At 74.6% G+C, this 57671-nt stretch carries 45 protein-coding genes and 1 pseudogene (2 of these 46 only partly in view); 20 read left to right on the forward strand and 26 right to left on the reverse strand.

Annotated features, from left to right (window positions below; all coding sequences use genetic code 11):
- From ACIQOW_RS19360 to ACIQOW_RS19375, 4 genes are all read left to right on the forward strand, one after another.
- Positions 1–786, forward strand: partial view of a class I SAM-dependent methyltransferase gene (locus tag ACIQOW_RS19360; protein WP_401086426.1) — the 3' portion only. The gene continues 93 nt to the left of window position 1, outside the view; the window shows 786 of its 879 coding nt (coding positions 94–879); its start codon lies beyond the left edge, outside the window; its stop codon occupies positions 784–786.
- A 437-nt stretch (positions 787–1223) separates the two neighbouring features.
- Entirely contained in the window at positions 1224–2111 is an 888-nt protein-coding gene (locus ACIQOW_RS19365; protein WP_401086429.1) for an oxaloacetate decarboxylase, read from the forward strand.
- A complete protein-coding gene (locus ACIQOW_RS19370; RefSeq protein ID WP_401086432.1) occupies positions 2108–2425 on the forward strand; it encodes a hypothetical protein in 318 nt (105 codons plus the stop codon). Before ACIQOW_RS19365 ends, ACIQOW_RS19370 begins: the two co-directional genes overlap by 4 nt.
- A gap of 134 nt (positions 2426–2559) precedes the next feature.
- Positions 2560–3546 (forward strand): bile acid:sodium symporter family protein, encoded by a 987-nt coding sequence (locus ACIQOW_RS19375; RefSeq protein WP_401086767.1) that lies wholly within the window; start codon positions 2560–2562, stop codon positions 3544–3546.
- A 441-nt stretch (positions 3547–3987) separates the two neighbouring features.
- Here ACIQOW_RS19375 and ACIQOW_RS19380 read toward each other — a convergent pair whose 3' ends face one another.
- From ACIQOW_RS19380 to ACIQOW_RS19420, 9 genes are all read right to left on the reverse strand, one after another.
- Positions 3988–5151 (reverse strand): serine hydrolase domain-containing protein, encoded by a 1164-nt coding sequence (locus ACIQOW_RS19380; RefSeq protein WP_401086435.1) that lies wholly within the window; start codon positions 5149–5151, stop codon positions 3988–3990.
- Positions 5152–5248: 97 nt separating this feature from the next.
- Entirely contained in the window at positions 5249–6421 is a 1173-nt protein-coding gene (locus ACIQOW_RS19385) for a serine hydrolase domain-containing protein (RefSeq protein ID WP_401086438.1), read from the reverse strand.
- Between the two features lie 447 nt (positions 6422–6868).
- A complete protein-coding gene (locus ACIQOW_RS19390) occupies positions 6869–8659 on the reverse strand; it encodes a sulfatase (protein ID WP_401086770.1) in 1791 nt (596 codons plus the stop codon).
- Positions 8660–8953: 294 nt separating this feature from the next.
- Positions 8954–9625 carry a DUF402 domain-containing protein gene (locus ACIQOW_RS19395; protein WP_401086441.1) on the reverse strand — a complete coding sequence of 224 codons (672 nt, stop codon included), beginning with the start codon at positions 9623–9625 and terminating at the stop codon, positions 8954–8956.
- Complete coding sequence (locus ACIQOW_RS19400; RefSeq protein WP_401086443.1) at positions 9622–10464, reverse strand: hypothetical protein; 843 nt, start codon at positions 10462–10464, stop codon at positions 9622–9624. The genes ACIQOW_RS19395 and ACIQOW_RS19400 overlap by 4 nt, the downstream gene beginning before the upstream one ends.
- On the reverse strand, positions 10461–12254 hold the full coding sequence (locus ACIQOW_RS19405; RefSeq protein WP_401086446.1) for a GMC family oxidoreductase: 1794 nt from the start codon (positions 12252–12254) through the stop codon (positions 10461–10463). Before ACIQOW_RS19405 ends, ACIQOW_RS19400 begins: the two co-directional genes overlap by 4 nt.
- Positions 12251–12742, reverse strand: a complete 492-nt coding sequence (locus ACIQOW_RS19410) for a hypothetical protein (protein ID WP_401086449.1) — start codon at positions 12740–12742, stop codon at positions 12251–12253. Before ACIQOW_RS19410 ends, ACIQOW_RS19405 begins: the two co-directional genes overlap by 4 nt.
- A 334-nt stretch (positions 12743–13076) precedes the next feature.
- Entirely contained in the window at positions 13077–14123 is a 1047-nt protein-coding gene (locus ACIQOW_RS19415) for a TIGR03617 family F420-dependent LLM class oxidoreductase (protein WP_401086452.1), read from the reverse strand.
- Between the two features lie 139 nt (positions 14124–14262).
- Positions 14263–14859 carry a TetR/AcrR family transcriptional regulator gene (locus tag ACIQOW_RS19420; RefSeq protein ID WP_401086455.1) on the reverse strand — a complete coding sequence of 199 codons (597 nt, stop codon included), beginning with the start codon at positions 14857–14859 and terminating at the stop codon, positions 14263–14265.
- Between the two features lie 109 nt (positions 14860–14968).
- Here ACIQOW_RS19420 and ACIQOW_RS19425 point away from each other — a divergent pair, with 109 nt between their 5' ends.
- On the forward strand, positions 14969–16531 hold the full coding sequence (locus ACIQOW_RS19425; RefSeq protein WP_401086457.1) for a carboxylesterase/lipase family protein: 1563 nt from the start codon (positions 14969–14971) through the stop codon (positions 16529–16531).
- Between the two features lie 132 nt (positions 16532–16663).
- Here ACIQOW_RS19425 and ACIQOW_RS19430 read toward each other — a convergent pair whose 3' ends face one another.
- Positions 16664–17344, reverse strand: coding sequence for a type 1 glutamine amidotransferase domain-containing protein (locus ACIQOW_RS19430; protein ID WP_401086460.1), 681 nt, complete (start codon positions 17342–17344; stop codon positions 16664–16666).
- Between the two features lie 239 nt (positions 17345–17583).
- On the opposite strand from ACIQOW_RS19430, the gene ACIQOW_RS19435 reads away from it, so the two are divergent.
- Positions 17584–18495 carry a LysR family transcriptional regulator gene (locus tag ACIQOW_RS19435; RefSeq protein WP_401086463.1) on the forward strand — a complete coding sequence of 304 codons (912 nt, stop codon included), beginning with the start codon at positions 17584–17586 and terminating at the stop codon, positions 18493–18495.
- A 21-nt stretch (positions 18496–18516) separates the two neighbouring features.
- Here the strand turns inward: ACIQOW_RS19435 and ACIQOW_RS19440 are convergent, their stop codons facing one another.
- The 8 genes from ACIQOW_RS19440 to ACIQOW_RS19475 all read right to left on the reverse strand — a co-directional run bounded on the left by ACIQOW_RS19440 (position 18517) and on the right by ACIQOW_RS19475 (position 26343).
- Positions 18517–19353 carry an ABC transporter permease gene (locus ACIQOW_RS19440; RefSeq protein ID WP_401086465.1) on the reverse strand — a complete coding sequence of 279 codons (837 nt, stop codon included), beginning with the start codon at positions 19351–19353 and terminating at the stop codon, positions 18517–18519.
- Complete coding sequence (locus tag ACIQOW_RS19445; protein ID WP_401086468.1) at positions 19350–20390, reverse strand: ABC transporter ATP-binding protein; 1041 nt, start codon at positions 20388–20390, stop codon at positions 19350–19352. Before ACIQOW_RS19445 ends, ACIQOW_RS19440 begins: the two co-directional genes overlap by 4 nt.
- Before the next feature lie 136 nt (positions 20391–20526).
- Positions 20527–21954 carry an RtcB family protein gene (locus ACIQOW_RS19450; protein ID WP_401086471.1) on the reverse strand — a complete coding sequence of 476 codons (1428 nt, stop codon included), beginning with the start codon at positions 21952–21954 and terminating at the stop codon, positions 20527–20529.
- An 80-nt stretch (positions 21955–22034) separates the two neighbouring features.
- The gene (locus tag ACIQOW_RS19455; protein WP_401086474.1) at positions 22035–22490 is read right to left on the reverse strand and encodes an archease; all 456 of its coding nucleotides are present in this window, start codon (positions 22488–22490) and stop codon (positions 22035–22037) included.
- A gap of 160 nt (positions 22491–22650) precedes the next feature.
- Positions 22651–23895, reverse strand: a complete 1245-nt coding sequence (locus ACIQOW_RS19460; RefSeq protein WP_401086477.1) for a styrene monooxygenase/indole monooxygenase family protein — start codon at positions 23893–23895, stop codon at positions 22651–22653.
- Positions 23896–24089: 194 nt separating this feature from the next.
- Positions 24090–24545 (reverse strand): hypothetical protein, encoded by a 456-nt coding sequence (locus ACIQOW_RS19465; protein ID WP_401086479.1) that lies wholly within the window; start codon positions 24543–24545, stop codon positions 24090–24092.
- 284 nt (positions 24546–24829) lie between these two features.
- A complete protein-coding gene (locus ACIQOW_RS19470; protein WP_401086482.1) occupies positions 24830–25579 on the reverse strand; it encodes a thioesterase II family protein in 750 nt (249 codons plus the stop codon).
- 83 nt (positions 25580–25662) lie between these two features.
- A complete protein-coding gene (locus ACIQOW_RS19475; RefSeq protein WP_401086485.1) occupies positions 25663–26343 on the reverse strand; it encodes an AAA family ATPase in 681 nt (226 codons plus the stop codon).
- Positions 26344–26522: 179 nt separating this feature from the next.
- Here ACIQOW_RS19475 and ACIQOW_RS19480 point away from each other — a divergent pair, with 179 nt between their 5' ends.
- Together ACIQOW_RS19480 and ACIQOW_RS19485 are read left to right on the forward strand one after the other, a co-directional pair.
- A complete protein-coding gene (locus ACIQOW_RS19480; RefSeq protein ID WP_401086488.1) occupies positions 26523–28070 on the forward strand; it encodes an AMP-binding protein in 1548 nt (515 codons plus the stop codon).
- A 166-nt stretch (positions 28071–28236) separates the two neighbouring features.
- A complete protein-coding gene (locus ACIQOW_RS19485) occupies positions 28237–28419 on the forward strand; it encodes a hypothetical protein (RefSeq protein WP_401086491.1) in 183 nt (60 codons plus the stop codon).
- An 85-nt stretch (positions 28420–28504) separates the two neighbouring features.
- On the opposite strand, the gene ACIQOW_RS19490 is transcribed toward ACIQOW_RS19485, so the two are convergent.
- The 3 genes from ACIQOW_RS19490 to ACIQOW_RS19500 all read right to left on the reverse strand — a co-directional run bounded on the left by ACIQOW_RS19490 (position 28505) and on the right by ACIQOW_RS19500 (position 35854).
- On the reverse strand, positions 28505–29491 hold the full coding sequence (locus tag ACIQOW_RS19490; RefSeq protein ID WP_401086494.1) for an ABC transporter ATP-binding protein: 987 nt from the start codon (positions 29489–29491) through the stop codon (positions 28505–28507).
- A gap of 142 nt (positions 29492–29633) precedes the next feature.
- The gene (locus tag ACIQOW_RS19495) at positions 29634–32471 is read right to left on the reverse strand and encodes a hypothetical protein (protein ID WP_401086497.1); all 2838 of its coding nucleotides are present in this window, start codon (positions 32469–32471) and stop codon (positions 29634–29636) included.
- Complete coding sequence (locus ACIQOW_RS19500; RefSeq protein WP_401086500.1) at positions 32468–35854, reverse strand: FtsX-like permease family protein; 3387 nt, start codon at positions 35852–35854, stop codon at positions 32468–32470. Before ACIQOW_RS19500 ends, ACIQOW_RS19495 begins: the two co-directional genes overlap by 4 nt.
- Before the next feature lie 419 nt (positions 35855–36273).
- Here ACIQOW_RS19500 and ACIQOW_RS19505 point away from each other — a divergent pair, with 419 nt between their 5' ends.
- Positions 36274–37005, forward strand: coding sequence for an ABC transporter ATP-binding protein (locus ACIQOW_RS19505; RefSeq protein ID WP_401086502.1), 732 nt, complete (start codon positions 36274–36276; stop codon positions 37003–37005).
- Positions 37006–37166: 161 nt separating this feature from the next.
- Here the strand turns inward: ACIQOW_RS19505 and ACIQOW_RS19510 are convergent, their stop codons facing one another.
- The 4 genes from ACIQOW_RS19510 to ACIQOW_RS19525 all read right to left on the reverse strand — a co-directional run bounded on the left by ACIQOW_RS19510 (position 37167) and on the right by ACIQOW_RS19525 (position 42006).
- Entirely contained in the window at positions 37167–38789 is a 1623-nt protein-coding gene (locus ACIQOW_RS19510; protein WP_401086505.1) for an FAD-dependent oxidoreductase, read from the reverse strand.
- Between the two features lie 357 nt (positions 38790–39146).
- Entirely contained in the window at positions 39147–40766 is a 1620-nt protein-coding gene (locus ACIQOW_RS19515; RefSeq protein WP_401086508.1) for an alpha/beta hydrolase, read from the reverse strand.
- A gap of 249 nt (positions 40767–41015) precedes the next feature.
- A complete protein-coding gene (locus ACIQOW_RS19520; protein ID WP_401086511.1) occupies positions 41016–41261 on the reverse strand; it encodes a hypothetical protein in 246 nt (81 codons plus the stop codon).
- 118 nt (positions 41262–41379) lie between these two features.
- Positions 41380–42006, reverse strand: a complete 627-nt coding sequence (locus tag ACIQOW_RS19525; RefSeq protein WP_401086514.1) for a TetR/AcrR family transcriptional regulator — start codon at positions 42004–42006, stop codon at positions 41380–41382.
- 190 nt (positions 42007–42196) lie between these two features.
- Between ACIQOW_RS19525 and ACIQOW_RS19530 the strand changes: the two are divergent.
- The 9 genes and pseudogenes from ACIQOW_RS19530 to ACIQOW_RS19570 all read left to right on the forward strand — a co-directional run bounded on the left by ACIQOW_RS19530 (position 42197) and on the right by ACIQOW_RS19570 (position 54989).
- A pseudogene (locus ACIQOW_RS19530) lies at positions 42197–43486 on the forward strand (FAD-dependent monooxygenase).
- A gap of 154 nt (positions 43487–43640) precedes the next feature.
- The gene (locus ACIQOW_RS19535; RefSeq protein WP_401086517.1) at positions 43641–44162 is read left to right on the forward strand and encodes a MarR family winged helix-turn-helix transcriptional regulator; all 522 of its coding nucleotides are present in this window, start codon (positions 43641–43643) and stop codon (positions 44160–44162) included.
- A 110-nt stretch (positions 44163–44272) separates the two neighbouring features.
- Positions 44273–44761: a hypothetical protein gene (locus ACIQOW_RS19540; protein ID WP_401086520.1), complete on the forward strand. Its 489-nt coding sequence runs from the start codon at positions 44273–44275 to the stop codon at positions 44759–44761.
- Positions 44758–45621 carry an NmrA family NAD(P)-binding protein gene (locus tag ACIQOW_RS19545; protein ID WP_401086523.1) on the forward strand — a complete coding sequence of 288 codons (864 nt, stop codon included), beginning with the start codon at positions 44758–44760 and terminating at the stop codon, positions 45619–45621. Before ACIQOW_RS19540 ends, ACIQOW_RS19545 begins: the two co-directional genes overlap by 4 nt.
- A 400-nt stretch (positions 45622–46021) precedes the next feature.
- Positions 46022–50020 (forward strand): Pls/PosA family non-ribosomal peptide synthetase, encoded by a 3999-nt coding sequence (locus ACIQOW_RS19550; protein ID WP_401086526.1) that lies wholly within the window; start codon positions 46022–46024, stop codon positions 50018–50020.
- A 47-nt stretch (positions 50021–50067) separates the two neighbouring features.
- A complete protein-coding gene (locus tag ACIQOW_RS19555) occupies positions 50068–51393 on the forward strand; it encodes a M1 family metallopeptidase (RefSeq protein ID WP_401086530.1) in 1326 nt (441 codons plus the stop codon).
- Between the two features lie 166 nt (positions 51394–51559).
- Positions 51560–52939 carry a serine hydrolase domain-containing protein gene (locus ACIQOW_RS19560; protein ID WP_401086773.1) on the forward strand — a complete coding sequence of 460 codons (1380 nt, stop codon included), beginning with the start codon at positions 51560–51562 and terminating at the stop codon, positions 52937–52939.
- Positions 52940–53304: 365 nt separating this feature from the next.
- Complete coding sequence (locus ACIQOW_RS19565; RefSeq protein ID WP_401086533.1) at positions 53305–54138, forward strand: GNAT family N-acetyltransferase; 834 nt, start codon at positions 53305–53307, stop codon at positions 54136–54138.
- A complete protein-coding gene (locus ACIQOW_RS19570; protein WP_401086536.1) occupies positions 54135–54989 on the forward strand; it encodes a lysophospholipid acyltransferase family protein in 855 nt (284 codons plus the stop codon). The genes ACIQOW_RS19565 and ACIQOW_RS19570 overlap by 4 nt, the downstream gene beginning before the upstream one ends.
- A gap of 163 nt (positions 54990–55152) precedes the next feature.
- Here the strand turns inward: ACIQOW_RS19570 and ACIQOW_RS19575 are convergent, their stop codons facing one another.
- Complete coding sequence (locus tag ACIQOW_RS19575) at positions 55153–56706, reverse strand: MFS transporter (protein WP_401086538.1); 1554 nt, start codon at positions 56704–56706, stop codon at positions 55153–55155.
- 133 nt (positions 56707–56839) lie between these two features.
- On the opposite strand from ACIQOW_RS19575, the gene ACIQOW_RS19580 reads away from it, so the two are divergent.
- The gene (locus tag ACIQOW_RS19580; RefSeq protein WP_401086541.1) at positions 56840–57538 is read left to right on the forward strand and encodes a TetR/AcrR family transcriptional regulator; all 699 of its coding nucleotides are present in this window, start codon (positions 56840–56842) and stop codon (positions 57536–57538) included.
- 132 nt (positions 57539–57670) lie between these two features.
- On the forward strand, position 57671 holds a 1-nt sliver of the coding sequence (gene pip / locus ACIQOW_RS19585; protein ID WP_401086544.1) for a prolyl aminopeptidase. Its footprint extends 962 nt past the window's final position; just 1 of its 963 coding nucleotides falls inside the window; only part of the start codon is in view: it crosses the right edge, with 1 base visible at position 57671; the stop codon falls past the right edge of the window.

The following is a 57671-nucleotide window of genomic DNA, read 5'->3' on the forward strand; positions in this document are numbered from 1 at the left end:
GCCGCCTTCGTCCACCTGCTGTCCGCCCAGAGCGAGGCCGGCCTCACCGGCGACATCCTGGAACTCGGCAGCTACCTGGGCCGCAGCGCCGTCCTGCTCGGCGACCACCTCCGGCCCGGCGAGCGGCTGACGGTCTGCGACCTGTTCGACTCCGACGCGGGCGACGCGGACAACGCCGCCGAGATGGCCATGTCCTACCGCAAGACCCTGACCCGCAGCGCCTTCGAGGCCAACTACCTCGCCTTCCACGGCGCGCTGCCCGAGATAGTGCAGGCGCCGACCTCCGCGCTGGCCGACGGCCGCATCCCCGCGGGCAGCTGCCGTTTCGTCCACGTGGACGCCTCGCACCTCTACGAACACGTCGCCGGGGACATCGCCGTGGCCCGCGCCGCGCTCGCCGGGAACGGCCTGGTCGCCCTGGACGACTACCGCTCCGAGCACACCCCCGGGGTCTCGGCCGCGGTCTGGGAGGCGGTCTTCACCGGCGGGCTGCGGCCGGTCCTGCTCACCCCGATGAAGTTCTACGGCACCTGGGGCGACGCCGCGGCCGCCCGGGCGGTCCTGCTGGAGCGCGACTGGCAGGCCGAGGGCTACACCGTCGACGACGACAGCATCGCCGGCACCCGGGTGCTGCGCCTCAACTACCGGGTCAAGGCCCCGGTCCAGCGCTCCGCCTCGCGCCGGCTCGCCATGGAACTGCTGCCCCCGGTCGCGACCAAGGCCACCCGCAGAATGCTCCGGACCCTGCGCGAGCGCCGCGCCGTGCCCCCGGTCCCGAGCGCGTGACCCCCACCGGGGCCCACCCCTCACCGGTCGGGCCCCGGCATCACCCTCCTCCCGCACGCACCCACGACCACCGCGGCCGACACCCGGTGCCCCCGCCGCCGCGGCGGCGAGCAGCGCCCGGTCCGGCCCGTCGAAGGCCGCCTCGCCGCGTCGCCATCACCCCGCTTGCCGTCCCCGCCCGCCCCGGCCGGCCGTGCCGCGAACACCGCCGCCCCGCCTCGGGGCCCAGCCCTGCGGCGACGCCGGGCGAGCATCATTCCGTCCAGAACGGTGCCAATTTCTCGGCTAAAAATATTTTCTACATGTCTTCACTCACACGAGGGAACCTCACTTAAAGATTTGCCCACGGAACGTTAAAGGGCGCATAGTGATGACACCTCAGTTTGGTCTGGCGAACACCAAGTTCAGGCAAAGTCATCCCCAGTGAGGAGAAGACCTTGTTCCACGGAATCACGGCATCGAACACCCCCGGCCAGCGGCTGCGCGAGGAGATCGCGGGCCCCGGGACGACGCCGTTGATCGGCGTCTACGACATGTACTCGGCCTCCATCGCGGCCGAGCACTACAACGGCATGTTCGTCTCCGGCTTCGGCTTCGCGGCCTCGTACTACGGGCTGCCCGACATCGGCTTCATCGCCTGGCCCGACATGGTGGCCTTCGTCGAACGGCTGCGCGGCGCCTTCCCCCGGCACCACCTGCTGGTCGACATCGACGACGGCTACGTCGATCCCGAGGTGGCCTGCCACGTGGTGCGCAGGCTCGAACGGATCGGCGCGTCGGGCGTGATCCTGGAGGACCAGAAGCGGCCGCGCCGCTGCGGGCACGCGGACGGCAAGATGGTGCTGCCGCTGGAGGAGTACCTGGAGAAGCTGGAGCTCGTCCTCGCCAACCGGACGGACCTGGTGGTGGTCGCCCGCACCGACGCCACCGAGGAGGACGACATCCTGCGCCGGGCCCGGGCGCTCGCCGCCACCGACGCCGACGTGGTGCTGGTGGACGGCGTGCGCAGCGAGGAGTGGATCCGGCGGATCCGCAAGGTGGTCGGCGACAAGCCGCTGCTGTTCAACCAGATCGCGGGCGGCAAGTCGCCCCGGCTGTCGCTCTCGGAGCTGTCGGGGCTGGGGGTGGACGTGGCCATCTACAGCACGCCGTGCCTGTTCGCGGCGCACCGGGCGATGGACGACGCGCTGGCCGGGCTGAAGAGCGCCGACGGCCGGCTGCCCGCCCCGGCCGGGGAGCGCGAGCAGGTCGGCGTGCGGGAGTCCACCGAGCTGCTGGAGCGCAACATCTCGCGCTCCCGCGGGCTGATGGCGGTGACGGCGTGAGCGCCGGGCTGCGCGGGCCCGCCCCGCCCTCGCCGGCCGCCGCTCTGCGGGCCACGGTCCTGGGGCTGGCCGGGGCGTGCGCCCTGCTCGCGGGGGCCGCGACCCCCGCTGCGGCGGGCGGTGGGCTGATCACGGTCGTGGACAACTCGAACGCCGACTCGTGGCTGGAGATCGACCGGACGGCCAACCTCCAGAACGGCAGCGGCTCGGCGGGCAGCGACCACGACGGCGCGGGCTCGCTGGTGGGCGGACTACTGGGGCCGGGATCCTCGTCCGGACCCTCGCTCCGCCCGGTGGCGGGGGGCGGCCCGTGACGGACCGGCCGGCGTGCCCGGAGCAGCCACCAGGGCTCCGGGCGCGCGGTGAACGGGCGCAGCCGGAGCGCGGCTCCAGGTCCCGCTCCGGCCCCCGCTCCCCCAGGCTGCTGCCGCGCTGGCTGGACCCGTACATGGCGGCACTGGCCGGGACGGTCGGGCTGGCCGCGCTGTTCCCGGCCTCGGGCGCCTCGGCACGGGTCGCCGAGGTGGCCTGCGATCTCGCGGTGGCGCTGCTGTTCTTCCTCTACGGCGCCCGGCTCTCCACCCGCGAGACGCTGGCCGGGCTGCGGCACCTGCGGCTGCACGGGCTGGTGCTGGCCGCCACCTTCGGCCTCTTCCCGCTGCTCGGGCTGGCCACCGCGCTGCTCACGCCCGTCCCGCTCACCGGGCCGTTGCAGACCGGGGTGCTGTTCCTCTGTCTGGTGCCTTCGACGGTGCAGTCCTCGGTGGCCCTCACCGGCGCCGCCGGGGGCAACGTCCCGGCGGCGATCTGCGCGGGCACGTACTCCAGCCTGGCGGGGCTGGTGCTGACGCCCCTGCTGGCGGCGTCGCTGCTGGGCTCACACACCGCCTTGTCCGCCGACGGACTGCTGCGGATCGGGCTCCAACTGCTCGCGCCCTTCCTGCTGGGGCAGTTGCTGCGGCCGTGGATCGGCGGCCTGCTGTCCCGGCACAAGCGGGTGCTCACTCCGGTGGATCGCGGCTCGATCCTGCTGGTCGTCTACACGGCGTTCAGCGCGGCGGTGTCCCAGGGCATCTGGCACCTGGCCACACCCCTCGCCCTGCTCGGACTGCTCGCGGTGCTGCTCGCCCTGCTCGCCGTCGCCCTGGCGGCCACCGGGCTCGGCGCGCGGCTGCTGGGGCTCGACGGGCCGTCCACCGTCGCGGCGGTGCTCTGCGGTTCGCAGAAGAGCCTGGCCAGCGGGCTACCGATGGCCACCGTCCTGTTCGGCACGGGCGCGGGGCTGATGGTGCTGCCGCTGATGCTCTACCACCAGCTCCAGTTGGTGGTCGGCACGGTCCTGGCCGGTCGCTGGTCGCGGGCACCGGAGACCGCCCCGGCCGGCCGGATACCGGCCGCGCTCACGGGACCGGACGCTCCGCCGGCGCCCGGGTGATCCCCCGGCGCAGCCTGGCCGAGGCACCGGGCTGCCGGCCGAGTCGGTGAGCACGTCCGGCCGACAGCTCGGGCCTCCGGGTCGGCTCCAGCACCACCGCGAACGGGTGGTGGCCCTCCGCCAGGCGGTCGCCCACCCGCCCACCCGCCCGTCCAACGCTTCGCGTGTGAGGGCGGGGTGGGCGGCGACCATCCGCAGGAGGCAGTTGTCGTTCCACGTGCTGCTGCGCCGAGCGTCCGGCGAGGCGAGCCGGTCGGTGATCGCGGCGGCATCGCGAGCGATCGTGTGCCGGGCGCACGGACAGCCGCCCGGCAGAGGCCCGGCCTGGTGGTGCGCTGCGACGAGTTCCCACCGCCGGCCAGGCCGCACTCCCTCTCGCCGCCGCTCTCATCCTGACCCGGATCCGTACCGAGGAGACAGGCCCCACGATGCGGGTCAGGGTCAGCGGCAGAGGGCCGTGTCGACCGCGTCGGTCAGGCGCTTGGCCGTGGGCGCGTCCGGGATGGTGGTGACGGTGATGTTGACGGCGCGGCCGTCCTCGGTGACGCCTCCCCGGGTCCGGTGGCCCGGAGAGGTGCCGCCATGGCCCCAGACGAGGCCGCCGCAGGTCAGCGGCCTGCTCTGGATCCCCAGCCCGTAACGGACGCCGGGGCCCAGGAGCTCGGCCGGGACGGTGGTCCGCATCTGGGCGAGCTGGGCGGCGGGCAGCAGACGGCCCGTCAGGAGCGCGCTGTAGAAGGTGTTGAGGTCGGTGTTGGTGGAGACGACCGCCCCCGCGGACCAGGCCATCGACGAGTCCATCGCGGTGTAGTCGATCAGCGGCACGCCCGGGCCGGTGGTCAGGTAGCCGTGCGGGTGGGGCTCGCGGAGGGCGGTCTCCCCGGTGGCCGGGACGTAGGTGTGGCGCAGGCCGATCCGGTCGATGACGCGCTTGGTGACCTCCTCGCCGAAGGGGCGCCCGGTGACCTTCTGGATCAGCAGGCCGGCCACCAGGTAGTTGGTGTTGCTGTACAACCAGTCGGTCCCGGCGGGGAACAGTGCCTTCTGCGCCAGTGCCCCGTCGAGGAGTTCGCGCGGCTCGAAGTAGCGGTACTGGATGGTGGTGAAGTCGGTCAGCGCGGGGGCGTCCATGTAGTCGGGCAGGCCGCTGGTGTGCTGGAGCAGCTGGCGGACCGTGATGTTCCGGCCGTCGATGCCGTCGCCGCGCAGGAGACCAGGCAGGTAGGTGTCGATGTCCGTGTCGAGCCCGACCTTGCCCTCGGCGACCAGTTGAAGGACGACGACGGAGGTGAACGCCTTGGTGTTGCTGCCGGCCCGGATCTGCCCGTCGACGGGGACCTTTGCCCCGGTGGCCAGGTCCCCGACACCGGCGGTGTAGGTACGGCTGCGGCCGTCGCGCCCCTTGACGGTGGCGAGGGCGGCGGGCATCCCGTCCTCCTTCACCAGCGCGTCGAGGCGCTGCTGCACGACGTCCGGGCGCGGTGCGGCGGAGGCCGCGGTCGGGGCGAAGGCGGTCAGCGCGAGCCCGGCGGCAGCCGTGGCCGTGGTGGCGTACCGCACCATGCGGATGCGGCGCGCCGTGCGCTGCGGGGTGTGTTCGTTCATCGGGACTCCACTGCTGGGAAGGACGAGGGGCGGGTGCGAGGCGGGGCGGCCGGGTGGCCTGGACCGAAGGCCGACGCAGGCCACCCGGGGGGGACGGTCAGCGGCAGAGCGCCTCGTCCACCGCCTGGTCCGCGTGCTTGCCGCCGTCGCCGCCGCCGTCGCCCGCGATCGTGGTCACGGCGATGTTCACGGAGCGGCCGTCCTCGGTGGTGCCGCCGAAGGTCTCGTAGCCCGGGATCGCCCCGCCGTGCCCCCAGGAGAGCCCGCCGCAGGAGAGCGGGCGGCTCATCAGGCCGAGGCCGTAGCGGACCCCGGGGGCGATCGCGTCGGCGGGGACGGTGGTACGCATCTGGTCGAGCTGGGCTGCGGGCAGCAGGCGGCCGCCGAGCAGTGCGCTGTAGAACCGGGTGAGATCGGTGTTGGTCGAGACCATCGCACCGGCCGCCCAGCCCCAGGACGGGTCCAGCTCCGTGTAGTCGCGCAGCGACCCGTCCGCGGCAGGCTGGTAGCCCTTGGGGTGGGCCTCGTGGATCGTCATGTCCCCGGGGACGGGGAAGTAGGTGTGGCGCAGGCCGATCCGGTCGATGACGCGCTTGGTGATCTCCTCGCCGAGCGGGCGGCCGGTGACCTTCTGGATGATCATTCCCGCCAGCAGGTAGTTGGTGTTGTTGTACTCCCACTGGGTGCCGGGCGCGAAGTGGGCCTTCTGGGCCAGCGCGGCGTCGAGGAGTTCACGGGGTTCGAGGTACTGCTTGGGGTTGCTGAGCACGCCGTCGCGGTTCACGTACTCGGGCAGGCCGCTGGTGTGCTGGAGCAGCTGACGGACCGTGATGTTCCGGCCGTCGAAGCCGTCGCCGCGCACCAGGCCGGGCAGGTAGGTGTCCACGCTCGCGTCCAGGTCCACCTTGCCCTCGGCGACCAGTTGCAGGACGACGACGGAGGTGAACGCCTTGGTGTTGCTGCCTATCCGCACCTGCCCGTCCACCGGGACCTTGGCCTTGCTGGCCACGTCGCCGACACCGGCGGTGTAGGTGCGGGTGTGGCCGTCGCGGCCCTTGACGGTGGCGAGGGCGGCGGGTACCCCGTCCTTCTGGACCAGGGCGTCGAGGCGCTGCTGCACGACGTCCGGCCGCGGTGCGGCGGAGGCCGCGGCCGGTGCCAGGATGCCGGCCACCACGGCGGCGGCCACGGCGGTCACGGTCGCCGCCGTCCCGCGCCGGCGACCGCCGAGACGGTTCGGACGGTGGTGCTGCGATGCGGTGTCGTTCACGGGAATACCCCCTGGTTAGGGCGCCGGACCTCTTCTCGGCGCCCTCCAAGAAGACCATCCGACGGACCGTCAATCCGTCCGCGCACAGGACGAGACCGCACCCGGGAACCTGCTCCGGGCCGGGGCCGGGCACAGGACCGTACTCCCGGGGGCCTATGGCTATCCACCCGCGCCCGCTGGGCACCGGTCGACGACACCCGTCAACCATCGAGCGGGTGATCCGCAGGAAACGGCCGAGGCCTCTTGGCGCAGCGCGTCGGGGTCCGAGGCCCGGCCCGCGTGCGGGCGTTCTCGCCGAGGCCCGGCCCTGACCGGCCGGGCCTCCCGCCTGCCCCGGCGCACGGCCGCAGTCCCGCCACAGTCCTGTCCCGGGCGGCGATCAGGCCCCGCCGCTCCACTCCGGCCGCGCCCCGGGGCAGGGTCGTCCCTTCACCCCGCCGGATTCCTTCACCCTGCCGGATCCGTCGCGCCGTCCGGCCCGTTCAGGGCGTCGAGTTCGCCGGACAGGGCGTCCAGCCGCTGCCTGGGCAGTGCGCCGAGCGCGAAGGAGGCGAACTGCACCGGGGTGAGGCCTGCGATGACGGTGGCGGCCGGGCTGTCGATCAGGGGGCCGAGGTAGCGGCGCAGGACTTCCGAGGCTCGGGGGTCGGCCAGGAGCGCGGTCAGCGGGGTGTTGACGCCGAGCGGCCGGTCCGGGTACTCCTCGGCACGGGCGGGTGGTTGGAGGGCGGCGAGGGCTTGGGGGTGCTGGCGGCGGGCGAGCAGGTGCTCGCCGGTCACCGGGCCCTCGTGCGGCAGGCCGAGACGCTGGTACTGCTCCTCGGGAGCGTCGGCCGATCGCAGCTGGTCGACGAGCAGTCGGGCCATGCGCAGTTCGAGGTCGTCGTCGGTCAGGGGGTTCTGCTGGCCGGGGTCGGTGTGCAGGTCGAACAGCAGGGTGCCGAAGGCGTACGGACCGGCGAACGTGAAACCCGGCACCTTGAGCAACGGGACACCCTTGGTGAAGGTGAACGGCGGGACGAGCTCGGCGGTGCGCAGTTCCTCGGGGCGGAAGCGGCCGCGCATGTGGGTGGGCATCAGGGTGTGTTCGAACAGGGGGCGGTTGTCCGGTGTGGTGCAGGAGCGCATGTAGACGTGGCGTCCGTCGGTGATGCTGACGTGGCCGCCGAAGGCGCCGAACAGTGCGGCGTCGCGGACGGGGGTGTCGTGGGCGACGGTGTCGCGCAGGGGCCGGCCCTGCATGTCGGGGGTGCGGTCGACGCCGAAGTACTCCAGCAGGGTCGGGCCGAGGTCGATCGTCTGGACGAGGGCGTCGCGGCGTTCGCCCCGGACGCCGGCGCGCGGGTCCCAGACGAACAGCGGGGTGTGGATCGTCTCGTCGTACCAGGGCTGGACGTTCTTGCCCCACCAGCCGCGCTCGCCCAGCAGCAGCCCGTGGTCGGTGCACACGATTAGCATCGTGTCCTCCCACAGCCCGTGCTCGTCCATCGCGTCCAGCACCCGCCCCAGCGAGGCGTCGCACATCGACAGCAGCGCCGCGTACTCCAGACGCCCGTGCTCGACCTGCTCCGGCGACTCCAGCACCTTGCGGTAGTCGGGCCAGTCGAAATGCGGACCGTCGTACGCGTGCGGATACAACTCCTTGTGCCGCGCGTGACTGTAGAACGGCTCATGCGGATCGAACGTCTCGATCTGCAGGAACCACCCGTCCTCGCCACGGTTGGCGTCGATGAACTCCAGCCCCGCGTCGAACGTCCGCGTCTGCGGATGATCCGCCTCGTCCGCCAGGTGCGCCCGGTTCACCCAGTCCTGCCGGAACGACTCCGCACGCAACAGCTTGAGACTCTCCGGGATCTCCGGATCCGCGACCCGCCCCTTCCACGCGTCGCCCTCCTGCCCGCGGAAGAACTCGAAGGTCCGGAACCGGCCGTGGTACGTGGCACCCCCGTCCTCCCAGTAATGCTGATGGTCGGTCGCCAGATGCGTGTACACCCCCGCCTCCCCCAGCATCTGCGGCACCGAGTCGTCGAACGGCTCCAACGGCCCCCACCCGCGGTGCAGGAAGTTGTACCGCCCCGTGTGCAGCTCCCGCCGCGCCGGCATGCACGGCATGCTCCCCGCATAACAGTTCCCGAACGTCGCACTGCGCTCCGCCAACCGCGAGAAATTCGGCGCATGAACCCAGTCCGCACCATAAGGCGGCAGGAAACGCCGGTTCAGACTGTCGAACATGACCATGATGGCTTTCACGGGGGGTCCTCTCGGCGGTTCGGCCGGCCGACGGCCGGTGGCAGCCGACGGTGCGCCCGGGTCTGCGGACAGTCGTCCGGGGGCGCGACCGCCGACGCCGCACACCATTCCCGAAGTGGCAGTACTGCCATATGGCAGTTGTGCAAAGTCCGGATGACCAGCCACCGAAGACTCGGCACCGCCTTGAGGAGGCCCGGTCGGACGTGACCTCGGCACCGGCCCGGTCGAGGACCTGCGCCCGTCCGCTCTCAGCGCCCGGCCACACTCATTGCCCAGCCGCCCTCAGTGCGCCGCCTCCGCGGTCGGGGTGCTGAGGGCGGTGGCCGGAAGGGTCGGCAGCGGACCTTCGGGCGGCGGCGTCCAGGCATCCGGGTCGGGGGCGAACGGACCGGTGCGCTCCCGGAGCTGGGCGAGGGCGAGCTCGCGGGCCCGGTCCATCTGCCGGTGGGTGGCCTCGTCGACGACGCCCAGACGCCGGGCCTGGGCGTACTCGTCCTCGTCCTTCCAGCTGTAAGCCGACAGGTCCGGGGCGATCACGAGGTCCAGGAAGAGGTCGAAGGTGTCGATGCCGATGGCCGTCCGCCGGTACGGCCGCTCGAAGTTGACGTACCAGCGCAGCGGACGCCCCTCGGGCGTCAGGAAGCGGTGCACGCTGAACGGCGCGCCGGCGGTGAAGCGGCTGAGCACCACGGTGTCGCGCCAGGTCCAGTGGTCGAGTTCCCACCGGCCGGAGGCGAGGTCCTGGATGCAGTCCAGCCGGGCGGCGTCGCCTCCCCCGCGTGCGGCGGCGGTCCAACTGGCCGGAGCCAGCGTCTCCGTCCCCGGCCGGGCGGTGAGGGTCAGCATGGCTCCGTCGTCCGCGAGCACGGTGTACGGCATGGCCGACCAGACCCGGCCGTGCACGACGTCCCGCCGGACGGCGGTGCCGCCCGGCGGGAACACCCGGACCGTCACCGGACGTAGTAGGCCCGGTTGTGGGCGGCGACCGGCGGCGACTGGTACGTCCAGACTCCGGCGGCCGGGGCGTCGGCGACCAGGTGGGCGAGGTCGCGCGCGGACTCCTCGGCGGGGTTGCCGAGGTCGATCCGGACGCGTTCGGCGGCGCGGTCGTCCAGGGCGTAGTACCGGTACGGCTGGTACACGTTGAGCGGCCCGGCCAGCAGCTTGCCCTCGTCGTCGGTGCCGTAGCCGGTGATCGGGGTGTTGTTGACGGACTCGGGGGTGAGGCCGAGCAGGTTGACGTCCAGGGCGAGGAGTTCCTCGTCGTGGCGGCGCAGCCCGTCCGCCCCGAGGGTGGCCCGGCGGCAGGACACGGACCAGCGTTCACGCACGGCGGGCGCGTTGAGGGAGGGCAGCGTGGTCTCGAACCAGCCCGGGTGCTTGGGCTCGGCGTACAGCCGGCGCCCGGCGTCGATGGCGAGCGGGTTGTCGCAGAGCACGTGCAGCCGGGCGATGCCGAGCAGCTTGGTCTGGTCGTAACCCCGGGCGAACTGGCCGTAGTCGACCACCGGCATCCGGTCCTCGGCGAAGAGCGGGTGGGCGATCAGGTTGATCTCCAGCTCCTGGGTGATGCCGCCGCCGTTCGGATACTGGGCGAAGTAGAGCTGGTAGTTGAGCGAGACGCAGGCTCCGCCGTCGAAGGCGGCGACACTCAGCCCGGGGTGGCGCTTGGCGAGCAGTTCGCGCGCCCGCGCGGGGTCGACCAGGTAGTCGACGCCGATGTTGTGCAACGCCCCGTAGTGGAAGGGCAGGTGGTACGGCTCCGGGACGGGCGGCAGCGGCAGGCCGGTCATGAGGACTCCGAGGGCGAGGAAGAGGACGAGAGGGCGACGGGGGCGCGGGAAGCCGCCGGGCTGTGCAGCGCCAGCAGGTCCCGGTGCATCCGCTCGGCGCTGCGCAGCGCGAGGGCCGCCATGGTGAGCGAGGGGTTGGAGGTGCCGAGGGAGGGCATCGAACCGCAGCCGACCGCGTACAGGTTGGGGTGGTCCCAGCAGCGCTGCCAGTGGTCGACCACCGAGGTGGCCGGCGAGGCGCCCATGACGTGGGTGCCACCGGCGTGGCCGGCACCCCGGTAGCCGTGGACGGTGCCCCGGTGTTCGAGGCGCCCCGGCCACCCGGCCGCCGGGTAGGCGGTGTGGTCCTCGGCACCCAGCAGCGCGAACAACTGGGCGGAGACGGCCCGGGCCGAGGCCATGCCCTCGCGGACGTACTCCGAGAGGTCGTAGCGGACGGCCGGGCCCGGCAGGCCGAGCGGGTCGCGCCGGTCCCGGTCGAGGGTGACCCGGTTGGCCGGGTCGGCGGGCTGTTCCAGCTCGAACTGGAGCGAGAACTGACGCCCCAGCCGGTCGCCGAGCCGCTCGCGCAGTTCCTTGCCGCGCAGGCCCGCGGCGAGCAGTGCCGCCGTCTCGGCCTCCGGCGCGCCGCCCGCCCAGGACCAGCCCCAGTTGCCGATCTCGATCCGGAACGGCGCCCGGCGGTCCCGGCCCGCCCCGAAGCGGAAGGCCTCCAGGCCGCTGGTGGACCCGGGTCCGCGGTAGGGGCCGACCGGGCCGGGCATCAGTCCCCAGGTGAGCAGGGCCGGGTGGTCCATCAGGTTGCGGCCGACCTGGTCGCTGCGGTTGGCCAGGCCGGAGAGGAGCAGCAGCCGGGCGTTCTCCATCGCATGGGCGGCGAGCACCACGAGGTCCGCCTCCACCCGGTGGGCGGTGCCGCCCGCGAGGTACTCGACCTCCCGGGCCCGCCCGGTCTCCGGATCGGCCAGCACCCGGCTGACGACGGCGTCCGTCCGCAGTTCGACCCCGGGTGCCCAGCGGGCCTGGGTGCGCAGCGGGGTGTACTTGGCGCCGCTCGGGCAGGCCGGGACGCAGCTCGAACTGCCCGCGCAGAGCGGCCCGTCGGCGGAGCCGGGACGGGTCGGCACGCCGTTGCGGGCGTGCGGGGTGGCGGTGACGGCGAGCCGGGCGGGGCCCGGCACGGCGGGGTCGCGGACGGTCCGGCCGTCGAGGGTGCGGGCCACTTCCCGGTCGAGGAAGCTGGCCGGGAGGGCCCGCATGGGGAAGTCGTAGCCGTCCGGGATGGGCAGTCCGACGGCGCTGCGCTGCTCCTCGGCGTCGGCGGCGACCCCGAGTTCGCGTTCGGCCTCGCGGTAGTGGGGTTCCAGGTCGTGGTAGCCGATCGGCCAGTTGCGGCCGTGGCCGAGGTCGCCGGTGCGGAAGTCCTCGGGGTGCATGCGCGGGGCGAGCCCGGTCCAGAGCAGTCCGGTGCCGCCGTTGGCGCGCAGGTAGCCGCTGGCGTAGGGCAGCGGCCCGTACTGGCGCAGGTGGCCGGTGGCGGTGAAGCCGCCCCCGGGGTGGCCGGTGAGGTCGGTGACGTCGGGTGACGGCGCCTCGGGGCTGTGCGGGTAGGGCGAGGTGGGCGGTCCGCCGCCGGCCGCGCGGTGGGTGGCGGCGGCCTCGGCGCCGGTGGGGGCGGCCCGGCCGGCCTCCAGGACGAGGACCCGCCAGCCCTGGGCACCGAGGCGGTGGGCGACCAGCGTCCCGGCGAAGCCCGCGCCGACCACGATCGCGTCCCAGCGCGCGCTCACCGGCCCTCGCCCCGGCGCGGCGCGCCCGTCCCCCGGGGGGCCGGACTTCCCTGGGCCGTCCCGCTCCCCCGGCCCGCCTCTGCTCCGTCCTGCGGACCGGCCTGGCCCGGCACCTCCGCCCCTCGGGGCGGCGCGGCCCAGCTGCCGTGTCCGGGGGCGGCGGCGCCGGGCGGGCGGGCGTGGAAGGTCCGCCAGACGAGTCCCTGGTCGTGGGCACGGGCGGAGGAGGGCGCCTCCCCCGGCCAGGCGCCGACGTACCAGAGGTGGACCAGGGCGTGCTCGTCGCGCACCCGGTGGGCCAGCGTGGTGCGGTGGTGTTCGTCCGCCATGCCGGTGGAGCGCAGCTCGGGTACGTCGAAGCCGGTCAGTTCGGCGCAGACGCGCAGGAACTCGTCCAGGTCGGCCAGGGCGTCGACGTACGCGTTCGCGACGGGGTCCCAGCACTCCGCCAGGTCGTAGTCGGCCGGGCGGTTGTCGGACACGGACACGCGGGCACCCCCACGATCGGCAACGGGTGGCCGAGGCATGACAGGCCGTACGGCACGACGGTCCGTACGACGCGACAGGCCTCGCAACGCGGCAGGCGGGGACCGCCCGGTTCCGCGGACGGACCCCTCTGCCACCGTGATCCTGCCGCCCCGCCTCGCCGCCGAGGGCTCATTGCACGGATCTGCCCGTACTTCGCCATCCGTTGCCCGACCGGCGGCCTGCCGTGATCACCAGACGCCCGATTCCGGTCAGTCCGGTGCACGCATCGGTCCAGTGCACGCATCGGCCCAGTGCACGCATCAGTACGGCGCGCGCATCGGCACGGCGCGCGCCTCAGCCCAGCGCGCGCACCGCCGCCAGGACGTCCAGGCCGAGCACCGGGTCCGCGTCCTCGGGCAGACTGACGGACAGCCGGGTGACCAGGCCCGCGTAGCGCCGGTGGATCTCCCGGGCGACCTCCTCCACCGGGCCGCAGACCGCGAAGGTGTCGAACACCTGGTCGTCGATCAGCGCGGCCATCTCCGCCCAGCGTCCGCGCACCGAGTGGGCGTGCAGCTCCTCCTGGAGCCCCTCCCAGCCGTGCTGCGCCAGCACCGGGCGGTAGGCCGGCGTGGAGGCGTAGAACGCGAGCCGCTCGCGGGTGGCCGCCCGGTTGGCCGCCAGTTCCTCCTCGGTCCGGCCGGTGGCGGTGAGCACGCTGCCGACGATCTCGAACGGACACGCCGTCCACGTGGCGCCCTCCGCCTCGGCCCGGGCGCGTTCCTCGGTCAGACCGGGCAGCACCTGCTCGGCCAGGTAGGCGGTGGAGGAGAACGGGTGGCTCAGGAAGCCGTCCGCCACCGCCCCCGCGGTCCGGGTCATCAGCGGCCCGACGCCCGCCAGCAGGATCCGCGGCACCCCGGCCGGCACCGGGTCCGGCGAGAAGACCGGCGTCATCACCGTGTGGGTGTAGAACTCGCCCCGGAAGCGCAGCCGTTCGCCGGTCTGCCAGCTGTGCCAGATCGCCCGCACCGCGTGCACGTACTCGCGCATCCGGGCCGCCGGACGGTCCCAGGGCATCCCGAAGCGCTTCTCGATGTGCGGCTTGACCTGCGATCCCAGCCCGATGACGGCCCGTCCGCCGGAGGCCGCGTGCAGCCCCCAGGCCTGGTAGGCCAGCGTCATCGGGGTCCGGGCGAAGGCCACCGCGATGCCGGTGGCCAGCTCGATCGACTCGGTCCGGTCGGCCGCGCGGGCGAGCTGGAGGAACGGGTCGTACGCGGTCTCGGCGACCACCAGCCGGTCCATGCCCCGGCGTTCGGCCTGCTCGGCGGCGTCCAGGATGCCCGCCGGGTGTCCGGAGGCGATGGCGTCGAGGCGGAGGGCGGCGGGTCGGTCCATGGCGGTGCTCCTGGTCGCGGGCGGCGGTGCTACCCGGGTAGCCTGCCACCCCTCGACGCTCGCCCCGCCCGCTCCAGTCCGTCCCCAGGCCCGCACCCCGGCCCGCGCTGTGACCGGCGCTCCGGCCCGTGCAACCGCCCTACGCCGCGAACAGCCGGTCCAGGTGCCGGTCGACGGCCGTGAGCACGGCGGCGGGCCCGACCACGTCCAGCTCCAGCAGCGCGGTGAACCCGGTGAGCGCGAGCAGGAGGTCCGTCTCCACCGCCGGGTCGCGGTCGGCCGCGAGGCACCCGTCGGCGATCGCCTGCCGGACCACCTGTTCGACCATCGCCCGCCCCTGGAGCAGTCCGCCGCGCGCCCGCGCGTGGACCTCCTCGTCGTGCAGCGCCTCCAGCACGTAGGCGGCACTCATCCGGCTGGTCGTCCGCGCGTCGGCGTGCAGGGGCAGCAGTTCGACCAGCATCGCCCGCAGCACCTCACGCGGGTGCGGTGCCTCGCCGAGCGCTTCCAGCGCCCGGCCGACCCGCAGCGCGCTCTGCTCCCCGGCGAAGTCCATCGCGAAGGCGAGCAGCTGCGCCCGGGAGCCGAAGTAGTGCTGGAGCTGTCCGAGCGAGATGCCGGCCGCCTGCGCGACCTCGCGCATCGTCAGGTGCGTGGCGCCGCGCTGCTCCACGACCCGCCAGAGCGCTCGGGCGATCCTCTCGCGGCGTTCCCTGTGGTCGACCTGCTTCGGCATGCGCGGCGGCTCCTCGGGTTCTCTCCACACGCTTCGGACTCTTTTCCATACGCTTGACATAATACAGCCGACCTATAACGTGGAAAGCCTTCCGAGGGAGGAGCCCCCCATGCCGGAGCAACCCGTCGTCCGCACCACCGAGGGACTCGTCCGCGGCCGCTGGGAGCCGCGGCACGGGCAGGAACGGTACGGGCAGGCACAACACGGCCGGGAAGCACACGGCCGGGAGCCGCAGGAGAGTGAGGGGCTCGCGGTCTTCCGCGGCATCCGCTACGCCCGGCCGCCGGTCGGGGAACTCCGCTTCGCCGCCCCCGTCGAGCCCGAACCCTGGGAGGGCGTCCGCGAGGCCACCGCCTTCGGCCCCGTCGTCCCGCAGTCCGGGCCGATGCCCACCGGTCCCGCCGAGCCGTCCGAGGACACCGACTGGCTGACGCTCAACGTCTGCACGCCCGATCCGGGCGCGGCCGGGCTGCCGGTCCTGGTCTGGATCCACGGCGGCGGGTTCATGGCCGGCGCCTCCGGCGACCCGCTCTACGATCCGACCGCCCTGGCCTCCGCCGGGCTGGTCGTGGTGAGCATCAACTACCGCGTGGGCGCCGAGGGCTTCGTCCTGCTGGAGGGCGCGCCCGCCAACCGGGGCTTCCTGGACCAGATCGCCGCCCTGCGGTGGGTGCGGCGCAACATCGCCCGGTTCGGCGGCGACCCCGCGCAGGTGACCGTCGCCGGGCAGTCCGCGGGCGCCGGGTCGGTCGCCGCCCTGCTGACCATGGACGCGGCCCGCGGCCTGTTCCGGCGGGCCGTCGCCCACACCGTCCCCGGCACCCACTGCACCCCCGCGCTGGCCGCCGAGGTCACCGCCGGGCTCGCGAGGCTGCTCGGCACGGCCCCCACCGCCACGGCGCTGGCCGAGGTGCACCCCTGGCGCCTGGCCGCGGCGGTCACCGAACTCGGCGCCGCGCTGCCGGAGCACCTGGCGCGCTGGGGTCGGCTGGCGCACAGCGGCATCGCCACCGTCCCGGTGGTCGACGGCGAGGTGCTGCCCGGGTCCCCGTGGTCGGCGCTCGGCGACGGCGTCGAGCTGCTGGCCGGTCACACCCGGGACGAGTTCCGCCTGTTCAGCGTCCTCAGCGGCCGGCACGGCGGCTTCACCGAGGAGGAGGCGCGCCTCGCCCTTGAGCTGTTCGCCCCGGCGCCGGACGGCCCGGACGCCTACCGGGCCGCCCTCCCGGGGGCGACCCCCTCCGAACTCCTCGAAGCGGTCTGCTCCGACGCCCTGTTCCGGGTGCCGTCCCTCCGGCTGGCCGAGGCCAACGCGGCGGCCGGCGGCACCTCGTACCTCTTCGAACTCGCCCTGCCCGCCGCCGCCCTCGACGGCGTCTTCGGCGCCTGCCACAGCCTGGACGTACCGCTCGCCTTCGGCTCCCTGGACAGCCCGACGGCGCGGCGGTTCCTCGGCGACCCGCCCGCGCCGGAGGTGGTCCGGGTCTCGGCGGAACTGCGGCAGGCCTGGGTCCGGTTCGCCACCACCGGCGACCCGGGGTGGCCCGCCTTCGATCCGGACGAGCAGCTCACCCGGGTCCTGGACGCCCGCTCCCGGACCGTCCGCTACCCGGAACAGACCGCCCGCCGGATCTGGGCGGGGCACCCGCTCACCGCCTACGACCTGCACTGACGGCAGCCCCCGGCCCGAACCGGGCGAACGGTTCGTACGGACGACACACCCGTACGCACCGCTCGCCCGCCCGTCCGGCGGAGCCCACCGCCCGGCGGGTCCACCACCCGCCGGGCCCCACCCGTCCGGCCGCTACGCCGCCGAGGCGTCCAGCAGCTTCAGCAGCTCGGTGGCCGCCAGGGCCGAGGAGGCCGGGTTCTGACCGGTCACCAGGTTGCGGTCGACCTCCACGTGCGGCGCCCAGGGCTCGCCCTCCACGAAGTCCACGCCGAGCCCGACCAGCCGGTCCTGGAGCAGCCAGGGCGCCCGGTCGGCCAGGCCGGCCTGGGTCTCCTCGGCATTGGTGAAGCCGGTCACCCGGTACCCGGTGAAGGGCGAGCCGCCGTCCTCGGTCCGTGCGGCGAGCAGCGCCGCCGGGCCGTGGCAGACCACCCCGAGCGGGCGCCCGGAGGCCAGCGCCCGGGTGAGCAGCCGGCCGGAGTCGGCGTCGACCGCCAGGTCCTCCATCGGGCCGTGGCCACCGGGGTAGTACACGACGTCGTAGTCGGCCGGGTCCACCTCGGCCAGCACCAGCGGCTGCCGGAACTCGGCGATCTTCTCCACCTCGTCGGCCATCGCCGGGTCGGTCAGGCTGGCCCGGTCCGCGACCGGGACGACGCCGCCGGGGGTGGCGGCGGTGACCCGGTGGCCGGCCTCGGTGAAGGCGCGGTACGGGACGACCGCCTCCTCCGCCCAGAAGCCGGTCGGGTGCGCGGTGCCGTCGTTCAGGGTCCAGGACCTCGAACCGGTCAGGACGAACAGGATGTCGGCCATGGGCGATGCCTCCAGGGGTGCCGCGGTCTGTGCCGCGACGGGCCCGCCGCGGCGCTCACGGCGTCGACGCTAGACGCGCCCGGCCCGCGGGGACCAATGGGCCACGCGATGCGGGCCATCGGGATTCCGATACCTCACCCGGACTGGTCGAACCGGGCGACGCACCGACCGTCGAACCGGCCGACGACCTCACCTTCCAGCCCGTCGTCGAGCCATCGGAATCCCGTAGGCTCACCGGCATGAGCGATCGGCCGGCCACCGGCTCGGGTCCCCTGGACCTCAACCAGCTGCGCACCTTCCTCGCCGTGCACCGCGCGGGCTCCTTCACCGCGGCCGCGCACCTGCTGGGCCTGTCCCAGTCCACGGTGACCGCGCAGATCCGGACCCTGGAGCAGCGGCTCGGCCGGGAGCTGTTCGAACGGCGGGCGCGCGGAGTCAGCCCGCTGCCGTACGCCGACGACCTCGCCGCCCGGCTCGCCGGACCGCTGGACCGGCTCGCCGGGCTCGCCGACGGGCGCGGCGGGGGCGTGCCGGAGCCGGTGCACCTCGCCGGGCCGGCCGAGTTCCTCGGCACCGTGCTGCTGGCGGAGCTGGCCCCGCTGGTCGCCGAGGGGGTCCAGCTGCGGGTGAGCAGCGGGCTGACCGACCCGCTGCTGGCGGAACTGCGCGCCGGACAGCACGACCTGGTGGTCGCCACCCGGCGCCCGCGCGGCCGGACGCTGCTCGCCGAACCGCTGGCCGACGAGGAGTTCGTCCTGGTCGCGGCCCCGGTCTGGGCCGAGCGGCTGGCCGGCCGGGAACTGCCCGACGCGCTGGCCGAGGTCCCGCTGCTCAGCTACGCCGAGGACCTGCCGATCGCCCGCCGCTACTGGCGGCACGTCTTCGGCCGGCGGCTGCACACCCGGGCGGCGGTCACCGTGCCGGACCTGCGGGCGGTGCTCGCGGCGGTGACCGCGGGTGCGGGCTGGAGCGTGCTGCCCGGCTACCTGTGCCGGGCCGAACTCGCCTCCGGGGCGCTGCGGTTGCTGCACGAGCCGGCCGATCCGCCGATCAACACCGCCTACCTGGTCCGCCGCCCGGCCGGCCCGGCCAACCCGCACGTCGCCCTGGTCCGCGAGCGCCTGCTGGCCACCGCCCGTAGCTGGGACTGACCATCACGGCGCGCCCCCGCGTCAGACCGCCAGGTCCCGCCGCTCCAGCAGCCGGAAGGCCGCGGCCAGCCCGAGCAGCCCCACCCCGAGCAGCACCCCGAAGGACGCCCACGGCACCCCGCCGTGGCCGAGCACGTCGCCGGGCGCGTAGTAGTGGAACGGGCTGAGGTAACGCAGCGGCCTGGCCGGGGACCAGGCCAGCGCGACGAAGTTGAGCGCGAAGCCGACCGCGCCGAAGGCGACGGCCGCGCCGATCACATGGGCCCGCCGCCGGCTGAGCGCGGAGACCGCCAGCACCGGTCCGGTCAGGCAGAACGCGAGGGCGCAGCCGAGCAGTCCGGCGGTGAGCACCGCGGTCACCGGGACGGCTTCGCGCAGTTTCACGGAGAACGCCACCCCGAGCACGAGGGTGAGCGTGGCGGCGGCGTTGAGCAGCACCGTGGCGGCGACCAGGGCGCCGGCCCGTTCGGCGAGCAGCCTGCGGCGGGAGAGCGGACGGGTCATCAGCAGCTCGATGGTGCCGGACTCGACGTCGGCCGCGACGGCGGCGGCGCCGAGCGAGCCGATCACGGTGAGCTGGAGGGCGATCCAGAACGGGTGGGTGAGTCCCGCGCCGAGCAGGCCCGGGTAACTGGCGATGGAGACGTCGCCGTTGGAACCGCTGAAGGCCCGGAAGGCGCCGGGCGGGTTGCGGCGTTCGGCGCCGAACAGGTCGCCGGGCGGGACGGTCCCGGCGATCACCACGATCAGGGTCTCGAAGACGACCATGCCGAGCAGCAGGGAGAGCAGCATCCGGCGCCGCCGGTGCAGGGCGAGCCAGACCAGCGGGAGGCGGCGGTTGACGGTGCCCGGGTTCACGGCCGCTCCTCCTGGTCAGGGCGGCCGTCTTCGTCCGTGCCGTCCTTCCCCGGGCCGTCTTTCTCCGTGCCGTCTTCGTCCGTACGGCCTTCGGCGCCGACCGAGCGGTAGAGGTCGAGGAAGGCCTCGTCCAGGCCCGCCTCCTCCACCGTCAGGTCGGTCACCGACTGCTCGGCGAGCAGCGTGCGCACCGCCCCGACCACCTCGTCCGGCGGCACCAGCAGTTCGACCCGCGGGCCGTCCCAGCGCGGTGCCCAGCGCTCGGCGGCGCCGAGCGGCCTGGCGCCCCGCCCGTCGGCGAGGAGCAGCCGGACCCTGCGGGCCCGGGCCTGGCGCAGTCCGGCCACCGAGCGGACGGTCACCAGCCGGCCTTGGCGGACGATGGCGACCCGGCCGCAGGTCCGCTGCACCTCGGGCAGCACGTGGCTGGAGAGCAGGACGGTCCGCCCGGCCGCGGTCTCCTCGGCGAGCAGTTCGTAGAAGGTCTCCTGGACCAGCGGGTCGAGCCCCTCGCTCGGCTCGTCCAGCACCACCACGGGGGGCCGGTGTTGGAACGCCTGGACGAGCCCGAGCTTCTGCTTCATGCCCCGCGAGTACTCCCCGACCGGGCGCGCCAGGTCGGCCCGGGAGAGCTTCAGCCGCCCGCACAGCTCGCCCTGGCGCGGCACCGGGGCTCCCTGGAGGGCGGCGAGCAGGTCGAGGGTCTGCTGCCCGGTGAGTTCGGGGTAGAGCCGCAGTTCGCCCGGCAGGTAGCCGATCGAGGGGGCGAGCCGGCCGTGGTCGGCCACCGGGTCGAGGCCGAGCACCCGCACCTGCCCGTCGCTGGGGCCCAGCAGACCGACCAGGCAGCGCAGCGTGGTGGTCTTCCCCGCACCGTTGGGGCCGAGCAGGCCGAAGACCTCGCCGGCCTCGACCGAGACGTCCAGCTCTTCGATGCCGACCGTGCTGCCGTAGCGCTTGGTGAGCGAGCGCAGTTCGATCACCGGGCCGTCGCCGGGGCCCCGGCGGTCCACGGCTGCGTCGGCGTTCCCCGGCATGACCACCTCCTGGGACGGCTGGCGCTCCCGTGCGGGCCGCGCCCCCCTGCGAGCGATGCGTCCGCGACGCGTCCGATGCGCATCCAAGCGTGCCCGGGCGGGCGAGTCGAGGGACGCGCCCGGGCCGCCCCGAGGCTCACCCCTTGCAGACGCCCAACGGCACCAGCCGGGCGACCTGCCGGGCGAGCCCGGCGGCCTCGGTGACGGCGGCCACCGCGTCGACGTCCTTGTACGCCTCGGGCGTCTCCTCCGCCAGTGCCCGCCAGGAGGCCGGGCGCACCGCGATGCCCCTGGCCTCCAGATCGCGCTTCAGTTCCTCCCCTCGCACGGTGCGCAGCGCCTGGTGGCGGCTCAGCAGCCGCCCGGCGCCGTGGCAGGCGGAGCGGAAGGCCTCGTTGCCGGGCAGGCCGACCATGACGTACGAGGCGGTGCCCATCGTGCCCGGCACCAGCACCGGCTGCCCGGCCGCCGTCAGGTCGGCGGGCAGGTCGGGGTCGCCGGGCGGCAGTGCCCGGGTGGCGCCCTTGCGGTGCACGCACAGCGTCCGGGGCACTCCGTCCACCTCGTGGGTCTCCAGCTTGGCGAGGTTGTGCGAGACGTCGTAGACCAGCTCCAGTCCGACGCCGAGCGCGGTGGCGAAGGCGCGGCGGGCCGCTTCGGAGAGCAGTTGCCGGTTGGCCCGGCCGTAGTTGGCGGCGGCGGTCATGGCGCCCAGGTAGGCGCGGCCGCGCGGGGAGTCGACCGGGGTGCAGGCGAGCTGGCGGTCGGGGAGCTCGATCCGGTGGTGGTGCAGTTCGCGGTCCATGGCGCGGACGTGGTCGGTGCAGATCTGGTGGCCGAGGCCGCGCGAGCCGCAGTGGATCATGACGCAGACCTGTCCCGGCCGCAGTCCGAAGGCGGCGGCGGTCGCCGGGTCGTGGATCCGGTCGACGGCCTGCACCTCCAGGAAGTGGTTGGCCGAGCCGAGGCTGCCGACCTGGTGCAGCCCGCGCTCGACGGCCCGGGTGCTCACCTCGCCGGGGGCCGCGCCCGGCAGCACGCCGCGGTCCTCGCAGCGCTCCAGGTCGCGGGGTACGCCGTGGCCGTGCTCGACGGCGTACCGGGCGCCGCCGAGCAGGAGGTCGTCCAGTTCCTCCGATCCGGACAGCTGCCACAGGCCGCCCCGGCCCAGCCCGCGCGGGACGGTGCGGTCCAACAGGTCCATCAGGCGCCCGATCCGCTCCGGGTCGAGTTCGTCCCGGCCGACGCCGGCCGCCAGCAGCCGCACCCCGCAGGAGATGTCGAAGCCCACTCCGCCGGGCGAGACCACCCCGCCCCGCTCGACGTCGGTGGCGGCGACCCCGCCGATCGGGAAGCCGTAGCCCCAGTGCACGTCGGGCATCGCGTAGGAGGCGCGGACGATCCCCGGCAGCGTCGCCACGTTCGCCACCTGCTCCAGCGCCTTGTCCCCGGCGGCCTGCGGCAGCAGCGCGCGGGACGCGAACACCACCCCTGGCACCCGCATCGGCGGGCGCGGCTCGATCCGCCACCGGTACCGGCCCGCCTCGGCCAGTGCGATCTCCACCTCGCTCACCCCGCTCCGCTCTCCCGCTCCCGCCCGCTCGTCCCGGCGGCTCGTCCCGTCCGCTCGTCCCGGCGGCCGGCTCAGACGTCCACCGTGGCCCGGCAGGTCCAGCCGTCCGGCCCGGCACTCAGGTCCAGGTCGTGCAGGGAGACGGCCTTGGGCACGGCACCGACCAGCGCGGCGGTGGAGGCGTCGGCCATCCGGAAGCGGGCGGTCACCCTGCGGGCGCCGTCCAGGCCCTCGATCGGGCCGATCGCCACCGCGACGGGCAGTTCGCCGTCGGCGTCCATCCGGTAGACGACCTCCTCCAGGACGCCCGCGAGCAGGTCCGGGTCGCTCACCGCGAGGACGGTGCAGGCGCGCTCGCCGACGATTCGTGCGCCGCCGAGGTCGGCGAAGCTGCCGACGACGGCGTGCACCAGTTCGCCGATGCAGCCCTCGGCCGTCGGCGCCCAGGCCTCGACCCGCAGGTCCGCCGTGTGCGGCACGCTCTGGTGGCCGCGCCCGGACCGGCCCGCGGGCTGGTGTCCTGCCACGAGCGACACCTCCCGCACCCGTTGCCGTCCTCCCTCCAGCGTCGTCCCGCGGGCCGCCCGGGGGCAAGTGCGGGGCGGGCCCTCGATCTCACCGTGCGGACGCTAGGGACAACGCGACCGCTGGCCCCGAAGCCTGCCGGAGGATCCGCGGCGCGGGACGCTAGTTCCGGTTCCCGAGGGAGGCCAGGTAGGCGGCGGTCAGCTCCGGGGTGGCCAGCCAGGCCGCGTGGTCGCTCGGCTCGGCGTAGGTGTTGGCGAGCCGGCGGCCGACCTCCGGGTGCTCGGCGGCGGCCGCGAACACGCCTTGGAGGTGGTCCGGCACGGTCAGCATGGCGGCCGTGAACTCCACGCTGTGGCGGGCCTGTTGCTGCCAGAACCGTTCGGCGGTGCGGCACATCCAGTCGGCCGTGAAGGGGGCGTCGCCGTGCTCGACGATCGCCCGGCGGTAGGCCTCGGCCGCCCGGGCCGCGTTGTTGGCGCCCTGCCCGGTGATCGGGTCGGTGACCACCACCGCGTCGCCGAGGCCCAGCACGTGGACGGCGTCCACGCCGGAGCCCAGCTCCGCCACCGGGTGCCGGACCACCGGGGTGACGGCACCGGACAGCCCGGCCCCGGCGTCCGTCGGCTCGGCCGACGTCCACAGCTCCGCCTCCCAGGGCAGGTACTCGGCCAACAGCTCCCGGATCCTGGCCAGGTGGACGTCCGGCGGCGGGGCGTCGCCGAACGCGTCCAGCGGGCCGCCGGGCAGTGCCTCCCAGAGCAGGATGTCGCAGGGCCCCGAGAGGGTGAGCGCCGGTTGCAGGTACAGCTCACCGAGGCCGGGCAGGGCGTTCATCCGGGCCTGCGGCCCGGTGGCCGGATCGGGCGAGGCGACGCCGTGCGCGTACAGGCAGGACAGCGACCGCTGCGGCCGGTCGAAGGGCGAGCGGGCGGCGTCGCGGGCGAAGACCCCGGACAGTGCGCCACGCCCGGCCGCGACCACGGTCAGCTCGTGCCGGCGGGCCAGCTCGTGCAGCCCTTCGCGGTCCAGGGCGCGGTACTCGATCTCGCCACCGCGCTCGGCCAGCAGCTCCAGCCAGCCGGCCAGCTTGAGCCGCTGGTCCACCGACTGGGCGGGCTCGTCCAGCGTCATGGTGTACTCCAGCGCCCGTACGCCCGGGGGCGCCGCCAGCACCGCCGCCACCGAGGAGACGGCCGGTGCCCGGTCCGCCCAGAGGTCCAGCCCGGCCGCCGCCTCGATCCGCAGCGCCGGGCCGAACATCGCCTGGGTGGAGAGCACCCGGCCGCCGCGCAGCTGCTCCGGGGTGCGCTCGGCGACCAGCGTCACCCGGCACCCGTCCGCCACCAGCCCGAGCGCGAGCTGGAGGCCCGCCTGGCCCGCTCCGACGACGGCGATCCGGCGCACATGTCCTCCTGGGGTTCCGCTGACTGTCCGTCAACCAGGCACAGTAGTCGAGCGGCCACGCTCCGGTCACCGGTGCGGACACATCCGTTCGACGGACGGCCGGGTGGTCGCCGGCCCCATCGGGACCGAAGCGGCACGCCGCCCCGCCGGCGACCTCGAGAACGAGTGTGACCGCCCGGCCACCCGGCGCCTTCTCAGTCGACGCGACGCCAGTTGATCCATGAGCCGTTGTCGTTGCGGGTGATCTCGTACAGGTGGCCGTCAGCCCAGCGGGCGCGGAAGTCCAGGGTGCCGGAGCCGTCGACGTACAGCCGGATCTCGCTCGTGAGGTTGCCACCGAACGAGACCCAGTCGCTGAGAACGCCCGACGGGCTGATCCACCGCACCCACATGGCGTTGTCGGTCCCGACCGCGAAGACGTGGTCGACGCCGTTGACGGTGTAGTAGAGAGGGTCGCCCAGGGCGCCGCCGCACTTGACCGGGCCGCCGGCCACGTCGAGGGACCTCACCTCGATCTTGGTGGTGCTGCAGTGGACCCGGGGGAACTTCGCGGGGACGGCCTGGGCCGCCGTCGCGGTGGCGACCGCGCCGCCCAGCGTCGCGCTCAGGAGCGCCGTCGCGACGGCGGCGGCCTTCTTGATCCTCATCATCCGTGTCTCCTCCGTGGTGGTGGTCAAGCGCTACTGACCATTCGACGCGCTGTCGTCCCCACCAGGTTCAGTCCCGTCCGCAAGTCCGTCCGCTCCCGCCCCGCCGGGCACGGCGGCCGAGGCTGCGGGTCCCGGCCGTCGGCCACCCGCACCCGCTCGCGCAGGGCATCGTGAACGGCTCGCACGAACACGTGCACAGGGTGGTGGTCTTCGCGGTCGAGGCGCCCGCGAAGATCACCACCCGAAAGTCACCCCACGCGGTTGATCGATTGCCCGACACTCCCTCAGCCGCGCAGGTGCGCGGTGAGCACCCGCACCACGGCCTCGGTCTCGTCGGCCAGGTAGAAGTGCCCGCCGGGGAAGACCCGCAGGTCGAAGGCACCGGTGGTGTGCCCCTCCCACCGGGAGACCTGCTCGATGGTGGCGTTCGGGTCGTCGTCCCCCGCCAGGGCGGTGATCGGCAGCGACACGGTCGCGTCCGGGGCGCAGCGGTAGGTCTCGATGGCCGTGTAGTCGGCCCGCAGGCTCGGCAGGATCATGTCGCGCAGCTCGGGGAAGGCGAGGATCTGCTCGTCGGTGCCGCCGAGTTCGATCACCTTGGCGAGCAGTTCCCCGTCCGGCAGCCGGTGCATCCGGCTCTCCCGGGGCACCGAGGGCGCGCGGACGGCCGAGACGAACAGCCGGTCGGGCCCCCGTACGCCGTCGCGCTCGAAGCACCGGGCCGTCTCGAAGGCGACGGCGGCGCCCATGCTGTGCCCGAAGAAGGCGAGCGGCAGGTCCGTCCAGTCCCGCAGTTCCCGGTAGAGCTGCTCGGCGAGCCCGGTCACCGAGTCGATCGTCGGCTCGCCGATCCGGTTCTGCCGGCCCGGGTACTGGACGGCGAGCACGTCGGCGTGCGGCGCCAGGGCGTTGGAGTACTCCAGGTAGTAGCTGGCCGAGCCGCCGGCGTGCGGGAAGATCACGACCCGGGCGGGCGCGGAGTCGGACGGGTTGAACCGGCGGAACCACGGATTGTCGACGGCGGCGCTGGGCATGCGGGGTGTGACCTCTCTCCGTGGCGGACTCTGCTGGCCCCAGTCTGGCAGTGCCGGGAGTGGCCGCGGGGGCGTTCCGGCGATCATGGCCCTTGGTCGGCCGGTTTCCGCCGGTGCCCGCCCGGCTCGGCCCGGCCCGCCGACCCGAAGCGCACCGTCGTCGCGCGGGAGCGGGAGACGGCGTCGAGCAGCAGCACCGAGGAGGCCTCCGGCGTCGGCATCGGCCCGCCGGAGCGCACGTGCCGGGTGAAGGCGGCCAACAGGCGCTCCAGGCCGCGGCGGTGGCGGGCGAAGACCCGGGTGGAGGCGTGCCGGCCGCGCGCCCGCTGCCCGTCCAGCGCGGTGGCGGCGCCGACGTCCAGCAGCACCAGGTGCAGTTCCCGGCCCCGGCGTCCCGCCTCCCTGGCGAGCCAGCGCCGCATCCAGGCGCGGCTGCCGCAGTCGTGCACCAGCAGCGGACCGCCGCCGCGCACCGAGGCGCGCAGCAGCCGGAAGTGCTCCAGCCGGGCCCACGGCCGGTACACGGCGTACGGCAGGGCCGCGGGCATCACGGCTTCGCAGGCCTCGTGCGCCGTCCGCGGGTCCACGGCCCTGACGGCCGCCCCGGACCAGCGCCGCAGCAACGTGCTCTTCCCGGCTCCCGGCAGCCCCGACACGACCACGACGGCGTCGGCCGGGTAGGCGGTGACGAACCCCGCCCCGGCCTCGCCCCGCAGGTCGACCACGCCGCTCGGCACCACGACCGCATCCACCACGCTGCCCACCAGCCCGAGCCTCCGTTCACTTCCGCCCGGGAACCCTAACAACAGCGTCCGACGGTCCGCCCGCCCCGGCCGCGCCCGGGCCCCGGCCCAGCGGTGCCCGGGTGGCCCGGATCGACCGCGGGGCATTGGTGGGGCCGGGGATCCACTACGCTGACGGACCGTCAGACAGGAGGCGGGCCATGGCGGAGACGGGTCCGACGTACACCGGGCTGATCCTGGACGGGCTGGCGCGCGATCCCGGCCGGGTGGCGATCCGGTTCGGGGGCGGCACGTGGACCGGGCAGCGGTGCCTGGACCTGGTCCACCGCACCGCCCGGGCGCTGGAGCGGGCCGGGCTCGGGCGCGGGGACGGGGTGACGGTGCTGGCCGGGAACCGGCCGGAGGCGCTGCTGGTGCGGCTGGCCGCGAACCAGCTGGGCTGCCGGGTGGCGCTGCCGTTCCCGGACGGGCCGGTCGCGGAGCAGGTGGCGCTGGCGGCGTTCGCCGGGACCTCCGCACTGGTCTACGACCCGCTCCGGTGCGCGGCAGCCGCCGACGGGATCGCCCGGGCCGTGCCCTCGGCCGCCCTGTTCTCCCTGGGCCCGTCGCCGCTCGGGCCCGGGGCGGACCTCCTGGACCTCGCCGCCGACTGCTCCCCGGCCCCGCTCGAACCCCGGTACCGGCCGGAGGACGTGATGGCGGTGCGGTTCACCGGCGGGACCACCGGGCGCCCGAAGGGGGTGCTGCGCCGCTTCGCCCGGCCGCCGCGCCCGCCGCTGCTGTCCGGCTCGGTCTTCCTGCTCTGCACCCCGCTCTGCCACGGCGGCGGCACCACGGCCGACCTGGCGCTGGCGGCCGGCGGCACGGTGGTGCTGCACGACGGGTTCGACGCCGGGGCCGTCCTGGCGGCGGTGGAGCGGCACCGGGTGTCCCGGATGTACCTGCCGCCGCACCTGCTCTACCGGCTGCTGGACCACCCGCTGCTGCCCTCGACCGACACCGGCAGCCTGCGCCGGGTCGGCTACACCGGCTGCGCGCCCTCGCCGCGGCGGCTGGCCGAGGCGACCCGGCGGCTGGGCCGGGTGCTGCACCAGACCTACAGCCTGACGGAGTGCGGGCCGGTCGCCCGGCTGAGCCCGGACGAGCACCTGGCCCCGAGGCTGCTGACCACCGCCGGCCGCCCGTACCCGGACACCGGTCTGCGGGTCGTGGACGAGGACGGCGCCGAGCTGCCGCCGGGGACGACCGGGGAGATCCTCGTCCGCACGCCGACCGCGATGGCCGGCTACTGGCGCGACCCGGAGCTGACCGAACGGGTGCTCAGGGACGGCTGGCTGCACACCGGCGACCTGGGCAGCGTGGACGCGGCCGGCTATCTGACGGTGGCCGGGCGCCGGGACCCGATGGCCGTCGTCGAGGGGCACAATGTGTTCCCCCGCGAGATCGAAGAGCCGCTGCGCGGCCACCCCGAGGTGCGTGAGGCGGTGATGTTCACGACCGCCGACCCGGACCGGCTGGAACGGGTGCACGCCGCGGTCGCCCTCGTCCCCGGCTCCCGGCTGACGGCCGGACAGCTGCACCGCTGGGGCCGCGAGCACGGCCTCGGGCGCCGCGCCCCGGACACCCTCCTGCTGCTGCCCGTGATCCCGCTGAACGGCCTCGGCAAGCCGGACCTCGACGCCCTGCGGGCCCAGCTGGGCGACGGGATCGGGCGGGCCGCCACCGCAGGGGCGCGCGAAGAGGTGTGACGCGCCCCACGAGTGCTTCGAGCGCCCACGCGGGCGACCTCTCGTGCGCCACCCGGCGGGAAGAACCGTCCGTGGGCACTCGATCGTGCGGCCCGATCTGCCGATACATCCACGGCGGCGATGTGCACGCCGGTGCGGGCCGCACCGTCCCCCAGGAGGCACTCCCTTGACCTGGCTTCGCGTCCTGACCGCACTGGGCATCCTCGCCGTGGCGGCCAGTGCCCTGATCGTCTTCGCCCTCTGCACCGCCACCTCCCGCGGCGAGCGCGCCGCGGAGGAGGCACCGCCCGACCTCCGCACCGACGCGGAGGGCAGCGGCCTCTTCCAGCGGATGGGCGGCGACAGCTGACCACGCCGGCGGCGGGCGCCGGCTCCCGGTGTCCGGGAGGCGACGGCCGCCTCCCGGACACCGGTCCACCGTCGGAGCGCTCCGGTCAGTGCCCGGCGATGTCGTCCGGCCGGACCTCGATGTGGTCGGCCGCGAGGTCGACCGCCACCCGGTGCTCCATGCCGAGCGACTCCAGGAACTTCACCGGCAGCTGCACCCGGCCGCCGCGGTCCAGCATCACGTACTCGCGCTCGTTCACCGACTCCTCGCCGTGCTCGTCCGTCACCGTGCGGCGCAGCACCTCGCTGGCGGTCCGCCCGTCCCGGATGGCGACCGTGCGGCGGACCTCGCCCGCGACCATCGGGTCGTGGGTGACGATCACGACGGTGGCGCCCAGCTCGCGGTTGACGGTGCGGAAGGACTCGAAGATGATCCCGGCCGTCTCCGAGTCCAGCTCACCGGTGGGCTCGTCGGCGAGCAGCACCGGCGGGTTGTTGGCCATCGCCACCGCGATCGCCACCCGCTGCTGCTGGCCGCCGGAGAGCTCGTTGGGCTTGCGGTGGGCGAGTTCGCCGATCTCCAGGGCCTCCATCAGCTCGGCCACCCTGGCCGCCTGCTGCCTGGCGCCGCCGGCAACCGAGCGGCGGCCGCGCAGCTGCATCGGCAGGGCGATGTTCTCGGCCGCCGTCAGGAAGGGCAGCAGGTTGCGGGCGGTCTGCTGCCAGATGAAGCCGACCACCTCGCGCCGGTAGCGCAGCCGCTCCTTGACGGACATCTCCAGCAGGTCGCAGCCCGCCACCGTTGCGGTGCCCGCGGTCGGCACGTCCAGCCCGGCGAGGATCGTGAGCAGCGTGGACTTGCCACTGCCCGAGGCCCCGACCAGGGCGACCAGGTCGCCCTGACGGATCGTCAGTTCCAGACCCTGGAGCGCCTGGACCTCCACCCCCTCGGCGCTGAAGATCCGCACCAGCCGGTCGCAGACGATGGCCGCTCCCTCGCCGTACGCCTTGGGCGAAGCGGCGGCGAGGGCCCGCTGCCGGAGCTCCTGGAGGCTGGGGGCCTCGACGACCGTCCGCTCCTGGGGAGTGCTCATCACCGCTCGTCTCCTGTCTCGACTGACTGCTTCATCGCACCGCTCTCCACTGTCCCCGCGGCCCGTGCCGCTCTCACTGCCGGCACCCCGCTCCCGGCCGGTCCCGGCGTGCCCGCCGCTGCACCGGCCGCTGTTCCCGGTCTCATTGCCGCTCCCCCGCCCTCAGTTCGGTGGCGATCTGGCGCCGGCCGGCGACCAGCGTCTCCAGCACCACCCCGAGGCAGACCACCAGGGTCAGGCCGACGGTGGGCAGCAGCACCGGCACCACCGCGGGTGCCAGGGTGTCGCCGACCGGGGCGCCGACCAGCGCCGAGAGGTCGAAGGCGCTCCCGATCAGGGCGACCGCGGCGAGGGCGACGAGCCCACCGCCGACGGCCGCCGCCAGCGTCTGCGGCAGCGCCTCGGCGATGATCAGCGCCAGGCCCTGCCGGGGCCGCAGGCCCATGGTGCGCAGCCGGGCGAGCACGGCCGTGCGGTCCGGTGCGGCCCGCATCAGCGTCAGCAGCACGGCGAGCAGGGCGAACCCGGCGGCGGCGAGGCCCGCGTACCAGAACAGCCGCCCCGCGGCGCGCTGCACCGGGTCGTCGGCGAGTGCGGCGACGGTCTCGCGGCTGCTGTGCACCACGTAGCCGGGGGGCAGGCCCGCGGTGCTCTTGCCCGCCGCCCTGGCCTCGTCGGCGATCAGCTTGGCGAGGCCCGTCGCCTGGTTGCCGGTGCCGATGCCGCGCTCCATCAGCAGGGCGCGGACCTGCGCCGGGTCGACGTCACCGACCGCGAACCACTTGTTCACCTGGTTCGCCCGCTTGAGCTCCGGCAGGTGCTCCGCGGCGGGGCCGGCCGGCACCACGACGAAGGGCTTGCCGGGGTCCGGCAACGCGGGTGTGGCCGCGACGACCCCGGCGACGCTGGTGGTCATCTGGCTGCCGCTGGGCGTGCGCACCTGCGGCGCGCCCGCGCCGAGGTGCTCGGCCAGGTCCCGGCTGAACAGCGCCGGCACCGGGTCGTCCTTGCCGCCCTGCCCCGCCAGCTTGGCCGGGTCGTACCCGCCGACCCCGGCGGTGCGGGAGATCTCCGCGTAGGCGTTCGGCTCGACCACCACCAGGATGGCGTCGGTGGTGCCCCGGTCGGCGCCGATGAAGGTGGACCGCTCCTGGATCCAGGCACCGGTCGCGGCCCGGACGCCGGGCAGTTCGCCGGCCGCCTTGGTGAAGGCCTCCGGCAGGGTCGCGTAGACCGGGATGCCGACGGACACGTCACCGCCGGTGGCGATGCGCGCGGCCCGTGTCCTGGAGTGCTCCACGGTGTCGAGCACGGTGGCGCCGAAGCCGGTGGCCGTGACGGCGATCAGCAGGGCGAGCAGCGGCAGCGCGGAGGGGCGGCGCCGGCCCGAGTCGTCGCGGGCGGCGCGCACCAGACCGAGGAAGCCGATCAGCCCGCGGCCGCGGCCGGCGAGTGCGGCCAGCCAGCCGACCACGAGCGGTTCGATCCTGGCCAGCACCAGGCCGCCGGAGACGGCGAGCAGCAGCGGGGCGGCCACCAGCAGCGGGTCGACGCCGTCGCCGGCGTGGCCCACGCCCCGGCGGCGGACCTCGGCCACCGCCGCGGCGGTCACGGCCAGCACGGAGAGCTCGCCGATCACCCGGCGCCACCCGCCGGCCCGCCGCGGGCGGGCCCACAGCAGGGCGGCCCTGGCCGGGAAGGCCAGGATCGCGAGCAGCGTCACGGTGAGCGCCAGCAGCAGCGGGCCGCTCCACCGCGGGGTGGGCAGCAGCACCAGCGCGAGGGCCGTCCCCAGCACGGCGGCGGGCAGCACGGTGACGGCGCCCTCCCCGAGCAGTCGCAGCAGCACTCCGCTGCGCGAGCCGCCGCGGGCCTGGAGCAGCCGGATCTCGGCGGTGCGCCGGTCCGTGCTGAGCGCCGCGGCCAGGCAGAGCACCACGACCGCGACACCGGCCACACCGGCCGGCCCGACGGCGCCCAGCGGGGCCGCGGCCTGGTAGCGGGCGGTTGCCCTGGCGAGGACGTCCGGCATCTGCGAGGTGACGTGCAGGTCGGCCCGGAGGGTCGTGTCGATCAGGGCGGTCATGCCGGGGCCCGAGGTGTACGAGCCGATGGCCTGGCGGGTCTGGTCGAGCCGGTCGGCGCGCAGGGCGCCGGCGTCGACGGGCAGCCGCCAGAAGTCCTGGCCGCTCGAACCCCAGCGGGCCAGCGCGGGCAGGCTGCCGCCGTCGACGAAGCCGCTGGTCCAGTACCACGCGTCGTCGCCCTTGAGGCCGAGGCAGGCCCGGTCCGGGCAGCCGAGTCCTTCCCAGGACGGGTCCTGGGGATCGTTGACCTCGTAGAGGCCGGTCACGGTGGCGCGCAGCGCGACGGGGCCGTCGGTGCCGCTCTCGATGACGTCACCGATCTTGATCTTGATCGCCTCGGCGGCCTGCCGGCTCAGCACGATCGGCAGCGGACCGTCCGCCGGGGCGGGGCCGGGCCAGGTACCGGCGGTCAGTTTCACCCGGTCGGCGAGGCCGTTCAGGTAGAACAGGCCGAGCCCCGGGGTGGCGTTGTCGGAGAGCCGGGTGAACCCCGGGTTGAACATCTGGCGCCCGGTCTTGACCCGGGTGCCGTGGACCTGGCCCGACCGGCTCAGCGGCAGCTGCCGGCCGATCTGCGCGTCGAGCTTGTGCTGCACGGCTTCGAGGTCGGCGGCGTTGTCGTTGCGGCCCGACTCGGAGGTGATCTCCAGGTTCGTCACGTTGGTGCCCAGGCTGCGTGTGAACTCCTGGAGCGCCGTGTCCGCGCCCCGGTCCGCGATCCGGGGGAAGGCGGCCGCCAGGAACACCGTGACGAGCGCGAGGGCCGCCGTGAGCAGCGCGGCCAGCGGCATCGCGCGAAGCCGGGTGCGGACCCAGGGCGCGGGCCGGTGGGCGCGCGCGGGCACGGGCTCCGGCGTGGGGGTGGGCGCGGTGGCGCCCGCCTTGGTGGTCACATCTCCTCCACGTGGCGCAGCCGGGCGGCCACGTCTCGACGCCGGCGTCCGATCAGGAAGGCCGACAGCAGCGGGACGACGGCGATCGCGGCCGCGAACAGCAGCGCCTGACCGAACGGCAGCTCGATCACCGCCTCGGGCACCGGCCGCTTCGCCGCCGGGGTCAGTACCACGAACGGCACGATCAGCCGGACGAGCAGGGCTCCGAGGACGAGGCCGACGATCCCGCCCAGCCCGACCAGCACCGCGTTCTCGGCGGCGACGGTCCTGGTGACCTGCCTGCGCGGGGCACCCAGGGCGAGCAGCAGGGCGGAGTCCCTGGACCGCTCGTTGGCGGAGCCCGCCACGGCGGCGGCGAAACCGATCGCGGCGAGCACGCCGGTGACGATCGCGATGGCCATCAGCGCGCTCTGCGGGGCGGCGCCGACCGGGTCGCTGAGGAGCCCGTCGACGGCCTCGTCGTAGAGCGCGAGGTCCTGGCTTCCCGGGGCGCCGCGCAGGGCGGCGGCGGCCTCGGCCGGGGCGCGGTCGTCCGGCCCGGCGGCGGGCAGCCACCACTCGGTGCGGGTGGGAAGCGGCCGGTCCTCGGCGGACAGCATCCGGGCGACGCTGCCCAGGTCCATCACCAGGGCCCGTCGGCCGGCCACCGGGACGGCCTCGACCACGCCGGTCACCTTGACCGGGATGACGACCCCGCTGAACGGCACCTGGACGGTGTCCCCGGCGGAGGCTCCGACGGCCTTCAGGTAGTCACGGGTGGCGACCCCGCTGACGACGGCGGGAGCGGGCGCCCCGGAGGGGAGCACGACGGCGCGCACCGCGTCGCCGATGCCGAAGGCGGACTGGTAGCGGACCGTGAACAGCGCGTCGGCGGTGGCCGTTTCGGAGGCGAGCGAGGCCACCGGCGAGTTGGAGGTGCCGCGGCGGGAGACCGGGGACTTGAGGGTCCAGCCGGTGCCGGCCGGCGCCGGGACGGCGACGGACGGCCCGTCGGCGGTCTCGGAGACGGCCAGGTTCCGCACGGCCACCTCGCCCTCGCTGCGGTCGCCGAAGGCGACGGTCGCCCCGACGACGGTCAGCGGAACGGCGACCGAGCCCACCGGGGCGTCGACCAGCGCGCCGAGCGAGATCGAGGAACGGACCTGGCCGTTCAGCGGGAGCTCGCTGAACGGGACCTTGTGGACCAGGCCGAAGCGGTCGCGCAGCAGCAGCCGGACCTCCGGGTGGACCGGGCTGCTCCACTTGCTCGCCTGGCTGTCGTCCTGCCTCACCGCGACGTCGGCGTCGATCCGCAGCGGGCGGCCGGGCAGGGGGATGCCGGCGTTCGCCCCGGCGGGCGCGGCGAGCGCGCCGAACACCTCCGCGCTGCTGTGGCCGTCGAGCAGGTCGTCGCGGACCGGGACGCGGTCGGCGAAGGCGGCGGCGTCCACGGCCAGCAGCTGACTGCCGGCGCCGCCCTGCATCGGCTGCTCGTCGCGCACCACCGGCACCAGCCGGTCGCCGCCGGGCAGGCTGCCGTAGCGGCCGCCCTGACCCATCAGGGAGTTGTGCGAGCCGGAGATGCGCAGGCCGCCGGCCGTGGTGAAGGTGGCCTGGTCGCGCTGCGAGGCGGTCCAGGTGGCGTGTTGTCCGAGGGCCAGCACGCCGGTGGCCACGGCCATGACCAGCAGCAGCACGGGGCCGGTGGCGCGGCCGGGCCGGCGGGCCAGCTGCCAGCCGACCATGGCGGGGCCGAGGCCCCGGCCCCTGGCGGCGGCGCGGGCGCCGAACCGGGCGACGAACGGGAGCACCCGCAGCACCACCAGGGTGCCGGCGCACAGGGCGAGTGTCGGGGTGGCGACCAGCAGCAGGTCGACGTCGAGCCGGCCGGAGGCGTCGGGGGACAGCCCGCCGCCGTACTGGTCGAGCTGCTGGTAGGCGAGCGCGGCCAGGGCGAGCACGGCGAGGTCGCCGCCGTTGCGGGCGACTCCGGAGACCACGGCCTGGCGGCGGCCGGTCCGGCGGCGCAGGGCGGCGCCGACGCCGCGCACCGCGCTGGGCACGGTGGCCAGGAGGATGCAGGAGAGGGCGCAGACCACGGCCACCGGCCAGAGCGTCCAGCTGATGCCGGTCTCCAGGTCGACCTGGTGGGCGCTGCCGAGGCCGGCCAGCGCGCGGACCAGGAACGGGGTCAGCAGGGGCGCGAACACGGCTGCGGGCAGGGCCAGCAGCAGCGACTCCAGGGCCGTGAAGGAGCCGAGCCTCAGGGCCGAGGCGCCGCGTGCGGCGAGCATCTCGTTCTCGGACTCCTGCCGGGCGGAGATCAGGTGGACGACCAGCAGCAGGGCCGCCGCGGCGAGCACGGCCAGTTGGAGGGCGCCGATCAGCAGGGTGGACCGGGCGACCACCATGCTGTCGGACAACTCGCGCATGATGTCGGGCAGTTCGGTCTTCGCGCCGAGCGAGGCGGTGTTCCTGAGCTCCTCCGCGAGGCGCTGGGAGCGGTCACCGACGGCCTGGGCGGTGGCCTGGTCGGCGCCGGAGAAGTCGGCGTCCAGCGACCAGCCGAGGCTGCCCTGGAGCAGGCCCCCCGTGGTGAAGGCGCTCCGGTCGACCATCATCGGACCGAAGGTGGTGAAGCCGCCGACCTCGATCTCGTGCCCGCCGACCGGGTCGATCCGCCAGTACGGGGCGGTCGGGTCGACGGCCCGGTAGACGCCGGTGATCCGGACGGTCAGGGACTTGCCGTCGAGCCGGTCGGCGAGCCTGACCTCCGCGGGCAGGGACTGCTCGGTCAGGCCGAGCCGCCGCAGCAGGCTCTGCGGGACGACCGTCTCCGGGGCGGCGGACTGGACCGGTCCGGTGGGGGCGGCCGGCCAGGCGCCGGCGAGCAGTTGGACCCGCTCCCGGTCGAGGTCGGCGAGGACCGTCAGGTCGAACTGGGCACCGGGGGTCTGGCCGGAGGGGGCCGGGGCCGCCGTTCCGGTCGACGCGGCCGCTCCGGTGGAGGCTGCCGTTCCGGCGGCGCCCGGGGCGTTGCCCGTCGCCGCGCTGCCCGCTCCCGCGCTGCCCGCCGCCGTGTCGGCCGACCCCGGCAGGCCGTAGGAACGGCTCCGCGTCAGGCTGTCGGTGTGCACGGGCAGATCGCCGAAGAGCTTCTGCCGGTAGGCGGCGATCGCCTCCTCGTCCTTCGTCCGCTGGTCGCGTCCGTGCTCGCCGGTCACCGCCACCGTGGTCCGGGCGTGACCTGGCCCTTGGAGCGCCTGCCGCAGGCCGGCTTCACCGACGCTGCTGTTGAAGGCCACCAAGGCGGTCAGCACGGACGTGGTGATCAGCACCGCCAACAGGACGGCGGCAGCCAGCGGCACTCGCCCGCGCAGTCGGCGCACGACGAAGCCGAGCATCAAGTTCCTCCCCCGGATTCACATCCCCGGTTGCATCCCGGGGCTTCGCTCATCGATCCGGTCCGAGCACAGATCTGCTACAGACGGACACATCGCGAGCACACCGGTGCATTGATCACCGGCAATCGGTCGCCGGATAGCGGACGATGCTGTCAGATTCGATCGAGGAACGGAAGGGACTTGCGCGAATCAAGTATGCGGTGAGCAAATTCCATCATTGGTAGCATCCACGGCCGGGGATGACCCCACTTGAATGCCATGCACACTTCACAACCCCGGCTTCGGTCCGCTCCTTTGGCGCGGGGCACGACTTCTCGGATTCACCGTCCGGGAACGTGAACCACCGGAGCGGCCATATCCGTAGAACCGAAGGGACCCGGATCCTCACCGGGTCACCACGCCCACAGGGGGGACGCCGCATGACGCAGCATCAGGCCGCCACCGCCGACCCGACCACCCGGCCGATGGTGGCCGTGACCGACCTCCGCCGGAGTTTCGGCACCGGCGAGCGGGCCGTACACGCCCTGCGCGGCGTCTCGTTCACCGTCGGCCGCGGCGAACTCGCCGCGCTCAAGGGCCGGTCCGGCTCCGGCAAGACCACCCTGCTCAACCTGGTCGGCGGCCTGGACACGCCGACCGGCGGCAGCATCGCCCTGGACGGCGTCGACCTCGCCGGGCTGGACGAGGACGGCCGGCTCGCCCTTCGGCGGGAGCGGATCGGCTTCGTCTTCCAGTCCTTCGGGCTGATCCCGATGCTCACCGCCGCCGAGAACGTCGGCGTTCCCATGCGGCTGCGCAAGGCCCCGGCCGCCGAGCGCGAGGAGCGCGCGCACACCCTGCTCGCCCTGGTCGGCCTGGCCGACCACGCCAACCAGCGCCCCGGCGAGCTCTCCGGCGGCCAGCAGCAGCGCGTCGCCATCGCCCGGGCGCTGGCCAACGAGCCCAGCCTGATCATCGCCGACGAGCCGACCGGTCAGCTGGACTCGGAGACCGGCCGCTCGATCATGGAGCTGCTGCGTGCGGTGGTGCGCAGCGAAGGCGTCACCGTGCTGGTCGCCACCCACGACCCGACGCTGATGGGGCTCGCCGACCGGGTGATCGAGGTCCGGGACGGACGGATCCTCGACGAGGTCGCCGAGCAGGCCGCGTAGCGGAGCGGGCCGCCGGACCGGGCCGGGCTGAGCCGGGTCACGGGCGCGGGGACGCGGGTGTGGGGATGCGGGGTGCGTCCCCACACCCGCCGACCTGGACGGCCGAGCGGCCCCGGGCCGGGCGCGGGCGCTCAGCCCGGGCAGGGCGTCGGCGCCCGGCCTCAGGCCTTCGCGGGGATGATCGACTGGGCGTGGTGGAACACCTCCTCCCCGTCCCAGTGGGCCTTGGTGCGCTGCAACCGCGGGTAGTTGCCCTTGTAGTAGAGGCGCGGGTAGGCCGGGTCCGGCTGGTTCGCGGTGCCCAGGTCGGTGTCCGGGTAGTTGACGTACGCGCCGTCCGTCGCGGTGTCGACCTCCGGGACTCCGCCCGTGTCCCGGTAGACGTCCCGGTACAGCCCGCCGAGGTAGGCCAGGTGCTCGTCGTCCTCGCCCGGGTCGGTCCAGTACGTCTGGTACTGGAGCTTCATGATCGAGTCGCGCTGGGGGACGGCCGTCTCCTCGGGCCGGCGGGTGTTGATCCGGCAGCCGTAGGAGTCGACCTGGACCAGCGTGTCAGTGAGGTCGACCCCCTCGACGTCCCGCACCAGCCAGTCCCAGAAGGCGGCGATCTGCGCCGGACTGAACGGCTCCCGGTGGTAGGCCGACTTGTACTTGCCGCGCTGGTTGTCCCCCGAGGGGTTGAGCGTCATGGTGGCATGGAACCACGGCATCTGGCGGCGCTTGTCCGGGTAGGGCAGGAACAGCCCGCCGGCCGCCCGGGTCTGCACCGCCGCGGGCGTCGTCATCCCGCGCTCGACGGCCGCCACGAAGGCGTCGAGCGGGGCCGGGTCCTCGCCGTCCCACTGACTGAACAGGACGACGTTCCCGTTGGAGTGGTGGGTGAGCTTGAGGATGGCGAACAGCCCCTGGTACACCTGCTCCTGCGGGCCGCTGTGCTCGGCCATGAAGGCACCGAAGTTCCGCACCAGCGTCTCGAAGTCGGCGGGGCGCTCCAGCAGTTCGGCCCAGGGCCAGGCCACGCTGCTCAGCCAGACCCGGGGCGGCGGCTGGGGCACGTCCGACGCGAAGTGGTACCGCAGCACCACCCCGAAGTTCCCGCCACCGCCGCCGGTGTGCGCCCAGAAGAGGTCCCGCTCGGGCGAGCCCTCCGCGTCCTCGCGGTGCGCCCTCGTCACCACGGCCGTGCCGCCCCGGACGGTGACCACGTCGACCTGGACGAGGTGGTCCACGGTGAGCCCGTGCCGCCGGGACAACAGGCCGTACCCGCCGCCGCAGACGTGGCCGCCGGCCCCGACCGAGTAGCAGGACCCGGCGGGCAGGGTGACGGCGTACTCCCGGAACAGCGTGGTGTAGACGTCCCAGTTGGTCGCGCCGCCCTCGACGCCGTACGTGGGCCGGCCGAACTTGTCCGTCGAGGCGGCGACGCCCCGCATCGTGCCGAGGTCGAGGATGACGCCCCGGTCGTTGTCGACGAATCCCTCGTAGCAGTGTCCGCCGCCGCGGACCGTCGGCCGCAGCCCGTGGTCCAGCGCGCGGTTCAGCTCGGCGACCGCGTCCGCCTCGTTGCCCACCAGCCGGATGTACGCGGGGCTGCTGGTCCATCGCTGGTTGAAGCCCTGACTGAGGGTCCGGTAGCGGGGATCGTCCGGCAGGACCGAGCGCCCCTCCGGCAGCTCCCGGCGCGCGCCCTCGGCCGCCGCCTCGCCCGTGGACCCGACGGTGATCCCGGCGGCCGCCGCACCGGCACCGCCCAGGAATCCCCTCCGGGAGAATTCGCACTGCATGACCCGTCCCCACTTTCCCGAGTCCGAGAGAAGCCGGCGGGCCGCACGCTAACACGGAAATCAAGCCGCGGGAATCGCTTAATGAATAGTGTGACAGTACGTCATTTCCGGTGATTCTTCCCGTCCATGACCTCGGACGCCCCGGCGAAGGCCCATTGTCAGTGGCCTGGGCTATGGTCGCCGACAACGCGCCGACGACGCGCCGGAATCCGTCCCACGGGAGGTTCGATGACGATCTTCTGCCGCATTGTCCCGGCCTTCCGGGAACTGGCCAGAAAAGCACGGTCGTGGTGGCCGGCAGCACCGCCGACCACCACGACCGTCACCTCGTCCCCAGGGCCACCGGGGGCAGTTCCGTCAGACCGCCGGGAAGATCTCCGCGTCCGGCTTCAGCAGCTGGCCGGGCTTCGGCGCGGTGCCGTCCACCAGGTAGCGGGTGACCAGATCGTTCAGCGCCTTGCTGCGGCCGACGGCGCAGTGCTCGATCGAGTCGACGCTGACCAGCACGGCGTTGCTCAGCTGCTCCTGCATCCGCTGGGCGAACTTGTACTGGGTGGCCGGGTCGTAGAGGTTGCCGATCACCATCACGGTGTTGGAGGTCTTCTTGTTCCACGGGCCGGAGAAGCGCTCGGCGTCCCTGGCCGGGGCCGGCCAGCTCGCGCAGGCGGGCGCGTCGAAGGCCTGGTAGCGGCCGAAGGTCGGCGACTCCTTCTCCCAGGTCTTGGCGGCGTTCGCGAACACCCGGTCGTTGGACGGGTACGGCTTGTCCTGGCAGTTGACGGCCATGTACGAGTCGTCCGCGGTGTACTCGGAGTCGACCGGGGCCTCCCGCAGCGCCGCCCGCGGGACGTTCACCGAGAGCAGGTTGGCGTCCTCGTCGGAGACGTTCGCCTGCGGGGCCGGCAGGGCGGCCGCGTTCGGCTTCTGGAGCACCTGGTAGGCCGCCTGGAGCGACTTGGCCAGCGGAGCCAGCTTGGCCTGCGAGTACAGGGCGCTGGCCACCTCGCCGGTGAAGGTGCTCAGGGTCACCTGGGAGCCGTTCGGCAGCGTGATCGGGCTGGTCCGCAGGTGGTCGCGGAGCTGGTCGAACTTGGCCCGGGTGTCACCCTCGCCGAAGGCGCAGCGCGGGGCGCCGGCTGCCTGGCAGCGCTTCAGGAACTCGTCCAGGGCCAGCTCGAAGCCGCCCGCCCGCTGGCGGTCGTACTCCATGCCGTTGTGCAGGCGCAGGTTGGGATCGACGTTGCCGTCGACGATGATCGCGCGGACCTTGTTCGGGTACATGTTGGCGTACGTCGAACCGATCAGGGTGCCGTAGGAGAACCCGGCGAAGGTGAGCTGGGAGTCGCCGACGGCGCGGCGCATCCGGTCGAGGTCGCGCACCACGTTGATGGTCGACATGTGCTCGATCAGCGGGCCGGCGTTCTTGCTGCACGCGTCGGTGTAGTCCTGGTCCGCGTCCAGCGTCTCGTTGATCTCGGCCTTGGTGACCGGCACGCCGACCATGCGGTTGTTGACGGCGTCCGCGTCTTCCTGGGTCTTGAAGCACTTGAGCGGGTTGCTCCGGGCCACGCCGCGCGGGTCGAAGCCGACCAGGTCGAACTTGGACTGCACCTCGGCGCCGAAGCGGGACGTCGTCGCCCACAGGTAGCCGCTGCCGCCAGGCCCGCCGGGGTTGAGGAACAGCGAGCCGATCCGCTTCGACGGGTCGCTCGCGCGCCGCCGCATCATGGCGATGCCGACCGTCTCGCCCGACGGGTTGTCGTAGTCCAGCGGCACGGGGTAGACGGCGCAGTCGTAGATGCCGGGGTCCGGCTTGCTCGGGTCGGGGTTGCACGGCGTCCAGGCGACGGGTGCGACCTTCGCCTCGGCCAGACCGGGGGCCTGGTCGAAGGGCGCCGCCGACGCGGCGACGGCGGTACCGGTGACAAGTGCGAGAGCGCAGGTGACCGCTCCGGCCAACGTGGATATGCGGGACAAGGAACCTCCTCCGTACTGAAATGGCGGCCCCAGCCTGTCAGCCGGAGATCTCCGTGTGAAGACCTGGGAGCAGCGGAAATCCTTCGCCTGATGTTCGGGAACAGCGCGGAACATTCTGTGAATGAACCGACTTGACGGTTCATTGACCTGATGCCCTGTCACTCGAAGCCGTCAATCGGCCGCCGGCCATCCGGTTCGGCCGGGCCGACCGGGCCGCTCCGAGGTGGTGGCCGGTCCTTCGGAGAACCGTCACCTGTGATCGCGCGCGAAGGCCGGGATCTCTTCGCGGGTCGGGGAGTTCGGCAGGGGCGCGGGCGCGTCCCGGAGGAATGCGGTGATCACGACTGCGGCCCGGTCGTCGTTGTCGTCGAGGCCGTTCCCCATGTGGTGCCCGACGCCGGGCATGTACTGCGTGCTCTGGATGGCGGGGTCGGCTTCGAGGACGGCGGTCGCCCATTGACGGACCTGGGAGGAGCACTCGGCGATCATCGGCATCGCGGGGGTCCGGAGCGTCCCAGTCGCGGCGCCAGGGAGGACGAGTCCCTGACGGTCTGCCGGAGGTGGAGGCCGGCGGCGCGCCCCTACCGGGAGCGGAACACCCTCGAACGCCCGCTCACCGCGGCCCGTACGGCTCCTGACTCGCCGACGCTCCCCGCAGGGCGGCCGCCACCAGCCCCTCGATCTCGTCCGCCCCCGGCTCGCCGCCACTCACCAGGTGATCGAAGACCAGGCCGTCGACGCAGGCCAGCAGGGTGGCCGTCCGCCGGTCGGGGTCCGGCACGCCCTGCTCGGCGAGGAACGCCCGGACCGCGGCGCGGCCCGCGTTGTCCCGCGGGACGAGGATCTCGCGCAGCTCGGGATCGCGCACGCTCTCCACCGCGCAGGCGTACCGGGCGAGCGAGCGCCGCCGCCCGTCCCCGGCCAGCCGTCGGCGCACCAACTCACCGATGCCGTGCACCAGTTCCGTAGCCGAGCGGACCGGCATCCGCTCCCCCATGGCGTGCAGCTCGCCCTGGTCCAGCTCCACCAGCCGCCGCACCAGCGCGGTGAGCAGCGCCTGCCTGGTCCGCAGGTAGGCCGAGGTGGTTCCGACCGGCAGCCCGGCCGCCGCGTCGACCGCCCGGTGCGTCAGCCCTCGCACGCCCAGGTCCGCCAGCACCCCGATCGCGGCGTCCGCCAGCACCGTCCGCCGGTCCGGACGGCCCGCCTCGTCCCGCTTCTGGTCCTCGTTTCGCCGCATCCCCCCTTTCTACCCGCACCGCCGCTCCCCCGGCGCACCCCCTCGTGGCGGACCGGCCCGGCAGCGGCCGCCCTTGCCGTTCAGCCGTCGGCGCGCCCGCTCACCCGCCCCCGCCCGTCGCCCGGAGGCCCGTAGTACGCTCCTTCTACAGCTGTAGAAAGCAGTGCCGCGAGACGGAAGGGGGCCGGGCATGAGCAGCAACAGCGCGGTGGTGGTCGGTGGCGGGATCGGCGGGCTGGCGGCCGCGATCGGGCTCCGGCTGGCGGGGTAAAACGTGACCGTGATCGAACGGGCGGCCACCCTGGACGATGCCGTCGCCGGCATCTCGCTGGCCGCCAACGGGATGCGGGCACTCGCCGCCCTGGGGGTCGGCGAGGCGGTCGAGAGGGCCACGCGCCGCCAGTACACCGGCGGGACCAGCACGCCCGACGGCCGCCGGCTCGCCGCGATGGACGGGGCGGCACTGGAGCGCGAGCTGGGCGCCCCGATCGTCGGCATCCCCCGCGCGGCCCTGCACCGTGTCCTGCGCGAGGCACTGCCGGCCGAGTCCCTCGTCATCGGCGCCGAGGCGACGGAGGTGGACACCAGCCGACCCTTCCGGGTCGGCGTCGGCTACGAAGCCGCCGCCCGGGAGACCGGCCATCCGGCGGCCGACCGTCCGAAGGCCGCGCCTTTGAAGGCCGGCCGCCTGGAGCCCGGCCATCCGGAGCCCGGCCGCCTGGAGGCCGATCTCCTGGTGGCCGCCGACGGGATCAACAGCCGCATCCGGCGCCGGCTCTTCCCCGCCCACCCCGGGCCGGCCTACAGCGGCTCGACGGTGCTGCGGGCGATCACCGCGCACCCGGTCGACGGACTGGAGGCCGACTTCGAGCTCACCTGGGGCCACGGCACCGAGTTCGGCCACATCGCCTTCCCGGACGGCACCGCCGAGTGGCACGCGGTCCTGAACGCCCCGGCCGGGGTCCGCTACCGGGACCCGCTGGCCGAGGTCCGCCGCCGCTTCGCGCGCTGGCACGAGCCGATCCCCTCACTGCTGGCCGCGACCCGGCCGGGGGCGGTGCTGCACCACGACGTCAACGAGCTGGCCACCCCGCTGCCGTCCTACGCCTCCGGCCGGATCGCACTGCTCGGCGACGCGGCGCACGCCATGACGCCCCACCTCGGCCAGGGCGCCTGCCAGGCCCTGGAGGACGCGGTGACACTGGCGGCGATGCTCGCCGAGGCGCGGACGGTCGAGGGTGCGCTCGCCCGCTACGACGCGGTCCGCCGCCCGCGCAGCCAGACCGTGGCCCGCGACGCACGCAGGGCCGGCTGGATGGGCCAGCAGCTCGCCCACCCGCTGGCGGTCGGCCTGCGCAACGCCGCGATCCGGCTCACCCCGCCCGGCGCGATGGTCCGGACCGTCCTGCGGCACGCCGACTGGACACCGCCCCGGATCGCTCCCCGGGCCGCGCGGACAGGTGCCCCCGACCCGGCATGACGAGCGGGCCGGACGCCCCTGCGCGCGACGAACCAGGAACGACGAACCAGGAACGACGAACCAGCCTGACGAACCGGCCTCACGAACCCGCGTGGCGAACCGGCTCGGCGAACCGACTTGACCGGAGATTTGATTAGGGGCCATATTACTTCTCGTGCCCCAGCCCCCCGAGACCGGTCCTATCGCCCCCAGCCTCGACCAGGCCCGCCGCCAGATCGCCCGCTACGGCCTCACGGCCGACCCGCAGGCGATCCTGGTCGCGGCCCGGCTGATGGCGGCGGGCGCCCGGATCGGCCAGGCCGGCGAGGTGCACTTCGGCCGCTTCGGCCTCTCCACCGGCCGGTACCGGCTGCTGGCGGACCTGGAGGACCACGGCGGCGAGAAGTCGCCCTCCCAGCTCGCGGCGAGCCTCGGCGTCTCCCGGGCGACCGTGACCGGCCTGGTCGACGGCCTGGAGCGGGAGGGTCTGGTGGCCCGCCGGCCGTCGACCGAGGACGGCCGCGGCAACGTGGTGCTGCTCACCGCCCGCGGCGCCGACAAGCTGCGCGAACTGGCACCCGAGCACTTCACCCGGATGCAGGCACTGGTCGGAGGGCTCTCCACCGAGGAGCGCGCCACCTTCCTGGACCTGCTGGCCCGGGTGGTCGCGGGCATGGACGCGCTCACCGAGGACTGATCCGCACCCAGGCGGGCTGCCCGAGCAGCCCGCCTCCCTTTCAGCCTAATAGTTAGGCACCTAAGCACAAATACTTAGGTTCCTAACCAGATACCGCAGGAGAGAACCCCATGAGCAAGAAGGCCCCCGGCGCACCCCCGCCGTTCGTCCTGTGGCGCGAGGTGCTGGTCGCCTACGCCATGCCGGCCGTGACGGCGGGCCTCGGCGGAGCGATCACCCGGCAGCCGCACCTGGTGACCGCGGCACTCACCACCATCGGCGGCACCTCCGCCCTGGTGGCCGCCGCGCTCGGCGCCAGCCTGCGCCGCCGCCCGCCCCGGACCCGACCCGTCCGCACCCCGCGCGCCCTCGCGGCCGCCGTGCTCGGCCTGGCCGCCGCCGCACTGGGCCTGGCCGCCGGACTCGCCGCCACCCGCTGGCTGCCGCAGATCCCTGCCCTCGCCGACAGCCCGTGGCCTCCCCGGCTGCCGCTCGACCTGGCGCTCTCCTCCGCGATCGCCGCCACCATCACCACCTGGCGCTGGCGCGGCAGCCGCCCGGCCCCCGCGGCTCAGCACCGACTCCCCACCACACCCCAGCCCGAAAGGCAGACCTCATGATCGTCATCATGGGCGCGACCGGCGCCACCGGCGGCGCCACCCTGCGCAGCCTCACCGCCCTCGGCGTGCCCAGCCGCGCCCTCGGCCGCGACCCCGCCCGACTGGCCGCCACCCTCGACGAGCGCACCCTCGCCGGCACCACGCCCCACGCGGCCGACGCCGCCGACCCAGCCTCCCTCCGCGAGGCCTTCCGAGGCGCGCGGCAACTCCTCCTGACCATGGCCAACGGCCCGCACCAGGTCCAGTACGAGCTGAACGCGATCGAGGCGGCCCTCGACTGCGGCGTGGAGCACATCGTCAAGATCTCCGCGCCCGCCGCCGAGCCCGACTCCCCCGTCGCCGTCTCCCGCGGCCACCACCTGATCGAGCAGCGCCTGCGGTCCTCCGGCGTCACCACCACCGTCCTGCGACCGTACGCCTTCATGCAGAAGCTGCTGCTCCTGGCGCCCGGCATCGCCGCCGGGGTGATGCACGGCGCGATGGGGCAGGCCCGCTGCAACTACGTGGACGCCCGGGACATCGGGGACGCCGCGGCCGAGGTCCTCACCCGCCCCGGGCCGGCCGGTGGCACCTATCCGCTCACCGGCGGGCGGGCCTACAGCCACCCGGAGCTCACCGCCCTGCTGGGCGAGCTGCTCGGCCGGCCGGTCCGCTACCTCGACCTGAGCCCGTCCGAGCTGCACGCCCACCTGGTCGGCCGGGCCGGGATGCCGCACTGGCTGGCCGCCCACGTGGTGGAGATCCAGCAGCTCGCGGTGGTCCGCGAGGAGGCGCCGGACGACGCCTTCCACCGCCTCACCGGGCGCGCTCCACGTACGCTGGAGGCGTTCCTCGGCGAGCACCTGCACCTGTTCGGCTGACCGCCGGACGCCGTGGCGGGCCGGGCCGGGACCGGCCGGACCGGCCCGGGAATCCCCGCGAACACCCGGGAAGGCCCGGCTCGCCACCCGGAGGGAGCAGTATTCATGTGGTGTGGATCACGGTCGGAAATTCGACCTGACGGTCCGTCAATTCGACTGATGCCCCGTCACATCCATGGCAACCGGCCCCAGTTATTGCCTGACGTGACGTCAGATTCGGCCGTTCCGGCGCCAGTTGGGCGGTGCTTCCGCTCCTTCCGGGCCGCCACTGCGGGGCTACCATCGGTCGGGTTGTCCGCTCCGGCCCCGGAGTGGGGTCACCCGATCAGGCGGTGTTCCCACCGCCCCAGGGGCCGGGCATCGGTCGGAACGGGGCGAGGACGAGGAGCGCACGGCTGCCATGACAGCTGAACCGAGCCACCCGGAGCAGTACGCCACGCCACATCCGGCCGCCGCACCGCCACCGGCCACGCCCCCGCGGGAGCCGGCGCAGGAGCCCGCGCAGGTCGAGCTGACGAAGGCCGCGCGGCCCGAGCCCGCACCGGCAGAGCCCGCCCGGCCGGGCCCGGCCCGCGCCGTGTTCCCCGGCCGCCCGGCCGCCGCCCCGCGCACCCTGGTCGACGTGCTGGACGCCACCGTGGCCGCCCACCCCGACGAGCCCGCCCTGGACGACGGCCACACCGTGCTCAGCTACCGCGCGCTGGCCGCCGAGGTCGAGCAGCTGCGCCGCCGCCTGTCCACCGCGGGGATCGGCCCCGGCGACCGGGTCGGCGTGCGCGTGCCCTCCGGCACCAACGACCTGTACGTCTCGATCCTCGCCGTGCTGGCCGCCGGCGCCGCCTATGTCCCGGTCGACGCCGAGGACCCCGACGAGCGCGCCGAACTGGTCTTCGGCGAGGCCGCCGTCGCCGCCGTGCTCGGCGCCGAGCGCGGCCTGACGGCCGCCGCGGAGCGCGCGCCCGCCCTGGAGCGCCGCCCCACCCCGGCCGACGACGCCTGGATCATCTTCACCTCCGGGTCGACCGGCAAGCCCAAGGGCGTGGCCGTCACCCACCACAACGCCGCCGCCTTCGTGGACGCCGAGGCCGCGCTCTTCCTCCAGGAGGAGCCGATCGGCCCCGGTGACCGGGTGATGGCCGGCCTCTCGGTGGCGTTCGACGCCTCCTGCGAGGAGATGTGGCTGGCCTGGCGGCACGGCGCCTGCCTGGTGCCGGTGCCGCGCTCCCAGGTGCGCAGCGGCGCCGACCTCGGCCCGTGGCTGGCCGAGCAGGAGATCACCGTGGTCTCCACCGTCCCGACCCTGGCCGCGCTGTGGCCGGCCGAGGCGCTCAACGAGGTGCGGCTGCTGATCTTCGGCGGCGAGGCCTGCCCGCCCGAGCTGGTGCAGCGCCTGGTCACCGAGGGCCGCGAGGTGTGGAACACCTACGGCCCCACCGAGGCCACCGTGGTCGCCTGCGCGGCCCTGCTGACCGGCGAGGGCCCGGTGCGGATCGGCCTGCCGCTGGACGGCTGGGACCTCGTCGTGGTGGACGAGGCCGGCGAGCCGGTCGCCCCCGGCGGCACCGGCCAGCTGGTGATCGGCGGGGTGGGCCTGGCCCGCTACCTCGACTCGGAGAAGGACGCCGAGAAGTACGCGCCGCTGCCCTCGATGGGCTGGGAGCGCGCCTACCGCAGCGGCGACCTGGTCCAGGCGGACGCGGCCGGCCTGCTGTTCCTCGGCCGCACCGACGAGCAGATCAAGCTGGGCGGCCGCCGGATCGAACTCGGCGAGGTCGACGCGGCCCTCCAGGCGCTGCCCGGCGTGGCGGGCGCGGCGGCCGCCGTGCGGACCGCCCGCGGCGGCAACCAGCTGCTGGTCGGCTACCTGGTGGTCCAGGACGGCTTCGACCGCGAGCAGGCCGTCGAGCGGCTGCGCGCCGAGCTGCCCGCCGCCCTCGTCCCGCTGCTGGCGACCGTCGAGACCCTGCCCACCAGGACCTCGGGCAAGGTCGACCGCAACGCGCTGCCCTGGCCGCTGCCCGAGCTGGAGACCGCGGGCCCGAGCGAGCAGCTGTACGGTACCGAGGCGTGGCTGGCCGAGCAGTGGGCGGAGATCCTCGGCGTCCGGGTCAGCGGCCCGCGCGACGACTTCTTCGCGATCGGCGGCGGCAGCCTCGCCGCCGCCCGGCTGACCACCCTGCTGCGCACCCGCTACCCGAGCGCGGCCGTGCTGGACATCTACCAGCACCCGACGCTGCGCAAGCTCGCCCGGCACCTGGAGCGCGGCGCCGGCGAGAGCACCGAGGCCAGGACGATCGCCCTGGTGCCGACCAGGGCCAAGCTGCTCCAGCTGCTCCTGCTGATCCCGCTGTTCACCGTGGTCGGCCTGCGCTGGACGGTCGCCCTGCTGGCCGCCGGGAACCTGCTCACCCACCTCGGCGACTACCCGTGGGCGCCCACCGCGTCCTGGTGGTGGGTCGCCGCGGGCGCGCTCGCCCTGTACACCCCGGCGGGCCGGCTGGCGATCGCGGCCGGCGGCGCCCGGCTGCTGCTGCGCGGCCTGCGCCCGGGCAGCCACCCGCGCGGCGGCTCCGTCCACCTGCGGCTGTGGACCGCCGAGCGGCTCGCCGAGCTGAGCGGCGCGGACTCGCTGTCCGGCGCCTGGCTGGTGCGCTACGCCCGGGCGCTGGGCGCCAAGGTCGCGCCCGACGTGGACCTGCACTCGCTGCCGCCGGTCACCGGGATGCTGAAGCTGGGCCGCGGCTGCGCGGTCGAGGCCGAGGTGGACCTGTGCGGCTACTGGCTGGACGGCGACCGGCTGCTGATCGGCCAGGTCAAGATCGGCTCCGGTGCCGTGGTCGGCACCCGCTCGACGCTGCTGCCCGGCGCCCGGGTCGGCAAGCGCGCCCAGGTGGCGGCCGGCTCCAGCGTCGTCGGCCAGGTGCCGACCGGCCAGCGCTGGGGCGGCGCCCCCGCCGTCAAGCTGGGCCGTGCCGAGCGCGTCTGGCCCAAGGAGCGCCCGGAGCGCCAGGCCCGCTGGGCCGCGCTGTACGGCGCCAGCGGCGGCATCCTCGGCCTGCTCCCGGTGCCGCCCGCGCTCGCCGCGCTCGCCGTGCTGTCCCGGTTCGTCGACCAGGGCGCAGCCCTCGGCCCGGCGCTCGGCGGCGCGCTGCTCGGCCTGCTGCCGGCGACGCTGGCGTTCGGTGCGGTGTACGCGGCGCAGCTGGTGGTGCTGGTGCGGCTGCTGAGCGTCGGCCTGGTGCCCGGCACCCACCCGCTGCACGGCCGGGTGGGCTGGCAGGCGTGGACCGTCACCCAGCTGATGGACCGGGCCCGCGAGGTGCTGTTCCCGCTCTACGCCGGACTGGTCACCCCGCTGTGGCTGCGCGCCCTCGGGATGCGGGTCGGCCGGGGCGCGGAGGTGTCCACGGTGCTGGCGCTGCCCAGCCTGACCACGGTCGGCGACGGCGCGTTCCTGGCCGACGACACCCTGATGGCCCCGTACGAACTGGGCGGCGGCTGGGTGCGGCTCGGTGAGGCGAAGGTCGGCGAGCGGGCGTTCCTGGGGAACTCGGGGATGACCGCGCCGGGCCGCTCGGTGCCCAAGCGCGGCCTGGTGGGTGTGCTGTCGGCGACGCCGGCGAAGGCGAAGAAGGGCGGCTCGTACCTGGGCATGCCGCCGATGCGGCTGCCGCGTTCGGCGGACCAGGCCGACCAGAGCCTGACCTACGAGCCGCCGGCCCGGCTGTTGTGGGCGCGCGGGCTGGTCGAGGTGGGCCGGCTGGTGCCGGTGCTGGCCTCGGCGGCGCTGGGCCTGCTGACCGTGGCGGCGATGTCCTGGCTGGCGGCCGGTTCGCCGCTGACCGCCGCCCTGCTGTCCGGCCTGGTGCTGCTGGCGGCCGGCGCCGTGGCCTGCCTGGTCTCGGTGGCGGCGAAGTGGCTGCTGGTCGGCCGGTTCCGGGCGGTGGAGCACCCGCTGTGGAGCGGCTTCGTGTGGCGCAACGAGCTGGCGGACACCTTCGTGGAGATGCTGGCGGTGCCGTGGCTGGTCGGCGCGGTGCCCGGCACCCCGGTGCTGAACCTGTGGCTGCGCTCGCTCGGCGCGCACGTCGGGCACGGGGTCTGGTGCGAGAGCTACTGGCTGCCGGAGGCCGACCTGGTCACCCTCGGCGACGGGGTCACCATCAACCGGGGCTGTGTGGTGCAGACGCACCTCTTCCACGACCGGATCATGCGGATGGATACTGTGGTCCTCCGCGAGGGCGCCACCCTGGGCCCGGGCGGCATCGTGCTGCCCGGCAGCACGGTGGGCGCGCGCAGCACGCTGGGCCCGGCCTCGCTGGTGATGCGCGCCGAGTCCGTCCCCGACGACACGCGGTGGCTGGGCAACCCGATCGAGGCGTGGCAGACCACGTCGTGACCACCTCCCCGACCCCCCGTCCCGGCCCGCAGGAAGTGCACGTCCCCGTGAAGTCCAAGCACGCCCCCGTGACCGCCGGCGCCCCTGACCCGTACTTCCCGGACAGCGGCGACCACCGCTACCGGGTCCACCGCTACGAGCTGGCGCTGGACTACCGGCCCGGGCCCAACCGGCTGGCCGGCTCGGCCCGGCTGAGCGCGGTGGCGGACGCGGCGCTGGCGGAGTTCGCGCTCGACCTGGCCGAGTTCCGGATCGGGCGGGTGCTGGTCGACGGCCGGGCCGCCCGCTACACCCACCGCGGCGGCAAGCTGCGGATCCGCCCGGCCAGGGCGCTGGCGCCGGGCGCGGCGTTCACCGTCGAGGTGCACTACACCGGCAACCCGCGCCCGGTGCGCAGCCCGTGGGGCGGTCTGGGCTGGGAGGAGCTGACCGAGGGCGCGCTGGTGGCGAGCCAGCCGGTCGGCGCGCCGTCCTGGTTCCCGTGCAACGACCGGCCCGCCGACAAGGCGACCTACCAGCTGGCGGTCACCACGCCGTCCCCGTTCACCGTGGTCGCGAGCGGCCGGCTGCTGACCCGCACCACCAGGGCGTCCAGCACCACCTGGGTGTACGAGCAGAGCGCGCCGACCCCGACGTACCTGGTGACGGTGTCGATCGGGCACTACCGGCCGGTGCCGCTGGCGGTGCGCCCGGCCGTGCCGCAGACCGGGTACGTGCCGGAGCCGCTGGCCGCCGCGTTCGCCCGGGACTTCGCCCGGCAGCCGGAGATGGCGGCGTACTTCGGCGAGGTCTTCGGCCCCTACCCGTTCGGCGAGTACGCGGTGGTGGTCGCGGACGAGGAGCTGGACGTCCCGGTGGAGGCGCAGGGCGTCGCCACCTTCGGCACCAACCACCTCGGCGGCGGCTGGGAGCGCGAGCGGCTGATCGCGCACGAGCTGGCCCACCAGTGGTTCGGCAACAGCGTCACGATCGCCGACTGGCGGCACATCTGGCTCAACGAGGGCTTCGCCAAGTACGCGGAGTGGCTCTGGTCCGAGCACTCCGGCGGCCCGGGCGCCGCCGTGCACGCCGCCGCCGCGCACCGGCTGCTGGCCGGGCTGCCGCAGGACCTGCGGCTCGGCGACCCGGGCCGGAAGCTGATGTTCGACGACCGGCTGTACCAGCGTGGCGGGCTCGTGGTGCACGCGCTGCGGCGGGCGCTCGGTGACGACGCGTTCTTCGCGATGCTGCGGGACTGGACGAGCGCCAACCGGCACGGGGTGGTCGCCACCGCCGACCTGCGCGCGCACGCCGCCCGGTACGCCACGACCCCGCTCGGCCCGCTCTTCGAGGCGTGGCTGGAGCGGCCGGAGCTGCCGCCGCTGGCGGGCTGAGCGTTCCGCCCCGCCCGGACCCGGGTGTCCGGTCGGCCCCGGAGCCGGGTGTCGGGTCGGCTCCGGGGCCGGGTGTCGGGTCGATTCCGGGGCCCGGTTATTCACTCGGGCCCGGGGCCGGACTGGGCTACTGTCCGTAGACATGTCGACGAGTCCGCAAGCCCACATGACCGACCTTCCCAACGAGCTGCTGCCCGCCACCCGCCGAGCCCTGCTGCACCGGCTCGCCGTCGCCCAGGCCGAGGGCCGCACGCCCTCGATGGCCGCCGGGGTGCTGCGCGACGGCCAGCCGGTGTGGAGCGGCGCCCGCAGCATGGTCGACGGGCACGCGCCGACCCCGGACGTCCAGTACCGGATCGGTTCGCTCACCAAGACCTTCGTCGCGGTGCTGGTGCTGCGGCTGCGCGACGAGGGCTTGCTGGACCTCGCCGACCCGCTCTCCCGCCACCTGCCCGGCACCCCGGCCGACGACGCGACCGTCGCCCAACTGCTCTCGCACTCCGCCGGTCTGGCCGCCGAGACCCCGGCGCCCTGGTGGGAGCGGACCGAGGGCACCCTGCGGCCCGCCCTCGACGACCTCCTGGAGGCCGGGCAGCCGCCGGTGCATCCGGCCGGGCGGGTGCACCACTACTCCAACCCCGGCTACGCGCTGCTCGGCGCGCTGGTGGCGAAGCTGCGCGGCGAGCCCTGGGGCGAGGCGCTGCGCCGCGAGGTGCTGGCCCCGCTCGGCATGGACCGCACCACGCTGCTGCCCGAGCACCCGCACGCCGGGGGCTTCGCCGTCCACCCGTGGGCCGACGTGCTGCTGCCCGAGCCGCTCACCGACACCGGTCTGATGGGCCCGGCCGGCCAACTCTGGTCCACCGTCGCCGACCTGGCCCGCTGGGCGGCCTTCCTGGCGGCCGGCGACGACAAGGTGCTGTCCGCCGACACCATCGCCGAGATGCGCCGCCCGGCCGTCGCCCCGGACGACGCCGAGTGGACCACCGGCTACGGACTCGGTCTGCAACTGCGCCGCCACGAGGGCCGGTTGCTGTACGGGCACACCGGCTCGATGCCCGGCTTCACGGCGGGCCTGTGGATCAGCGAGGCCGACGGCCTGGCCGCGTACGCGCTCTCCAACGTCACCAGCGGCGCCAGCGCCGCGACGCTGGCCGTCCAGTTGATCGCGCTCACCGCCGAGCACGAGCCCCGGCTGCCCGAACCGTGGCGCCCGGCGGCCGAGGCGGACCCGGAGCTGCTGGAGCTCACCGGCCCCTGGTACTGGGGCGCCGCGCCGACCGCCCTGCGGCTGCGGCCCGGACGGGTCCTGGAGTTCACCCCGCTCACCGGTGCGGGCCGGGGCTCGCGCTTCCGTCCCGAGCCGGACGGCACCTGGACCGGTACGGAGAACTACTACGAGGGCGAGACCCTGCGAGTGGTCCGCCACCCCGACGGCACGGTCAGCCACCTCGACGTCGGCTCCTTCGTCTACACCCGTGAGCCGTACGGCCCGGCCGGCGCCGTCCCCGGCGGGGTCGACCCGGAGGGCTGGCGGGCCTTCTGAGCCGCGCGTCCCGACGAGTCGGCCATCCCCATGAGTCGGTCATCCCCATGAGTGGGCCGCTCCCATGAGTGGGCCGCCCCGACCGTGACGGCCCGGGGGCGTGCGGCGCAGCCCGTACGCCCTCTCGATGCGTCTTGTCCACCCCCGGCACACGAGCGCCTGATGCCCGGCAGATGACCGGCGGACCACGGGTGGTCCCATTCAACAGGTGCACATCTGCGCTCCCCCGGGCCGCAACATGAATGCCAACCGACTCGGAGAGACATACGGGGACCGGTTCGCGTCCATTCCCAACCGCCTGCGAACCGGGACGGTGCCCTGGTGATCCACGGCACCGCCGATCGTGCTGCCCTGGAGGGTCCGCCATGACCACCGTCCCCACGTACGCTCCGTCCGCAGTCGCCCCCACCCACGACATCCCGGCGGTCCCCGCGCCTCGCCCCCGGCCCGTCGCCCCGGCCGCCTACACCGTCTCCCTCGCCCGCGACGAGGACGACGTGCGTGCCGCCCAGCGGCTGCGCCACCAGGTCTTCGGCGCCGAGATGGGCGCCGTGCTGCACAGCCCGGTCGCCGGCCTGGACGTCGACCCCTTCGACGAGTACTGCGACCACCTGCTGGTCCGCGAGGGCGAGCACGGCGCCGTGATCGGCACCTACCGGCTGCTGCGGCCCGAGGCCGCCCGCCGGGCCGGCCGGCTGTACTCCGACGGCGAGTTCGACCTCTCCGCGCTGGCCCCGGTCCGCCCCGGCCTGGTCGAGCTCGGACGCTCCTGCATCCACCCGGACCACCGCGGCAACGGCGCCGTCATCAACCTGATGTGGGGCGGCATCGCGCGCTACCTCGCCGACACCGGCAACACCTGGGTCGGCGGCTGCTGCTCGATCGGGCTGGAGGACGGCGGCGCGACCGCGGCGCGGGTCTGGGACTCCGTCAGCGCCAAGCACCTCGCGCCGGCGGAGTTCCGGGTCACCCCGCGCAACCGCTGGGACGCCACCGGGGTGCCGCGCGCCGAGCGGGGCGCGCTGCCGGCCCTGCTCCGCGGCTACCTGCGACTGGGCGCCTGGGTCTGCGGCGAACCCGCCCACGACCCGGACTTCGACTGCGCCGACCTGTACGTGCTGCTGTCGCTGGAGCGCACCGACCCGCGCTACCTGCGGCACTTCCTGTCCGGCGTACCCGCCACGGGCGCCTCGTCATGAGTGTCTGGCTGCCCACGGCGACCTGCCGGCCCGAGGTCTGCCTGGCCGAGGCCGCGCCGGAGGTCTCCCACCCCCGGCGGGCGCTGCGGCTGACGGCCTGCCTGGTGGTGGTGCTGGCCGGCCTGGCGCTCAGCCTTCCGGTCCGGCTGTTCCCGTACCGCTCCAGGAACGGGCTGATCCGGCTCTGGGCGCGGGTACTGCTGCACACCCTCGGGGTGACCGTCCACCTCGCCGGGCCTCCCGGCGACGGCATGGACGGCCGGGCGGGCGACGGTGCGGACGGCCGGGCGGGCGGCCGCGGGGTGCTCGTGGTGGCCAACCACGTGTCCTGGCTGGACATACCGCTGCTCGCCGTCGGCCGTCCCGGCCGGTCGCTGGCCAAGACCGAGGTCCGGCAGTGGCCGGTACTCGGCCCGCTGGTCGCCTGGGGCGGCACCGTCTTCCTGGACCGCGACCGGCTGCGGACGCTGCCGGACACGGTGGCGGCGGTGGCCCGGGTGCTGCGCGCCGGGTACCCGGTGATCGTCTTTCCGGAGGGGTCGACCTGGTGCGGGCGGGAGAGCGGCCGCTTCCGGCCCGCACTGTTCCAGGCCGCGGTGGAGGCGGAAGCCGACGTCCAGCCGGTGACCATCCGCTACCGGCTGGCGGACGGGCGGCCGACCAGCGTCCCCGCCTTCATCGGGGACGACGGGCTGCTCACCTCGCTCGCCAGGGTGGTCGCGGCGCGCGGGCTGGTCGCCGACGTGACCTTCCTGCCGCCGATCCCGCCGCCGGCCCCGCAGCCCACCCGGGCCGGTGCCCGGCGCGAACTGGCCCGTGCGGCGCAGGCGGCGGTCGAGGGCATCCACTGACGAGCCACCGGTGAGCGTGCGGCACGGGCCACCGGTGCGGCGACGGCCCGACGGCCGATCCGACGGCCGATCCGATGGTCAGTCCGATGACCGGCCTGGCGATCGGTCCGGTGATCGGTCGAACGGTCGGTCAGGCGGAGCGGGCCCCGGCCGGCTCCGCCGGTCACCGACGGACGGCCTGCTGCGGGGCGACCGGGCGTGCGACCTCCGACGGGGCGACCGGACGGGCCCGGCCGAGCAGGACGGCGACCAGGCCGGCGGTGCCCGCGAGCGCGACCGCCCCGCAGCGCACCGCGAGGTGGATGCCGTCGACGAAGGCGCCGTCCACCGCCGCCTGGAGCGGTCCCGGGAGTGCCGTGGCCGCGCCACCGTGCGCCGCCCCGGTGGGCGCGTCCGCGATCGGGCCGACCGCGTCCGGCGGTACGCCGAGCCGGTGCAGGGCGGCTGTCAGGGAGTCGGTCAGCCGGCCGGTCAGGACGGCGCCCAGTACGGCGATCCCGAGCACACCTCCGAGTTCGCGCAGGGTGTTGACGGCCGCCGAGGCCATCCCGGTCCGGGTCGGGGAGACCCGCTGCATCACCCCGATCGACACCGGCGTGAACGTCAGCCCCATGCCGAGGCCCATCGCGAACAGCGTCCAGAGGTACTCGGGGTAGCGGGCGTGGTCGCCGTACAGCGACAGCCCGCCGAGGCCGGCAGCGCAGAGGAGGAGGCCGAGCACCAGCGGCAGCCTGGGACCGTGGCGGGCGGTCAGCCGGCCGGAGAGCGGCGCGGCGACCACCAGCATCGCGGTCATCGGCAGTCCGGCGTAGCCCGCGGCGGCCGGGGACCAGCCGAGGGTGCCCTGCATCATCAGCGGCAGGAAGAACAGCGCGCCGAACATCCCGAAGCTGACCATGAACCCGCTGAGCAGTGCGCCGCCCAGCATCCCGTCGCGAAACAGCCGAAGCTCCAGCATCGGCTCGGCCAGGCGCAGTTCGAGCATCACGAAGGCGAGCAGCAGCACGCCGGCCGCGGCGCCGCAGCCGAGCACCCGGGGGTCGGTCCAGCCCCGGGACGGGCCTTCGACCAGCGCGTAGACCAGCAGGCCCAGTCCGGGGGCGGACAGGGCGAGGCCGCCGAGGTCGATCCGGCGGGCGCGCGGCGGGATGTCCGGGAGCACCCGGAACGCGAGCAGCAGTCCGGCGGCACCGATCGGCACGTTGATCCAGAACACGCTGGCCCAGCCGAGGTGTTCGACCATCGGACCGCCGACCACGGGGCCGATCGAGAGGCCGAGCGCGGAGACCCCGGACCAGGTGGCGATGGCCTTGGCCCGCTCGCCCTCGTCGGTGAAGACGTGCCGCAGCAGGGCGAGGCTGCCCGGAGTGAGCAGCGCCGCACCGACGCCCTGGAGCATCCGGGCACCGACCAGCACGCCGATCGTCCCGGCGAGCGCGGCCACCGTGGAGCCGACCGTGAACAGGGCGAGCCCGAGGCGGAACACCCGGGTGCGGCCGTACCGGTCGCCGAGCGCGCCGCCGGTCAGCACGAAGGCGGCGTAGACCAGGCTGTAGCCCTCGGCGACCCATTGCAGGCCGCTGATTCCGGCGTCCAGCTCCTGGCCGATGCGGGGGAGGGCGTTGTTGACGATGACGTTGTCCAGCATGGACATGAACATGGCGATGCAGAGCGTGAGCAGCGCGAGCCGTCGGCGGCGGGCGTTCGATTCGCCCATGGTTTCCCTCCCGGTCGTGAGCCCCTAACACCGTTAGGGGCCGTGCGGCAGCCAGAGTGCACCTAACGGTGTTAGATTGCAAGCGGAAACCAAGCGAGAATCCCCCCACACCGCCGGAGGCGTCCGCACAGCCATGCCGCAGAACCACACCGGCACGCCCGGGAACGACGACGCGACACCCGCCCTGACCAGGGAGGCCCTCGCCCAGGCCGCACTGCGGGTACTGGAACGGGACGGCCTCGCCGGACTGTCCATGCGCAAGGTCGCCGCCGAGGTCGGCGTCAAGGCGGCCTCGCTGTACTGGCACGTCCGCAACAAGCAGGAGCTGCTCGACCTGCTCACCGACGCGGTGATGGGCTCCGCCGAGCCCCCGCCGCGCGAGGGCGGCTGGCGCGAGCAGTTCCACGCGTACTGCCTGCGCTACCGCCGACTGCTGCTCGACAACCGGGACGCCGCCAAGGTCGTCGCCGGCCGCCTCGCCCCCGGGCCCAACCTGCTCGGGCTGATGGAGGATCAGCTGGACCGGCTCCGCGCGGCCGGCTTCTCCGATGCCGACGCCGCCATGGCCAGCTACCTGCTGGGCGCCTTCGTCCAGGGCTTCGTGCTCCAGGAGCAGTCGCCGATCTCGGCCTCCGAGGTGCTCGGCACCAGCCGCCGGGACATCGCCGACGCCGCCGGAGACCTGTTCCGTGCCCTGCCCGTCGAGACCTTCCCCAACCTCGTCGACCTGGCCGACGACCTCACCGAACCGGACATGGACGCCCGTTTCGAGTTCGGCGTGCACCGGATCCTCGACGGCCTCGCGGCCCTGCTGCCGCCCGAGCGGCGCTGACCGGACTCCCCGGCGCCGGCCGCCCGGCCCGCGGGAGGGCTCCGGCCGCTGCCGCCTGCGGGCCGAACCCCCGGCCCCGGCCGCGGGGTAGGCTCACCGGGCCCTGCCCGTACGACCACGGAGGAGTCACCGA

The sequence above is a fragment of the Kitasatospora sp. NPDC091335 genome (assembly GCF_044757205.1).
Taxonomy (GTDB): domain Bacteria; phylum Actinomycetota; class Actinomycetes; order Streptomycetales; family Streptomycetaceae; genus Kitasatospora.

Excerpts from the sequence above, each read along its gene's own strand:
- ACIQOW_RS19375 (WP_401086767.1), top strand. The coding sequence starts at position 2,560 with ATGGCGGCACTGGCCGGGACGGTCGGGCTGGCCGCGCTGTTCCCGGCC.
- ACIQOW_RS19380 (WP_401086435.1), bottom strand. The coding sequence starts at position 5,151 with ATGAACGAACACACCCCGCAGCGCACGGCGCGCCGCATCCGCATGGTG.
- ACIQOW_RS19390 (WP_401086770.1), bottom strand. The coding sequence starts at position 8,659 with ATGGTCATGTTCGACAGTCTGAACCGGCGTTTCCTGCCGCCTTATGGT.
- ACIQOW_RS19400 (WP_401086443.1), bottom strand. The coding sequence starts at position 10,464 with ATGACCGGCCTGCCGCTGCCGCCCGTCCCGGAGCCGTACCACCTGCCC.
- ACIQOW_RS19415 (WP_401086452.1), bottom strand. The coding sequence starts at position 14,123 with ATGGACCGACCCGCCGCCCTCCGCCTCGACGCCATCGCCTCCGGACAC.
- ACIQOW_RS19420 (WP_401086455.1), bottom strand. The coding sequence starts at position 14,859 with ATGCCGAAGCAGGTCGACCACAGGGAACGCCGCGAGAGGATCGCCCGA.
- ACIQOW_RS19425 (WP_401086457.1), top strand. The coding sequence starts at position 14,969 with ATGCCGGAGCAACCCGTCGTCCGCACCACCGAGGGACTCGTCCGCGGC.
- ACIQOW_RS19430 (WP_401086460.1), bottom strand. The coding sequence starts at position 17,344 with ATGGCCGACATCCTGTTCGTCCTGACCGGTTCGAGGTCCTGGACCCTG.
- ACIQOW_RS19435 (WP_401086463.1), top strand. The coding sequence starts at position 17,584 with ATGAGCGATCGGCCGGCCACCGGCTCGGGTCCCCTGGACCTCAACCAG.
- ACIQOW_RS19445 (WP_401086468.1), bottom strand. The coding sequence starts at position 20,390 with ATGCCGGGGAACGCCGACGCAGCCGTGGACCGCCGGGGCCCCGGCGAC.
- ACIQOW_RS19465 (WP_401086479.1), bottom strand. The coding sequence starts at position 24,545 with ATGATGAGGATCAAGAAGGCCGCCGCCGTCGCGACGGCGCTCCTGAGC.
- ACIQOW_RS19470 (WP_401086482.1), bottom strand. The coding sequence starts at position 25,579 with ATGCCCAGCGCCGCCGTCGACAATCCGTGGTTCCGCCGGTTCAACCCG.
- ACIQOW_RS19480 (WP_401086488.1), top strand. The coding sequence starts at position 26,523 with ATGGCGGAGACGGGTCCGACGTACACCGGGCTGATCCTGGACGGGCTG.
- ACIQOW_RS19490 (WP_401086494.1), bottom strand. The coding sequence starts at position 29,491 with ATGAGCACTCCCCAGGAGCGGACGGTCGTCGAGGCCCCCAGCCTCCAG.
- ACIQOW_RS19500 (WP_401086500.1), bottom strand. The coding sequence starts at position 35,854 with ATGCTCGGCTTCGTCGTGCGCCGACTGCGCGGGCGAGTGCCGCTGGCT.
- ACIQOW_RS19505 (WP_401086502.1), top strand. The coding sequence starts at position 36,274 with ATGACGCAGCATCAGGCCGCCACCGCCGACCCGACCACCCGGCCGATG.
- ACIQOW_RS19510 (WP_401086505.1), bottom strand. The coding sequence starts at position 38,789 with ATGCAGTGCGAATTCTCCCGGAGGGGATTCCTGGGCGGTGCCGGTGCG.
- ACIQOW_RS19520 (WP_401086511.1), bottom strand. The coding sequence starts at position 41,261 with ATGCCGATGATCGCCGAGTGCTCCTCCCAGGTCCGTCAATGGGCGACC.
- ACIQOW_RS19525 (WP_401086514.1), bottom strand. The coding sequence starts at position 42,006 with ATGCGGCGAAACGAGGACCAGAAGCGGGACGAGGCGGGCCGTCCGGAC.
- ACIQOW_RS19540 (WP_401086520.1), top strand. The coding sequence starts at position 44,273 with ATGAGCAAGAAGGCCCCCGGCGCACCCCCGCCGTTCGTCCTGTGGCGC.
- ACIQOW_RS19545 (WP_401086523.1), top strand. The coding sequence starts at position 44,758 with ATGATCGTCATCATGGGCGCGACCGGCGCCACCGGCGGCGCCACCCTG.
- ACIQOW_RS19550 (WP_401086526.1), top strand. The coding sequence starts at position 46,022 with ATGACAGCTGAACCGAGCCACCCGGAGCAGTACGCCACGCCACATCCG.
- ACIQOW_RS19560 (WP_401086773.1), top strand. The coding sequence starts at position 51,560 with ATGACCGACCTTCCCAACGAGCTGCTGCCCGCCACCCGCCGAGCCCTG.
- ACIQOW_RS19565 (WP_401086533.1), top strand. The coding sequence starts at position 53,305 with ATGACCACCGTCCCCACGTACGCTCCGTCCGCAGTCGCCCCCACCCAC.
- ACIQOW_RS19570 (WP_401086536.1), top strand. The coding sequence starts at position 54,135 with ATGAGTGTCTGGCTGCCCACGGCGACCTGCCGGCCCGAGGTCTGCCTG.
- ACIQOW_RS19575 (WP_401086538.1), bottom strand. The coding sequence starts at position 56,706 with ATGGGCGAATCGAACGCCCGCCGCCGACGGCTCGCGCTGCTCACGCTC.
- ACIQOW_RS19580 (WP_401086541.1), top strand. The coding sequence starts at position 56,840 with ATGCCGCAGAACCACACCGGCACGCCCGGGAACGACGACGCGACACCC.